55 protein-coding genes (2 of these 55 cut by a window edge) are annotated in these 57671 nt (G+C 31.7%); 18 read left to right on the forward strand and 37 right to left on the reverse strand.

What is annotated here, in order from left to right; genetic code table 11:
- The 3 genes from OIU80_RS16640 to OIU80_RS16650 form a co-directional block, all read right to left on the reverse strand.
- Positions 1-3085, reverse strand: partial view of a SusC/RagA family TonB-linked outer membrane protein gene (locus OIU80_RS16640; RefSeq protein WP_264288112.1) — the 5' portion only. The gene continues 623 nt to the left of window position 1, outside the view; only the first 3085 of its 3708 coding nucleotides appear in the window; its start codon is at positions 3083-3085; its stop codon lies beyond the left edge, outside the window.
- A 156-nt stretch (positions 3086-3241) separates the two neighbouring features.
- The gene (locus OIU80_RS16645; RefSeq protein ID WP_264288113.1) at positions 3242-4363 is read right to left on the reverse strand and encodes a FecR family protein; all 1122 of its coding nucleotides are present in this window, start codon (positions 4361-4363) and stop codon (positions 3242-3244) included.
- 90 nt (positions 4364-4453) lie between these two features.
- The gene (locus OIU80_RS16650) at positions 4454-5065 is read right to left on the reverse strand and encodes an RNA polymerase sigma factor (protein WP_264288114.1); all 612 of its coding nucleotides are present in this window, start codon (positions 5063-5065) and stop codon (positions 4454-4456) included.
- 756 nt (positions 5066-5821) lie between these two features.
- On the opposite strand from OIU80_RS16650, the gene OIU80_RS16655 reads away from it, so the two are divergent.
- Positions 5822-6691: a cupin-like domain-containing protein gene (locus OIU80_RS16655; protein ID WP_264288115.1), complete on the forward strand. Its 870-nt coding sequence runs from the start codon at positions 5822-5824 to the stop codon at positions 6689-6691.
- Between the two features lie 7 nt (positions 6692-6698).
- Here OIU80_RS16655 and OIU80_RS16660 read toward each other — a convergent pair whose 3' ends face one another.
- Entirely contained in the window at positions 6699-7169 is a 471-nt protein-coding gene (locus OIU80_RS16660) for a low affinity iron permease family protein (RefSeq protein WP_264288116.1), read from the reverse strand.
- Positions 7170-7597: 428 nt separating this feature from the next.
- Here OIU80_RS16660 and OIU80_RS16665 point away from each other — a divergent pair, with 428 nt between their 5' ends.
- On the forward strand, positions 7598-7987 hold the full coding sequence (locus OIU80_RS16665) for a hypothetical protein (protein WP_264288117.1): 390 nt from the start codon (positions 7598-7600) through the stop codon (positions 7985-7987).
- Between the two features lie 67 nt (positions 7988-8054).
- Here OIU80_RS16665 and OIU80_RS16670 read toward each other — a convergent pair whose 3' ends face one another.
- Both OIU80_RS16670 and OIU80_RS16675 read right to left on the reverse strand, forming a co-directional pair.
- Positions 8055-8642 carry a DUF4142 domain-containing protein gene (locus OIU80_RS16670; RefSeq protein ID WP_264288118.1) on the reverse strand — a complete coding sequence of 196 codons (588 nt, stop codon included), beginning with the start codon at positions 8640-8642 and terminating at the stop codon, positions 8055-8057.
- A 339-nt stretch (positions 8643-8981) separates the two neighbouring features.
- Entirely contained in the window at positions 8982-9608 is a 627-nt protein-coding gene (locus tag OIU80_RS16675; RefSeq protein WP_264288119.1) for an alpha-ketoglutarate-dependent dioxygenase AlkB family protein, read from the reverse strand.
- A 117-nt stretch (positions 9609-9725) separates the two neighbouring features.
- On the opposite strand from OIU80_RS16675, the gene OIU80_RS16680 reads away from it, so the two are divergent.
- Positions 9726-10487, forward strand: coding sequence for an XRE family transcriptional regulator (locus OIU80_RS16680; protein ID WP_264288120.1), 762 nt, complete (start codon positions 9726-9728; stop codon positions 10485-10487).
- Between the two features lie 39 nt (positions 10488-10526).
- Here the strand turns inward: OIU80_RS16680 and OIU80_RS16685 are convergent, their stop codons facing one another.
- A complete protein-coding gene (locus OIU80_RS16685) occupies positions 10527-10940 on the reverse strand; it encodes a response regulator (RefSeq protein WP_264288121.1) in 414 nt (137 codons plus the stop codon).
- A 77-nt stretch (positions 10941-11017) separates the two neighbouring features.
- Positions 11018-12433 carry a sensor histidine kinase gene (locus tag OIU80_RS16690; RefSeq protein WP_264288122.1) on the reverse strand — a complete coding sequence of 472 codons (1416 nt, stop codon included), beginning with the start codon at positions 12431-12433 and terminating at the stop codon, positions 11018-11020.
- Positions 12434-12814: 381 nt separating this feature from the next.
- Here OIU80_RS16690 and metN point away from each other — a divergent pair, with 381 nt between their 5' ends.
- Genes metN through metQ form a run of 3 tightly spaced genes read left to right on the forward strand, consistent with a single transcriptional unit; the run spans position 12815 to position 15338 of the window.
- Complete coding sequence (gene metN / locus OIU80_RS16695) at positions 12815-13846, forward strand: methionine ABC transporter ATP-binding protein MetN (RefSeq protein ID WP_264288123.1); 1032 nt, start codon at positions 12815-12817, stop codon at positions 13844-13846.
- A complete protein-coding gene (metI, locus tag OIU80_RS16700; protein WP_264288124.1) occupies positions 13839-14492 on the forward strand; it encodes a methionine ABC transporter permease MetI in 654 nt (217 codons plus the stop codon). Before metN ends, metI begins: the two co-directional genes overlap by 8 nt.
- 27 nt (positions 14493-14519) lie before the next feature.
- Complete coding sequence (gene metQ, locus OIU80_RS16705) at positions 14520-15338, forward strand: methionine ABC transporter substrate-binding lipoprotein MetQ (protein WP_264288125.1); 819 nt, start codon at positions 14520-14522, stop codon at positions 15336-15338.
- A gap of 137 nt (positions 15339-15475) precedes the next feature.
- Here metQ and OIU80_RS16710 read toward each other — a convergent pair whose 3' ends face one another.
- Both OIU80_RS16710 and OIU80_RS16715 read right to left on the reverse strand, forming a co-directional pair.
- Positions 15476-15946: a cupin domain-containing protein gene (locus tag OIU80_RS16710; protein ID WP_264288126.1), complete on the reverse strand. Its 471-nt coding sequence runs from the start codon at positions 15944-15946 to the stop codon at positions 15476-15478.
- 5 nt (positions 15947-15951) lie between these two features.
- A complete protein-coding gene (locus OIU80_RS16715) occupies positions 15952-16950 on the reverse strand; it encodes an NADP-dependent oxidoreductase (protein WP_264288127.1) in 999 nt (332 codons plus the stop codon).
- 92 nt (positions 16951-17042) lie between these two features.
- Here OIU80_RS16715 and OIU80_RS16720 point away from each other — a divergent pair, with 92 nt between their 5' ends.
- On the forward strand, positions 17043-17417 hold the full coding sequence (locus OIU80_RS16720) for a winged helix-turn-helix transcriptional regulator (protein WP_264288128.1): 375 nt from the start codon (positions 17043-17045) through the stop codon (positions 17415-17417).
- 15 nt (positions 17418-17432) lie between these two features.
- Here OIU80_RS16720 and OIU80_RS16725 read toward each other — a convergent pair whose 3' ends face one another.
- The 4 genes from OIU80_RS16725 to OIU80_RS16740 all read right to left on the reverse strand — a co-directional run bounded on the left by OIU80_RS16725 (position 17433) and on the right by OIU80_RS16740 (position 21058).
- Positions 17433-17732 (reverse strand): hypothetical protein, encoded by a 300-nt coding sequence (locus OIU80_RS16725; RefSeq protein ID WP_264288129.1) that lies wholly within the window; start codon positions 17730-17732, stop codon positions 17433-17435.
- A gap of 292 nt (positions 17733-18024) precedes the next feature.
- On the reverse strand, positions 18025-19383 hold the full coding sequence (locus OIU80_RS16730; RefSeq protein WP_264288130.1) for an amidohydrolase: 1359 nt from the start codon (positions 19381-19383) through the stop codon (positions 18025-18027).
- A 10-nt stretch (positions 19384-19393) separates the two neighbouring features.
- Entirely contained in the window at positions 19394-19990 is a 597-nt protein-coding gene (locus OIU80_RS16735; protein WP_264288131.1) for an ankyrin repeat domain-containing protein, read from the reverse strand.
- A gap of 192 nt (positions 19991-20182) precedes the next feature.
- Complete coding sequence (locus OIU80_RS16740; RefSeq protein ID WP_264288132.1) at positions 20183-21058, reverse strand: AraC family transcriptional regulator; 876 nt, start codon at positions 21056-21058, stop codon at positions 20183-20185.
- A gap of 392 nt (positions 21059-21450) precedes the next feature.
- Between OIU80_RS16740 and OIU80_RS16745 the strand changes: the two genes are divergently transcribed.
- Entirely contained in the window at positions 21451-22035 is a 585-nt protein-coding gene (locus OIU80_RS16745) for a hypothetical protein (protein WP_264288133.1), read from the forward strand.
- A 4-nt stretch (positions 22036-22039) separates the two neighbouring features.
- Complete coding sequence (locus OIU80_RS16750; RefSeq protein WP_264288134.1) at positions 22040-22864, forward strand: hypothetical protein; 825 nt, start codon at positions 22040-22042, stop codon at positions 22862-22864.
- Between the two features lie 149 nt (positions 22865-23013).
- On the opposite strand, the gene OIU80_RS16755 is transcribed toward OIU80_RS16750, so the two are convergent.
- The gene (locus OIU80_RS16755) at positions 23014-23487 is read right to left on the reverse strand and encodes a hypothetical protein (RefSeq protein WP_264288135.1); all 474 of its coding nucleotides are present in this window, start codon (positions 23485-23487) and stop codon (positions 23014-23016) included.
- Positions 23488-23666: 179 nt separating this feature from the next.
- Between OIU80_RS16755 and OIU80_RS16760 the strand changes: the two genes are divergently transcribed.
- Both OIU80_RS16760 and OIU80_RS16765 read left to right on the forward strand, forming a co-directional pair.
- The gene (locus tag OIU80_RS16760) at positions 23667-26291 is read left to right on the forward strand and encodes a phosphatidylglycerol lysyltransferase domain-containing protein (RefSeq protein ID WP_264288136.1); all 2625 of its coding nucleotides are present in this window, start codon (positions 23667-23669) and stop codon (positions 26289-26291) included.
- A 102-nt stretch (positions 26292-26393) separates the two neighbouring features.
- On the forward strand, positions 26394-26798 hold the full coding sequence (locus tag OIU80_RS16765) for a hypothetical protein (protein WP_264288137.1): 405 nt from the start codon (positions 26394-26396) through the stop codon (positions 26796-26798).
- A 189-nt stretch (positions 26799-26987) separates the two neighbouring features.
- Here the strand turns inward: OIU80_RS16765 and OIU80_RS16770 are convergent, their stop codons facing one another.
- Positions 26988-29543, reverse strand: coding sequence for an adenosylcobalamin-dependent ribonucleoside-diphosphate reductase (locus tag OIU80_RS16770; protein ID WP_264288138.1), 2556 nt, complete (start codon positions 29541-29543; stop codon positions 26988-26990).
- 576 nt (positions 29544-30119) lie between these two features.
- On the opposite strand from OIU80_RS16770, the gene OIU80_RS16775 reads away from it, so the two are divergent.
- Positions 30120-30626 carry a CAP domain-containing protein gene (locus tag OIU80_RS16775; protein ID WP_264288139.1) on the forward strand — a complete coding sequence of 169 codons (507 nt, stop codon included), beginning with the start codon at positions 30120-30122 and terminating at the stop codon, positions 30624-30626.
- A 26-nt stretch (positions 30627-30652) separates the two neighbouring features.
- On the opposite strand, the gene OIU80_RS16780 is transcribed toward OIU80_RS16775, so the two are convergent.
- From OIU80_RS16780 to OIU80_RS16830, 11 genes are all read right to left on the reverse strand, one after another.
- Positions 30653-31558, reverse strand: a complete 906-nt coding sequence (locus OIU80_RS16780) for a carbohydrate kinase family protein (RefSeq protein WP_264288140.1) — start codon at positions 31556-31558, stop codon at positions 30653-30655.
- A gap of 221 nt (positions 31559-31779) precedes the next feature.
- Entirely contained in the window at positions 31780-32946 is a 1167-nt protein-coding gene (locus tag OIU80_RS16785) for an MFS transporter (protein ID WP_264288141.1), read from the reverse strand.
- 185 nt (positions 32947-33131) lie between these two features.
- Positions 33132-34523 (reverse strand): alkaline phosphatase family protein, encoded by a 1392-nt coding sequence (locus OIU80_RS16790; RefSeq protein WP_264288142.1) that lies wholly within the window; start codon positions 34521-34523, stop codon positions 33132-33134.
- A 53-nt stretch (positions 34524-34576) separates the two neighbouring features.
- Positions 34577-35803 carry a metabolite traffic protein EboE gene (gene eboE, locus OIU80_RS16795; RefSeq protein ID WP_264288143.1) on the reverse strand — a complete coding sequence of 409 codons (1227 nt, stop codon included), beginning with the start codon at positions 35801-35803 and terminating at the stop codon, positions 34577-34579.
- Positions 35797-36969, reverse strand: coding sequence for a 3-dehydroquinate synthase (locus tag OIU80_RS16800; RefSeq protein ID WP_264288144.1), 1173 nt, complete (start codon positions 36967-36969; stop codon positions 35797-35799). Before OIU80_RS16800 ends, eboE begins: the two co-directional genes overlap by 7 nt.
- Positions 36970-36985: 16 nt before the next feature.
- Positions 36986-37882, reverse strand: a complete 897-nt coding sequence (eboC, locus tag OIU80_RS16805; protein ID WP_264288145.1) for a UbiA-like protein EboC — start codon at positions 37880-37882, stop codon at positions 36986-36988.
- Positions 37883-38791 (reverse strand): TatD family hydrolase, encoded by a 909-nt coding sequence (locus OIU80_RS16810; protein ID WP_264288146.1) that lies wholly within the window; start codon positions 38789-38791, stop codon positions 37883-37885.
- A 3-nt stretch (positions 38792-38794) separates the two neighbouring features.
- A complete protein-coding gene (locus OIU80_RS16815) occupies positions 38795-39658 on the reverse strand; it encodes an EboA domain-containing protein (RefSeq protein WP_264288147.1) in 864 nt (287 codons plus the stop codon).
- Positions 39659-39697: 39 nt separating this feature from the next.
- On the reverse strand, positions 39698-40135 hold the full coding sequence (locus tag OIU80_RS16820; RefSeq protein ID WP_264288148.1) for a VOC family protein: 438 nt from the start codon (positions 40133-40135) through the stop codon (positions 39698-39700).
- A 30-nt stretch (positions 40136-40165) separates the two neighbouring features.
- Positions 40166-41215: a ferritin-like domain-containing protein gene (locus OIU80_RS16825; RefSeq protein WP_264288149.1), complete on the reverse strand. Its 1050-nt coding sequence runs from the start codon at positions 41213-41215 to the stop codon at positions 40166-40168.
- Positions 41216-41240: 25 nt separating this feature from the next.
- Entirely contained in the window at positions 41241-42983 is a 1743-nt protein-coding gene (locus OIU80_RS16830) for a hypothetical protein (RefSeq protein ID WP_264288150.1), read from the reverse strand.
- Between the two features lie 567 nt (positions 42984-43550).
- Between OIU80_RS16830 and OIU80_RS16835 the strand changes: the two genes are divergently transcribed.
- The 3 genes from OIU80_RS16835 to OIU80_RS16845 all read left to right on the forward strand — a co-directional run bounded on the left by OIU80_RS16835 (position 43551) and on the right by OIU80_RS16845 (position 45974).
- A complete protein-coding gene (locus OIU80_RS16835; protein WP_264288151.1) occupies positions 43551-44111 on the forward strand; it encodes a 2'-5' RNA ligase family protein in 561 nt (186 codons plus the stop codon).
- Positions 44112-44175: 64 nt separating this feature from the next.
- Complete coding sequence (locus OIU80_RS16840) at positions 44176-45105, forward strand: helix-turn-helix domain-containing protein (protein WP_264288152.1); 930 nt, start codon at positions 44176-44178, stop codon at positions 45103-45105.
- Between the two features lie 101 nt (positions 45106-45206).
- Positions 45207-45974, forward strand: a complete 768-nt coding sequence (locus tag OIU80_RS16845; RefSeq protein WP_264288153.1) for an SDR family oxidoreductase — start codon at positions 45207-45209, stop codon at positions 45972-45974.
- A gap of 300 nt (positions 45975-46274) precedes the next feature.
- Here the strand turns inward: OIU80_RS16845 and OIU80_RS16850 are convergent, their stop codons facing one another.
- From OIU80_RS16850 to OIU80_RS16895, 10 genes are all read right to left on the reverse strand, one after another.
- Positions 46275-47372, reverse strand: coding sequence for a DUF695 domain-containing protein (locus tag OIU80_RS16850; protein ID WP_264288154.1), 1098 nt, complete (start codon positions 47370-47372; stop codon positions 46275-46277).
- A gap of 114 nt (positions 47373-47486) precedes the next feature.
- On the reverse strand, positions 47487-48710 hold the full coding sequence (locus tag OIU80_RS16855; protein ID WP_264288155.1) for a sterol desaturase family protein: 1224 nt from the start codon (positions 48708-48710) through the stop codon (positions 47487-47489).
- A gap of 184 nt (positions 48711-48894) precedes the next feature.
- Positions 48895-50181 carry a Glu/Leu/Phe/Val family dehydrogenase gene (locus OIU80_RS16860; protein ID WP_264288156.1) on the reverse strand — a complete coding sequence of 429 codons (1287 nt, stop codon included), beginning with the start codon at positions 50179-50181 and terminating at the stop codon, positions 48895-48897.
- 647 nt (positions 50182-50828) lie between these two features.
- Entirely contained in the window at positions 50829-51422 is a 594-nt protein-coding gene (locus OIU80_RS16865) for a 2OG-Fe(II) oxygenase (protein ID WP_264288157.1), read from the reverse strand.
- Positions 51423-51693: 271 nt separating this feature from the next.
- Positions 51694-53157 (reverse strand): AAA family ATPase, encoded by a 1464-nt coding sequence (locus tag OIU80_RS16870; protein ID WP_264288158.1) that lies wholly within the window; start codon positions 53155-53157, stop codon positions 51694-51696.
- Between the two features lie 218 nt (positions 53158-53375).
- Positions 53376-54494 carry a vWA domain-containing protein gene (locus OIU80_RS16875; protein WP_264288159.1) on the reverse strand — a complete coding sequence of 373 codons (1119 nt, stop codon included), beginning with the start codon at positions 54492-54494 and terminating at the stop codon, positions 53376-53378.
- 106 nt (positions 54495-54600) lie between these two features.
- The gene (locus OIU80_RS16880) at positions 54601-54981 is read right to left on the reverse strand and encodes a YchJ family protein (RefSeq protein ID WP_264288160.1); all 381 of its coding nucleotides are present in this window, start codon (positions 54979-54981) and stop codon (positions 54601-54603) included.
- Between the two features lie 17 nt (positions 54982-54998).
- Positions 54999-55220, reverse strand: coding sequence for a hypothetical protein (locus OIU80_RS16885; protein ID WP_264288161.1), 222 nt, complete (start codon positions 55218-55220; stop codon positions 54999-55001).
- Positions 55221-55231: 11 nt separating this feature from the next.
- Positions 55232-55384 (reverse strand): hypothetical protein, encoded by a 153-nt coding sequence (locus OIU80_RS16890; RefSeq protein ID WP_195737856.1) that lies wholly within the window; start codon positions 55382-55384, stop codon positions 55232-55234.
- Positions 55384-55929, reverse strand: a complete 546-nt coding sequence (locus OIU80_RS16895) for a hypothetical protein (protein ID WP_264288162.1) — start codon at positions 55927-55929, stop codon at positions 55384-55386. The genes OIU80_RS16890 and OIU80_RS16895 overlap by 1 nt, the downstream gene beginning before the upstream one ends.
- A gap of 88 nt (positions 55930-56017) precedes the next feature.
- Between OIU80_RS16895 and OIU80_RS16900 the strand changes: the two genes are divergently transcribed.
- From OIU80_RS16900 to OIU80_RS16910, 3 genes are all read left to right on the forward strand, one after another.
- Complete coding sequence (locus OIU80_RS16900; protein WP_129538942.1) at positions 56018-56269, forward strand: hypothetical protein; 252 nt, start codon at positions 56018-56020, stop codon at positions 56267-56269.
- 211 nt (positions 56270-56480) lie between these two features.
- Positions 56481-56921 (forward strand): KTSC domain-containing protein, encoded by a 441-nt coding sequence (locus tag OIU80_RS16905; protein WP_264288163.1) that lies wholly within the window; start codon positions 56481-56483, stop codon positions 56919-56921.
- A 253-nt stretch (positions 56922-57174) separates the two neighbouring features.
- Positions 57175-57671 carry the 5' portion of a DUF4369 domain-containing protein gene (locus OIU80_RS16910; RefSeq protein WP_264288164.1) on the forward strand. The gene runs 265 nt beyond the window's last position, so the window shows 497 of its 762 coding nt (coding positions 1-497); it begins with the start codon at positions 57175-57177; the stop codon falls past the right edge of the window.

The following is a 57671-nucleotide window of genomic DNA, read 5'->3' on the forward strand; positions in this document are numbered from 1 at the left end:
ATGTTGGAAGTCCTTGATTATTTAAACCTGTAAATTGATATGAATAGATAGAATTTCTAGGACGTCCTACAGCATTTCCGCCATTTCCATCAATTAGATCAAAAGCTGTTGGTTGGTTTTCTAACTTTGTGATTTCTTGATTATACACAGAAAAATTAAATGTTGTTGACCATTTAAAATCTCTATTTACAATATTTTGTGTTGTTAAACCAATCTCCAAACCTTTGGTTTCCATGTTGGCGTTATTACCTTGTTTAATTTTTTGACCACCAATACCTGATGTTACTACATAGTCAACTAAATCAAAGGCTTTACGTCTGTAGATATCGGTTACTAATTGTACACGGTTATTAAACAAACCTAAATCTAAACCAATATTAGTTTCAAATTGTTTCTCCCAAGTTAAATCTCCGTTTTGTAGTTCATCAATTTCAATACCTGTTTCTCTATCATCTAAACTTAAACGATTAGCTACCATACTTTTATATATAGCCAAAGAGTTTGTTGCTGGACCAGCAGTTGCTGTAAGTCCATAAGAAGCTCTTAATGCTAAATTATTTACTGCTTTAAAATTTTGCATGAACTTTTCTTCAGAAGCATTCCATTTACCACTAAAAGTATAAGTTGGCAACCATCTCGAAGAACCACTATTTCCTTGTCTGTTAGAACCATCATAACGTCCTGTAACAGATGCCGTATAACGACGATCATAGGTATAACCTACTTTTCCGAAGAAACCAACAGTTCGCTCTCTTTCAGCATTAAATGCAAAATAAGAATTCCCTTCATTGATTACTTTTTCAATAATTCTAGGATCAGTAAAGGCTGTAAGACCTCTGTCATACTGAATACCTGCAGCTGTAAAATTATCGCTATTTCTATCTAAAGATCTTAACTCAGTACCAAAAAAGCCTTCTACTTCATGTTTATCATTAAAAGTATTTCTATAATTCACACTATTTCTGATATTATAAGAAGTCATATCATTTGTGAACTTTCTTAAAAATCCTCCATTAGGCAAAACAGATACCGCTGGTGTAGATAAATCATTTGGATCTTTGTATAAAAAGATATTTGCATCTCTTACAATTGTAGTTTCCATTGCGTTATAAGCCCCAACAACATTTGATCCTTCTAAGATTTTATGTTCTCTTGTTGTATTTGCATAACGAGCTGATCCTGTAAGGTTATAAGTAAGATGAGAATTAATTTTATAATCTAAATCTAACTGAAAACGGATATCTTTTACATTAATATCTAAATAGTTATTTTTTAGCTCATTAACGATATTCATAGGAGCCCAGTTATTACGATAATACTCTAAGTTTCCATTTTCATCGTAAGGTCTCAAAGTTCTACTTGTGTTTAAAACATAGCTAAAAGGATTAATATCGAAATCTCTCGTTACTTTTCCAAAAACCTCATCCTTTTGACTTTCGTATGTACCAGGTGCTTGCTGATCTCTTACCGAAGCCATCGTAGATAAAGTAATATTCAATTTGTCATTTATAAAAAATGTTCCTTTAATGTTTGATGACAATTGTTTAACATTATCAGCAATAGTCCATCCCGGATCTGTATAATAACCTAAAGACGCATAAAACGTATTATTTTTTCCTCCTCCAGAAAAACTCAAAGAGTGACTTTGTGTTATAGATGGTCTGAATAAAACTTTAAACCAATCTGTATTGGCTAACTCATATTTTTTCAAAAAATTATTACGGCTAACTAAATCGTTTTTAACTAAATAACCTCCTGTTTCAGGTACATAAGTATTAATAGCTTTTCCTAAAATATTATATACTCCACCGTATCTTCCTTGAACAGTTGAAGGTAAATCAAGATAACCTTTAGATTCCATTTCTTTAAAAACACTCATAGATTCTTGTGAGTTCAAGATATCATATTGGTTGTAATTTGGTACAGATCTAACGCTTTGTTCTAACGAGTAAGATACTTTTAAAGGAGAATCTCTACGACCTTGTTTAGTGGTTACAACCACAACTCCATTCAATGATCTTGATCCATAAATAGACGTAGCCGAAGCATCTTTTAATATTTCAATACTCTGGATATCATTAGAGTTTAAACCTGCAACTGATGAACTTAATAATGTTTCTGAGTTTCCAGAAGCTAAATCTGCAAATGAAATATTGATAATATCTTCTTGTACAACACCATCAATAACCCATAAAGGTTTTGTATCTCCAAAAATTGAAGATGATCCACGCACTGTAATTTTAGGAGCAGTACCAAATGTACCTGTAACGTTTTGAACTGTAACACCCGCCGCTTTTCCTTCAATCATTCTGCTGATATCTGCAACTCCATCAACTTTTAACTCTGCTCCAGAAATTTTACTAATCGCTCCTGTAAAAGTTCTTTTTGAAGTTTTTTCATAACCAGTTGTAATCACAACTTCTTTTAAATTCTGACCTACTTCACTTAAGCTAATTGTTAGTGGTGAATTTACAATATCAACTTCTTTAGTTTCCATACCTACGTAAGAAACTACTAGTTTGGTACTATTAGCAGGCATATCTATCACGAAATTACCATCAAAATCAGTAAGTACTGCAACCTTGCTCCCTTTTGCAAGTACAGTAGCTCCTGGTAAAGGGTCGCCTCTTTGATCAATTACTTTTCCTTTTACAACAGGAATAAATAAACTCTCAAATAATGAACTTGATACATTTATATCTTCAAAGCTACCTGCCTGAGAGCTATCCTTTTGTAATATAATTTGATTACTTACCTCTGAGTAAGTAATATTAAACGGTTTAAGCACTCGATTAAGAATACTCGATAAAGTTTCATCATTTGCTTCGATACTCACTTTTTGATTCAGTTGAGTCATTCTTGAGTTGTACGAAAACTTAACTTTTGCTGATTTTTCAAGTTTAGATAATGCGTTATCCAAACTTAAATTAACAACGTCAATAGTTACTTTCGTGTCCAACTTCCTTTGTCCTTTCACACTATTTGCCATAGTGACACTTGAAAAGACAAATGCCAAGACAAACTGAAATAATGTTATTTTCATGATTCGAAAGAGTAATCGTTGTTTAACAACAGGTTTTTTCATAATTTTGGTTTGTTTAATTAATACTATTTACTGGGTATTGAGGAACATCACAAATTACTCTTTACAGAGAGCAATTTGATTTTATCTAAGCGTCGAGAATGTTACAGCATCTTCGGCGCTTTTTTTATATATCATTTTTTACATAAGCGTTAGGTTTTATTCACATCCATTAGATGTTATGATAATCTGATTTCCATTCATCTCATAACTAGTATTGTTACCAAGGCTTTTACAAATAATTTTAAGTTTCTCTGGTAATGGCTGGTCACTTAATGAGGTTGTAAGATGGCAATCTTTAAGTTTTGAATGGGGAAAATCAATCTTTACCAAATACGCTTGTTCAATTGTTTTGAATATCTGCGTAACTGGAATATCAGTAAATTCGAAGCTTAATTGTTCAATATTACCTACAGAGTGCGCTAAAGACTCATCTAGTGTAATATCAGTAATTTTATTAAAAGTAAATCCCTGACGTACAAAACGTAAGGCTTGATTTGGTAATAAAACAACTTCTTTTCTTTTTGAACTCAAATTTGTAAGTAGTTCATTCGATCTTACAGTTACTTTTCCTGTACGAACAAGTACTTCAACATTAGGTTGGTCCGAATAAGCTTTGATCCTAAAGCTTGTTCCAACAACTCGTGTAACTATCTCATTGGCGAAGACGAAAAATGGTTTTTGTGGATTCTTACTAATTTCAAAAAAGCCTTCGCCAGATAGATAAACTTTTCTCTCGTTTCCTATAAATATTTTAGGATAACTTAGCTTACTGTTTGGTTTTAACAAAACAGAACTACCATCAGATAAAGTTATAATTTGTGATTTATTGGTATTATTGGTTTGCTCTACAAGGCCCTCATAATTTTCACTTACAAGTTCTTTATAGGTAACAACTATAGTATCTGTTTTTGTATTATTTGTAAAGTACCAGCTAGCTACAAGTCCAAAAAATAAAATAGCTGCAGCACCACTAAGCCAATAATTATTCCAAAGTTTAAGTACAAGGGAGTTTGCTCCTTTTTGAGCAATTTCTTTTCTTTCAATCTTATTCCAAGTAGATTCTAATGCTAATTGAATATCAGCTTGAGATAAAGTTGTCTCAGGAACATTCATTGCCAATAGCCACAAACGAGCTTCCTCTACTAATTTGGCACGTTTAGAATTCTCTAGAGTCCATTCTTCCCAGCGATCCAAATCTTCTTCAGTTTGGACCCATCTACGAAATGATTCATCAGCCAAAAAATCTTCTAATTCTGTATAATTGTTACGTTCTTGCATCTTAAAATAAGGGTTACAAAAACATAGAGGACAGTTTTTTATTTATATACTCACCAAATTATGATTTTTTTTACATTTAATTAAAAAAAACTAAAAAAGGCTTGATGATAAGAGTACTAAAAGAGAAATATTACCTTTCCATTCTTTACGAAGATTCAATAAAGCGCGATGCAATAAATTGTTTGCCGATTGATAATTAACATTAAGCATGTCTGCAATTTGTTCTACATTAAGTCCTTCGTTGTATCTTAGGTATAATGCCTCTTTTTGTCTTGCTGGCAAACTATTCAATAATTTATTAAGATGTGAAACTTTACCAAAAGTCTCTTCATCAACAATAAGTTGATGTTCTATAGAAAAATCAAACAAAAATTCAATCGAATCTATAGTAGTCGTTTTTCGAAAAATATGATCACGCTCATGAAGTCGAGCAATTCTCTTACGTACACTGGATAACATATATGCTTTTACAACAACTGAATCATCTAATGTTTCTCTATATACCCAAATATCAGTAAATACATCCTGTACACAATCCTGCACTTTTTCAGTAAAAGAAGAAAGCGAATTTCCATAACGAACCAAATGCGCATAATGCTTTTCAAAAAGTAATGAAAAAGCCTTTTCATCACCAGCCTTCAGATTATTCCAGAGTATAGAATCATCAAGGATATCTACCTTCGTTATTGTTTGGCTTTTCATAATTTGGTTTTGGTTAATTGGTAATTTTCAATGCAAACATACTGACGTACAAGACAGTCTGAATTATCATTAAATTTTTTTGGTTTAAGAATTTCAATGCTAACAAATAAAAACCTACATTTTATTTTTTTGATGAATTGATGTTCTACTGTATTTTTAGATTTATAAGTAGCAATCAATTTAACAAATGATTTTATTTTTATTAACATTTCAATGAATTTCAATCGTGATTGTATTGTGACAATTCGAATAAATACGCTTATTTACAAAACTTTACAACCCTTACTATCAGGAAACAGTTTAGTAATAGGTTTCTATTTATTAAACAAAACATCTAAAAAAGTAAAAGTTAAATTTAACCTTATATTTAATGTTTTATTAACAAACATAAACAATTATGAATAGAAAAATAATTTATAATCACAAATTTTTAAAGAAATATAACAATCAAAATGAAATTGCATTTTTTTATAGAAATTGACTTTTTTTAAGCATGTAAACTAAAAATTCGATAACTTTAGGTTTACTTATTTTTTCAAATAAAAAAACAAAAACATATAGACGATACCGTTTATCAACAAAGCAACAAACTATCTAACATTACATTTTTTGTACTTAAAACTCATTAAAAAACACAACATTCTTACAAACAACTAACTTGTATTACATTAAACAAGAAAAATAGGCTACTTTTATATAAAAATTTTCCTATAATATGTAACTTTATTATTTTCTAACAACTTTAAAATTTTAATTATGGCGTTTGAATATATAGAAATTGAAAGAGTAGAAAAACTTACCAAAAAAGAATTTATAGAAAACTATTATAAACCTCAAAAGCCAGTAGTTATAACTAATCAAATCGAAGATTGGCCTGCCTTTACAAAATGGAATTTTGACTTTTTAAGAGAAGTTGCAGGTGATAAAACGGTTCCTTTATACGATAATCGCAAAACGGATCATACCAAAAAAGTTAATGAGCCCGATTTTACAATGACTATGTCTGAATATGTCGACATACTCGAAAAAGGACCTACTCATTTACGCATATTTCTATATAATTTAATGAAAGATGTGCCATCAATGAAAAACGACATGCGATGGCCTAAACTGGGGCTTCGATTAATAAAAAGTTTACCATTGGTATTTTTTGGAGGTCAAAATGCCAAAGTTTTTATGCATTATGATATTGATTTCCCTAATATATTCCATATCCATTTTCAAGGAAAAAAACAATGTGTATTAGTAGATCCTAAAGAAACAAAATATATGTATCGCCTTCCCTACTCTTGGATTTGTAATGAAGACATCGATTTTGATAATCCCGATTACGAAAAGTTTCCTGCTCTTAAATTCGTAAATCCATATATTGCCAATTTACAGCATGGTGAAATGCTTTATATGCCCGAAGGCTGGTGGCATTATATGAAATATACTACTCCAGGATTCTCACTAAGCCTGCGTTCCTTGTCTGGCAGACCAACTAATATAATCAAAGCGCTACTTAATGTAGCAGTCATACGCTATTATGATAACTGGATGCGAAAACGTAAAGGACAAGCTTGGCTAGATTATAAAGACGAAGAATCTATTCGTAGAACAAATGCTTTATTGAAAGAGCAATAATTGTCTTTTAAATATTTTTCCTTTTATTTCTTTTTTTGCCTTTAATGGTATGTTGTGTATGGGCTTCATCAATAGAGTGCGATGATTTTATGCTTTCTTCTTTTTTAGCCAGTTCACTTAACTTGTGATAGTATTTTTGTATTACCAGCATTTCTTCTTCTGTCATACTCTCAATATCTATCAAACTATTACTGGAGAATTCATGAGAAGCAACAAGTTCATTTAACTTTAATTGAATAGCAAGCGAATCCTTGTTCTGAGATTTTTGAATCAAAAAAACCATTAAAAAAGTGATTATTGTGGTTCCTGTATTAATTACAAGTTGCCATGTTTCGGAATAATCAAAAAAAGGACCTGTAATAGCCCAAACTACCACCAGTAAAAAAGCACATAGAAAAGCAATTGAGCTACCTACAGCTTTGGATACCTGATTTGCTATTTTTTCAAAAACTTTGACTGCATTGTTATTATTTTTCATCTTGATTTAAATTAGAAGGTTATATTTATAACATAAAAAATATCATTATACCATAGTCTGGGTATTTATAGACTATTCTTTTATCTAGTTGCCTGTAATTAATTTTAACGCATAGAAACATAGGTTTTGTATTCTCAAAAAAAGGCGTTTCACTTATTTTAAATGCATATAGCTAGGCTATATGAAAGAAATGAATTTCTTTTTGTATTCTTTTTTACACCTAAAATCTATGTTTCTATGTGTTAAATGAATTTTTCATAACCCGAACGTAGCGAACAGACGCAGTAATCACAATCAAGTTATTCTTTTCATTAAAAACTTTATCTAATTTAAGACTAGTATATTAAATAATATTATACTATTTAGACTTAACTTTATAGGATTTAAACACCTGTAAACAAAACACATAACTACTAAAAACAAGTTTCATGAATATTACCCTCCAAATAATATGGCTTTTTATTCTTGCCATACCGATTGCATGTATTAGCTGGACAATTACTCATGAAGAAATATTTCGGGAACCAAGAGAATGGTGTACAAAGAATGCTATAAACGGACGTACCATCATAAAACGCAAATTCTTTTACCTATTTACGTGCGAGTATTGTTTTAGCCATTATGTAACGATTATTTTTTTACTCATTTGTGATTACAAGTTATTGCTTCCAGACTGGAGAGGCTACATCATTTCAGGATTTGCGTTGGTTTTTGTTGCCAACATTTATATGAGCCTTCTTGGTTTATTAAGACAAGCAATTAAAAAAGAAAAAGTAGAAATTGCCGAGATTGAAAAATCTTCCGACATTAAAATTTAACCATAAAAAAAAGGCTGCCCCATAAATGAAGCAGCCAACTCAAAAATAATAAAACCAAATAATGCTTTTATTTTTTATTGAGTTTTTCTTTTAGCCTTTTTGCATGTTCAAGATGCCCTGTTAATGCAGCTACTCTATCTGTAGCCCAAACTTTAATTTCTTCGTTGGTAGCATCTTTAGCAATTTTGGTCATTTTATCAACTGCTTTTTCATGTCCATCTACCATCATATCTGCAAACTTTTTATCGAAATCAACTCCAGATTTTTCGTTAAGTTTATTATACTCTTCTTTCCCCATATCTGTAATAGATGTAGGTAACGTAATGTTATTCTTATCGGCAATAGCTTTTAACTGGGTCGATGATTTGGTATGATCATCGACAAGCATTTTACCAAAATCTTTTACGTCTTTATTAGTACTTTTTTGTTGCGCTAGTTTACCAATTTCAATTTCTGCAATATCAATTTCTGCAACATCTACTAAATATTTAGAATCATCTTCTTTTGAATCTAGCGAGTCAAACTTTACATCATTTTGATCTTCTGCAACTTCTTTTGGGTCTTCCATTTTTGGTTCTTTTTTACAAGAACTCAAACTACATAAAATTAATCCTGCTCCTAAAACGGCCTTACTTAAAATGAATACACTTTTCATAATCTTTTGTTTTAAATGTTATATTCCAAATCTATTCACTTTATAAAGAAATATTTTATACATACTCCTCTTAATCTTATATTATTCAGATGTAGGTTAATAAAGTTGCTTAGGTTTGAGGTACTTAGGTTCTGAGTTTGACAAAGAGTTGTTGACTTAAATTACGTTGCGCATATGGGTACACGGATGATGCGGATTCGCTAAAGCGAAAACATTGCAAACATTTCCTTAATTTAATGACATTGGCCTACTGGATTGTCAAAAAACCGTTTTAATCCGCGTCTTTACTTTAGTAAATCCTTCTCATTCACGTTCCTTCCGCTTTGTACTGATTAAAAATCATAACTTCCTGTCTACTATCCTGAAAGTAAGATTAATTCTTGGCAAAATATCTTTTGTAGTTTTAGGAACCTGATGCTGCCAAAAACTTTGTGTTGTTCCGCCCATTAATAAATATGAACCATGATGCAATGGGATTTCTAATTGTGGGATTTCTTTTTTAAACTTATGTCTTAACTTAAACATTCGAGTCTCACCAAAACTTACTGAAGCAATAATAGCATCTTTCCCAAAATCCTGCTCACGGTCACTATGCCAACTCACTCCATCTTTCCCGCTTCGATATAGATTTAGTAAAACACTATTGAACTTTACTTGTGTCTCTATCTCTACTCGCTCTTTAATTTGTAGTAATTCGGGAGTCCAATCTGGGCAATCAAGAGCAACACCAATATTAGTTTTATCTTCATGCCAAGAAATCATTCTAGGCACTTTAAGTGATTTATTATAAATTTCCATTTCATATTCACGCCATGCTGTTGTGTTTAGTAACACATTATAATAATGATCTGATTCTTCTTTAGTAAAAAGAGTATCGCACAATATCAATTCTGTATCAGGCAGATCAAAAACCTTTTTTCCTCTATTACCACTTGTAAAAATTTCGGTATCATTAAAAAGTAACATGTTAATTGAATTAAGTGAAATGAATTAAAAACTTGTGTTTATTTTTATTTAAAACAAAATTAGTATATATCGTCACAAATTTCATATATTTAATGTGATAAATTATCCCATTAACATATGTCGCTATTTTCTGAAAATATTAAGCACCTTAGAGCCCGAAAGGAAATTTCACAACGTGAAGTAGCCGAAGGCTTAAACATTTCTCGTGATCGCTATGCCAAATATGAAGATGGAAAAAATTCACCTCCACCAGAAATATTAGTTGCCATATCCAGGTTTTTTCATATTAGTATTGACATACTGCTATCAGTAGAAATGAAAAAAATTCCTATGGGTGAATTATTGAAATTGGGAGATAACCGAATATTATTACCAATTACAGTAGATAAAAACGGAGATAATTTAATCGAAATTATTCCGCATAAAGCAAAAGCAGGATATCTTACTGGTTATGCCGATCCTGAGTTTATCGAAAACTTACAACATATCTCACTCCCATTCTTAGGTCACGGAAAACACAGAGCTTTTCCTGTTGAAGGAGATTCTATGCCTCCTCATGAAAGCGGTTCATTTATAGTTGGAAGGTATATAGAAAATTTAGGCGAAGTTCTAGACGGCAAAACGTACATACTTATTACAAAAACTGATGGTATAGTATATAAACGACTTAATAAAAACGGAAAGAATGATTTGATGGCCCATTCAGACAATACATTTTACCCTCCTTATCTTGTAAAAGCTTCAAATATTCTTGAAATTTGGGAATATGTATGTAATATCGGTAGAAATGATAAAGAGCAAAAAACATCTGAAATAGATACTATTAAGACCATGTTTTTAGAATTAAAAAATGAAATCAAAGCGCTAAAAAATAGATGATTTTTTAGAAAATATAAATCACCTAAATCCCATATTATCCTACCCTATTTCTCCCTTTAAAGTTGGGTATAACACATCTACAAACTCCTTAATAGCAATAGGTTTACTTAAAAAATCTGTTACATAACGATTCCTTTTAATTCGTTTTATTTCTTCTCTTACTAATGAAGACGAAAGAACGAATATTTGAGTTTCATGCCTTAAATCATCTGAAAGTTTATCATATTCTATAAGAAATTCAAAACCAGTCATTATTGGCATTTGAATATCAAGAAGAATAACTAGAGATTGAGTATACCTTTTACGATTATCTACAATCCATTCGATTCCCTCTTTACCATTATTAACAGCATTTACATGTGTTACCTCAAGTACCTTTTTAAGCAGTTGTTTTATAACTAGCTTATCGATATCGCTATCTTCTATCAGCAAAAAAACATATTTAGATTCCATGGTGTCGATACTATTTTTGGGGAATATGGTATTAACATTCTATTTTTATCTCTTAAATATTTAAATCAGATGCTTTATTATAATCTAGGTATTGTTACTACAAACTTACTTCCAATAGTAAATTCAGATTCTATTTCAATGTTTCCATTAAGGCTTTTTACTGCTTCTTTCAGTATATAAAGACCTAACCCCGAACCTTTATTACTATCAATAACATAGAACATTTCGAATATATGTTCCTTAAATTCTGGCTTAATCCCAATTCCGTTATCTATTACTTCTATTTTATAAAAATTTCCTTCGATATAAGTCTTAATTAAAATACGCATTTCTGGCTTACTTTCATCTGCATATTTTATAGCATTAGAGAGTAAATTATTTATGATAATTTTTAATCTAAGACCATCACTTTTAATTACATCAACCAAAATTTCAATATCTACAATAATACGATCTGCATTTTTTATGTGTGTATGCTGTATTATCGCTCCTTCAAACAAGCTTATTAAACTTATGGATTCTAAAACAACTCCTTTTCTTTTATTTTTAGAATAATCTATAATATCACTTATAAATTGATCTTGCTTAATTAAGCTTAGTTTCATCAAATTTAGGTACTCTCTTATTTGCTCTAAGTCATCCTCCATTTGTGTAATTTCTATCAACCCTTTGAGAGAAGTAATTGGAGACCTTAAATCATGTGAAGCGCTATAAACAAATCTATCTAATTCTTTATTTGCAAGAATTAAATTTTCATTTTTAACTTCAACTTCTTTTTTTGATATTATAATCTTTTTTACCATTATCGAAAAATAGATGCAAACGCTACTAACAATTATTAGAATAAAAATAATATTCGTAAATATCAATTGATCTTTAATTGCGCGTGTTCCTTCTCCTAGCGTATCCGAAAATTTGCGTTCATTTATTGTTAATTTATCACTTATTACACTAATTAAATTAAGAATATTTTGTTGATCGGCCTCATTTAAACTACCTGTTTTTATTTTTTCATCAATAGTTTTCCCAATCTCAGCTAATTGATTAACTAAGTTATCTGCCTGTTCCCACTCATTAATGGCTTTTGCTAAAAAAGAAACGGATTTAAAGTTCCTAAACAGCCAAATCATATCGTCTAAATCCTTTTCATGATTTCGACCGTCTCTTAATCCTTTTTTAATAATATTGATATCTCCATTACTTAAAAGCAAAATTCTGGCAATCCCATCACCTTGAGGAACTTTTAATTCTTCCAGATATAATTTCCACTGCTCTTCATCTTCTGTATACAAATATGTTATAAGATGTCTTACTGCATCTTTCTGCCCTTTTGAATAGTGTGACTCTCCATTAACATACGCTCTGTTTGCAGATAAAATCTTAATTGTAAAAAAATTAATAAAAATTAATAATGTACATGATAAAAATACTATTAGTAAAAGAATGTAAACATTTGGGAGCTTTAGGTTTTCTATAATTTTGGTTTTCGGCATATTGTAAATAATGATTATGGGGCGTATTTATACCAAGTCAATTAAAATTGATTTAAATTTAAGCATTTATTAGATAATTCTAACAAAAAAAATAAAAGCACACACATTATTTTAACAAGTTTAACTTTATTTATAATATTAATTTAATCTCTGGGGCAAAAAAATTACACACTGTAAATCAGCACATCAAGTAAAATTCACTTCAAAAATTAACATTTTATTGTTATTCTACTTAACCTATAGATTTTAATATAACCAAAATCTGAGTTACATTTGCACCATAATTTAGAGGGCAAAAATAAAAAGGTCCATTTAGTTACCCTTAATTCTATAAGAATTAGACATTTCCTTTATTTTATTAATGCATACAAATAGTTAGATATGATAGAATTAAAAAATATAACCAAGAAGTTTTACAAGACTGGAAGGGAAATTACAGCCCTTAAAAATGTCTCTCTTCATGTACCGCAAGGGAAAATTTTTGGGGTAATTGGTACTTCGGGAGCTGGAAAAAGTACCCTTATACGTTGTATTAACTTATTAGAAAAACCAACTTCGGGAGATGTAATCATTGGTAAAAAATCGTTGTTACAACTATCGAATGCTGAATTGGCTAAGGAAAGAAGACAAATCGGAATGATTTTTCAGCATTTTAATTTACTTTCATCTAGAACTGTTTTTGGTAATGTAGCTTTTCCGTTGGAGCTAGCTGGATTTTCTAAAGACGAAATTAAAACCAGAGTAAAAGAATTACTAGAGCTTGTAGGACTTGAAGAAAAAGTAAATGATTATCCTGCTAGCCTTTCTGGCGGCCAAAAACAACGTGTTGCTATTGCAAGAACTTTGGCTAATAATCCTAAAGTATTACTGTGTGATGAAGCAACAAGTGCTTTGGATCCAGGAACTACAAGGTCTATTTTGAATTTACTAAAAGACATAAACAAACGATTAAATATTACCATATTGCTTATTACTCATCAAATGGAAGTTGTAAAAGCCATTTGTGATGAAGTTGCTGTAATTAGTAATGGTGAATTAATCGAGCAAGGTACTATTGGTGAAATTTTTGCCAATCCGAAGCATCCTTTAACAAGCGAATTTATAGCTTCTTCGTTACATATTGAAATTCCTGAAATATATCAAGAACGCCTTTCTGTAGCTTATAAAAAAGGGCTAAATCCTTTATTGCGATTAGAGTTAAATGGTAAGTCTGTAAACGAGCCTATCCTCACCCAAGCAGCACGAAAATTTAATGTTAATGCTAACATTATAACCGCACAAACTGCATTTGCTGGCGATATAAATTTTGGAATTCTTATTGTAGAACTTTCTGGTGATGAAAGTGAACAAGATCAAGCAATTAACTTTTTTAAAGAAAAACACATAAAAACTGAAATATTAGGCTATGTCTGAATCTATTATAACATTATTATTAAAAGGTACATTAGAAACCATTACAATGACCTTACTTTCTGGTTTCTTCGGTTTTATCTTGGGACTACCAGCAGGGATATTTCTATTCCTAACCCGCAAGGGACAAATTATGGAGCATGTTTTATTTAACCGAATTTTATCGATTGTCGTTAACATATTCAGATCTATTCCTTTCATTATTTTAATTGTTTGGATGATTCCTTTCACAAGAGCATTAGTAGGTACTTCTATTGGAGTTAGTGCTGCATTGGTACCGCTTAGTATAGGAGCAGCACCTTTTATTGCACGATTGGTCGAAAATAGTCTTTTAGGATTGCCTTCGGGATTAATAGAAGCTGCGAGAGCACTGGGAGCAACTCCTTTTCAGATTGTTTATAAAGTATTATTGCCAGAAGCACTTCCTTCTATTATCAATGCTGCCTCAATTACATTAATCACACTTGTAGGTTATTCTGCAATGGGTGGTGCTGTAGGTGCTGGTGGTTTAGGGCAAATTGGATACCAATACGGATACATTGGTTACGATGTAACAATAATGAACACGGTATTGATTCTTCTTGTTGCTCTTGTATTTATTATACAATTTGCAGGAGATGCACTTTCAAAACATTTTGATCACAGATAAAAATAATTTTAATTTTAAAATAAGACCATGAACACAAAAAATAAATTTTCAATACTTACAGGAATACTACTACTTACATTAGTATTTGCTAACTGTGGAAAAGACAAAAAAAACGACCCTAACCATATTAAAGTTGGTGTTGCTGCCGGACCAGAATTTGTAGTAGCACAAGCTGCTCAAAAAGTAGCTAAAGAAAAATATGGACTTGATGTAGAGCTAATAACATTTAATGATTATGTAGTTCCTAACGAAGCATTAAACCAAGGGGACATCGACGTGAATGCATTTCAGCATAAACCATATCTTGATGAGCAATCTAAACAGAGAGGATACAAACTAGCTATTATCGGGAAAACCTTTGTTTATCCTATAGCTGGATATTCTAAAAAAATAAAATCTCTTAGCGAGTTACAACCAGAAAGTACTATTATTATTCCTAATGATCCAACTAATGGTGGTCGTTCTTTATTATTATTACAAAAAAATGGACTTATAAAACTTAAAGATGGTATTGGGCTTTTGCCAAAAGTAACTGATATAGCCGAAAATCCTAAGAACCTAAAAATTCTAGAATTAGAAGCTCCACAAATAGCAAGAGCATTAGATGATGCAAATGTAACTATTGCCATTATCAATAATACATTCTCATCACAAGCAGGCCTTGTACCGTCTAAAGATGCCTTATTTGTAGAAGACAAAGATTCTCCATACGTAAACTTAATTGTTTCTAGAGAAGATAATAAAAATGAAGAAAAGGTTAAAAACTTCCTTAAAGCATTCCAATCTGAAGAAGTAGCAAAAGCTGCTGAAAAAGAATTTAAAGGAGGCGCTGTTAAGGGCTGGTAGTTTTTTAGTATTCAGTTACAGTATTTAGTCCCTGTACTCAGTTACAGTTGACAGTTAAAATAAAAGGCAGCTATTTATAAAATAGCTGCCTTTTACTTTTTTTAATACTGCTAAATACTGAAACTTGAAGACTGTGACTAAAAAGAAGCATCTACTAGAACTGCCAATTGAATACAAGGTTCATTCGATCTGTTGCTCCATGCATGATTTGTTCCTCTTTGTATTACGATATCCCCTGCTTGCAAGAGAGTTTCTCCTTCATCCATAATAAGATATATTTCTCCAGAAAGTATAACGATATAATCTAATGTAGCAGTTTGATGCATTAATGGATGTGGTTGTCCAACTGTTGCGGCAATTCCTAAATCTTTATCAGGCGGAATCTGTACATATCGAAAATAAGTACCATTCTTGGGCGTGTGGGGAAATGCTGTATTTTCTATAATTTTCTCTTCAGAAAGGTGTACTGGCATACTATCAGTACTCCAAATATCAGATATAATAAGACCTGGAAAGTGTTCTGAAACATTACTTACTATTTCATCTTTTTCAATAATAGATTTCCCATTCTTAATTCCTGTTACAATTCTTCTTGGTATCGTTTTCATAGTGCTTATATCGTATTTACTTGCATAATTAATTTCTTTCCTTTTGTTTTATTCAAGCGAAGTCTTTCATGTGCTTTAATAACTGTTTCTGTATTTAATTGCCCCATAATTTCAATATTTGGTGGAGTTACTAATTCATTTTCTATTAATCGAACCAGCTCCAACAATCCATTTTTATAATAGCCATAATTTTTATCTGCCGAATAAGCATAATTGGAAATATTCATAATTACAGCGCCTTTATTAAATAAAATTTCTCTTAAATCCTTGGTATAAAGTGCTGTTACATCTAGAAAAGTTCCATTAGTTTTTAAAAGTCTTGCTGCAGTTTCTCCTATTTCATTCCCAACTAAATCAACGACAAAATCAAACTTCTGTTGGTTATTTTTTGCTAAAGCAAAAGTTTCTACATCATCCGTTTTGTAATTAACGATTTGGTTGTGTTTAACTCCTATTTCTATCAATGCCTGAATGCTTTCTTCATTTCCCGCTGTAACAATAAAGTTCGAAAATTTATTTGCTAAGAGAATTTTAATTAGCATTGCTCCAACTCCTCCCGCAGCGCCTGTAATTAAAACCGAATCTGTATTTTGCAATTTCATTCGGCTAAAAGATTGTAGTGCTGTTAATCCAACCGAAGGAATTCCGGCTGCTTGCTCAAAGGATAAAAAAGTAGGTTTATGCACTACAACGGCTTCTTGAACTGCAATATATTCGGCATAAGTGCCATTGGACCCCATGCTTCCTGAACTGGAGAATACAGCATCTCCAACTTTAAAATCTTTTACTTTTTCTCCAACCTCAACAACTATTCCTGAAAACTCTCTCCCTAAAATTGGGGAATGCATTAGCTTTCTTTCTAACTCATTCTCTAACATCTGATAATCGATTGGGTTAAATCCCGAAGCAACTATCTTTATCAATAATTCGTCTTGTTTTATTGCTGGTACGTTTACATTTTCTAAATGCAGTTTACCCTCTTTGTCTGCTATAATTGCTTTCATATTTATCAATTTAAAACACAAAATTATTCTGAATATAATTTATATTTACTATCCGTTAACTAAAGGTTACTAGTTACCTTAATGAAACTATTATGGCAAAAATTAAAAGGGATGGTGTTTTGCGTGAAGCAAATTGTACAGAAGAACTACTTGCAATGCGTGATAGTCTGGACGTTTTGGGAGGCAAATGGAAATTAATGATTTTGCGATTTCTTACTAACAGAACGCATCAAGTAATTCATTTCAAAAAAATGCAACGTGAAATTGAAGGGATTTCTGCAAAAATGCTAAGCAAGGAACTCAAAGACCTGGAGGTTAATTTACTTATTACAAGAAAAGTTCAGGATACCAAACCAATAACCGTTGCATATTCTGTGACAGAATATGGTAAATCGGTATTGCCTGTTACCGAAACTTTGGTACAATGGGGACTTAATCATCGCGAAAAGATAATTGAATCTATTTAATTTTATAAAACAGCTTTAATTAATTAAATCTAGTGCCGTAAACACAACAATAACCAGAATTCCTAGTAATGCCATTCCGAATAAATAATCAGCTATAGTTTCTAATTTTTTCTCTAAAGATTCTTTGATTGTTTTAATGGACAAAAACGAAAAAAAACAGGAAAAAATAAGAAATACAGATATAACAGATGTGAATTCATCCATATGAGTCGTTTCTGATTTATTTGTAATATGCAAAGAAGTCATAACTATAAGACAAAACCCCAAAAGATTTGCTGACGTATTTAATATATGTTGTGAAGTTTTATTTGCCATATCAAAAATCATTTTAATTATAAAAATATAAAGCTACATTTTTATAATGAAGTTTGTATGAAAAGAAGAGAATTGATAATTGTTAATTATTGGTGTAGGTTCTTGTCAATCTTTGTTCCTCTTTTCATTATGAATTGCCTCCAGCTAAAGCAAGAGGCAATTCAACTGAAACTGAACCATTCTAACGCAGAAAGACAAATTTGGTATTACTTTGTGTAAACCTATATTGCGTAGACTCACTGCGGTGCGTCTCTACAGAAAAACCTTTGAACCTTTGAACCTTTGAGCCTTTCTATGCCATCTCCCCAGCTATCATTTTTCCATTAAAAAACACGCCTTCTCTTTTTGGCAAACGAGCTACAGCTTCGGCTGAACAACTTGCTTTTACCAAAATAAAATTAGCATCATTTCCTATTGCTGGCCATACTCTGTTTCCTGCATCATTAAGTGGTAATATCTCATTTGTTGTAGCAATATGTAAGGCACGGCTTAAACTATACTCATCTGTCCAACCATAAAGTTGTGCACATAATTTTGCTTTTTCAAGCATATCACAAGTTCCAAAAGGCATCCAGTGATCTACGATACTATCTGTACCTGTCATTAATTTTACGCCGTATTTTTTTAAAGTCGGAATTGGCATTATCGTTTTACCAATAGGAATTGTCGAAACGACTCCTATACCAAGTGCCCCCATTTGTTCTGCAACTTTTTCTAAATCTTTAGGCTCCATTTTTGCCAAAGCAAAACCATGACTTATATATGTTTTTCCTTGTAGCTGTTTGTTTTCTTCCGTTCTTTTAATAATATATTCTATTGCTGCTTTACCTGATGGAAGTCCTTCATGCAAGTGGATATCTATCCCTTTATTGGTATCTAGTGCAATTTGAAACATGGCATCCAGTGATTTTTCCATATTTCCATCTACACTTGTTGGATCTAATCCGCCGATGAAATCTATTCCCATTGCAGCAGCTTCTCGTAGTAACGGTTCCGATTGTGAGTATAAAATTCCGTGTTGTGGAAATGCTACAATTTCCCATCCAAAACTATCTTTGTTATTATCTAATGCTACAAGCAAATGTTCCAAACTTTTTAGTCCGCTAACAGGATCAATGTTACATTGGCAACGAGCAAAATAACTTCCTTGGCTTTGCATGAGTTTTATTGCTTCTTCTGCTTTATGCTGCGAATCTGTGAGCAATTGCGGTATAATCTTTTGCTCCAGCGTTATCATATCTTTTACAGTATATCCTTTTCTTGGTGCAGCATTCCAGTTTCCTCCATAATAGGTTTTATCAATATGAATATGCATATCGCGTAACCCTGGAAGCATTAAAAACCCTTTGGCATCGACCGTTTTTAATTTTGTAACTGGCTTGTCTTTAGTAATACTTTTTATTTTACCATCTGCAATATGCAAATTGTACAAAGCTGTTTTTGTAGCAACAACTTCATTTTTTTCATTGTATTCAAAACCTTCTTCTAATCTTACATTACTTAAAATATATTCTTTTAAAGCGGTCTTTTTTTCATCCTCAGCTTGTCCATGTGCCATTGCTGTAGCGCCTATTCCCGAAAACAATGCAGCACCTGTTGCTGCTGCTCCCAATCCTAAAAATTTTTTTCGGCTTATTGTATTTTCTTCCATACGTTATATTTTATTTTCCTTTAGCTTCTTCTAATACTTGTATCATTTCTGTGTACCCTCTTTTTTTAGCATGCGCTAATGATGTTACACCGTTTTTATCTGCAATATTTACATTACAGCCACCTGCAATTAATGCTTTTACAATATTTACATGTACTTTACCTCCATCACTAAGTATGACTGCCTCTAATAATGCAGTCCATCCTAAATTATTAATATGATCTTTAGGGTAATTAGGTGTATTAACTAAAAGTTTTACCACATCTAGATGTCCTTTTTCAGCAGCCGGAATAAGTGCCGAACCTCCATAACGATTATATACGCCAAAATTTGCTCCATGATTTAAAGCCAATTTTACGATCTCAAGATTTCCTTCTGCTCCAGCATATAAAAACGGACTATTTAGCATTTTATCTTGTGCATTTACATTGGCACCCGCATTAATTAATACTGTTGCTATTGCATTATCCTGATTATAAACAGCCCTCATTAAAGGAGTTTCTCCATCATTATTTTTTGTTTCCAAGGAAGGATTTTCTTTTAAAACTGTAATTACACTACTAATGTCTCTAGCTTCAACTGCTTCTAAAAGTGTTTTATTTATCATCTTATCTGTTTTTAAATCTGTTTGTTGAGAAGAACATCCTATCACTATTAGAACATTTAAAATCAAACAATATCGCAGATTGCTCCTGTTTAAAAATTTTTCCATATCATTTTTAAAATTCATAATTGTTCCTGAAAACAATCATTATTTATTATTTACAAAAATCGGTTAGAATTTTAAACAGCAATGGTACTATTGATGAGAAGGATGGTAAAGATTATAACTTTCTTTAAAATCACCTGGCGTTTTTCCAGCATATTTTTTAAAAACCTTACTGAAGTAACCATTATCATTAAAGCCCAATTGGTAAGCTATTTCTTTTATAGATAAATCGGTGCTAGTAAGCAATCGTTTGGCTTCGAGAATTGTTCTTTCTTTTATCACGTCGCTTGCAGGCATCATTAAATACTTCTGAGAAAGTATATTTAGATAATTGGGCGTAATACTAAGCCCATCGGCATAAAAACGCACCGAAGATTCGGTTTGAAAATTAGCATCTATTAAATCATTAAACTTCTTTATTACTTTTTCTGGCTTACCCGAAAAATGATATTCAGGAAACTGCTCTAAGTAATCTTTTTGCAATAGTTTAAAAAGTAAATGCAATCGAAGTAAAATTATTTCTTTTGTGAGTAAATCATTTTGTGATAGTGCATTTTCTATCTCTTGCAGATGATTTTTAAATTCTTGAAATTCTTTTTGAGTTAAAGAAAGACATGATGGGACACTTTGTCCAAAATATGGAAGTTGTGATAAATTAGAAAAAATAGTAATTATCTCAGCTGAAACCATAAGCTGAAATCCTATCGTATTTGCATTAAGTAACCAATTGTGTACTTGCCCTGGCCGTATAAAATAAACCTGATTATCGGCTACTGTATGTTGTGTGAAATCTATATTGTGAAATCCTGTGCCTTTCTCTACAAAGAATAACATGTAAAAATCATGTTTATGAGGTTCCTCAAATGCATCTCGCCCCTTTACGCTATGTTGAAATAACGTAATACCCAAAGTTTCTTCACCAAGAATATTACCAACAGATAAAGTAGGAATGGAATAGTTGCTCAAGAGAATGGTACTATTAATTATACTCTTCCAAAAATATATAATTAATGTTATAAAGTTCCAATGCCTTTTACATTTTTTCTAGATTCGGCTATTTATATAGTAATCTATCCTATAAAAAACGATACTGTTTTAAGAAATTACACTAATCCTTTTGATTCTTCATTGTAAAATCATTTAAAATAAGGCTTTAAAATAAGAATATTGCAAAAAAATGCCATTTAAAAAATCAAATAAAAAATATTTTTTAATAAAAAAAACATTACATTTAACATCACAGATCACTGATAGACAAGTACTTAAAAAAAAGGAGTAAAAACTTCATAAGTACTATTCTAAAAAGAAATGCCCCTTCCAATTTTAGGAAAAAATCTAACCATTAAACAACTACAACTATGAAACAAACATTATTGAAAAATTTAGGACAAACAAGATCTAATGATGTTTTTCCTTCTCTAGAATTAAAGGAAGAAATTGTTAATGCTTTTTTTCCAGAAAACACCCCCTCTCTTGTCCAAAATTTATCTAATGTAACTGGTGCTTTCTACGGCTTGTTATTAAAAGATATTGGAGCGACTTATGGCAATGATAAAATGGACAACCATTCTAAAAAATTATTTTATGAATTAGGGAAGTTAAAAACAATTCAGGCATTTGGAGCATATCCAAAATTAGAGAAAGATACAAGAGCATTTGCAGCAGTAGTAATTTATGCACTATACAACTCCAGTCCCGAATATAACTTTAAAATAATAAAATACACCCCTAAAAACACTATAATTGAGCTAACGGGAGTTGATAGATATTTAAAAATATTGACTGAATTAGGAATCGTAAAATATATAACTATCCCAACATTATTGCCATTTGTGGAAGGCATCAAAGAGATTGTAAATATCGATTGTGAAATAGAATATACTTTTGAAGAAACTGATCAAAATTTTAACATTAAATCTGTGTATAACATCAAACAACTCTAATATTATGATAGTTAAGGCCCCAAAAAAAATAGCTAGTTTAATCGGAGAAACGTCTCCGTATCTGTTTGAAAATGCAGAAAAAATTGATTTTAACCAAAGTAGTACTGAAATTCCACTCTACAAATCATTTGAATCTTATGAAAAGGAAAACTTTAGTGATCTTCTTAAAATTCTTTCAACGCTAGGAAGCCTAAGCTTGGCTAATGAATTAAAAACTAATGATAAACGTTATTTTCTTGGCGAGAGACTGAGAATTAGAAAAATTTCCTATACCCAGCCTTCTGGTTTATTAAGTGTTAAAATAGCATCGCAATTAGAGAGTAGTCAAAAAGGAAGAGCTCTAATTGAAATTGTAGATGAAAATACTAAAATATTTCAAATGGAAATGGATTATTTTATCATAGATGAGCCTTCTTTTAATAAAATATTTGAATCTCATTATTCTGCCGAACAAAACAAAGCCTTTACATCTGTATTTCCTAGTAGTTCATTTGAATATTTGAATGAGGAAAAATTTAATATAACTATTGAAGAATTTACCCGAAATCATTGTTTAGGACATTTTGATAATTATGAGATTGTTCCTGCTGCATTTGTAGGCAAATGCATCCTGAAAAATATTTTTGAGTCCTCTACTGATCCTAATCTGGAAATTGAAAACATAGAAATATTTTTAAACAAAGCTATGCCAATAAATACTGTCTTTACGGTGAATGTAAAAATACTGCGCGTATCAAAAAATCTAAAAAAATATAAATGTACCGTAACTGATACTAAAACCGAATATGGGCATTATTTTATTACGATTAAAAATCAACCTACTTTTTAAGTTATATATTTTCAACAACTTACTTTTATATATTAATAGATAAACTCTTTTCAACCTACAATCTTTTGTCTATTATATTGCAATATATAAAAGTAAGTTTTTATAGAAAACACCTCTCTTATATGGATTTTTAGTTATGGTATTACCATTTACTGATCTTTTTCAACAACTTTAAGAAATCCTCCTTTTTTATCAAATACTAAATCAAGGAATTTCTTGTCTTTTATAATTCCTACTTCGTATGTGATGACATTGTTGCCATCGATAAGCTTAGCTGCTTCTCTGATAGTTTGATCTGGATAGTTTTTTTGTATATAATTTAAAGCCGCTTTGGGAAGTTCCTCTTTTGCAATTGCCAGTTCATAAGCTTTTAAAACACCATTGTTATCATAAACCGCTAATCCTACAGAGGAACCTGTACTAAATTTTGCCAAATACCGAATATGATCCATATCTTCTCCTTCATAATCCTTAGACCAAATAGGTATTTTACCCAAAAACTCTTTTTGAAAAGCTATAGTCACTGCTACAGGAGGAACAATTTCTTTATCTGATTTAACTTCTGTTTGACCAATCATGCTTGCACCATACAAAATGGTTAAAGCCAAGAATAGTTTTTTCATAATTTGTGATGTTTAAAAATTAATACTCGGTTTAATTTGAATTTAAAATTACAGTACTTAAATGAAAAACAGATTAACTTATAATAATTTAACGCGTATATTTATCATAATTAAATGATTTATTAGATTTTAAAAATTAATGCAATATATTCATACTAAGATACTTAATTAAAATAATATTGAAAACAGCATCAAAAATCAATAATTACATCCAAAAATTTAAAGAAAGAAGTATTCCGTTATTATCTAGAAATGGAAAAATAATAACTCAATTTATAGTAACACTTTTCTTTCTTGGAGTTGCTATTTGGTTTGTTAAACAAGAACAAACTGAATTGTCTCAGATTAAGAATAGTTTTACTAATGCAAAACTTCAATGGATAATTGCTGGATTTTTCACAACTATGCTCTACATTCTTCTCCAAGGATTAATGTACATAAACTCTTTTTCTGCAATTGGAGTTAGTATCAAACTTAAGCAAGCGCTCTCTTTATTTTTAAAACGAAATTTCATTAGCGTGTTTATTCCAGCTGGTGGTGTGACTTCACTCTATTTTTTTACAGAATCGATAATAGAAAAAGGTGTTGAAAAGGTACAAGTACATTTGGCATCGACTATTTATGGGTTTATTGGCATCTTATCAGTAGTAATTATTGGAATTCCGTTGTTTATTTATACGTTATTAAATGGCACAATTGCTTCTAGCGAATGGATTGGAATGTCTATAATCATTCTATTAATTCTTGTACTGTTTGCATTGTTTAATTCGATATTAAACAAAGGACTCGCAAACAAATTACTTTTAAGGTGGTTTCCAAAAACTGAAATTTTTATAACCGATTTACAAAATCATAATATCAATAGAAACAAATTTATTGGCACCGTTTTTATCTCTATTCTGATCGATATAATTGGGATTGTTCATTTGTATATTGCCATGATAGCACTACAATTTGAGCCTTCATTGGTTGCAGCATCTATGGGATATATAATAGCTGTTATCTTTCTTATCATATCTCCTTTTCTTCGTGGTCTTGGTCCTGTAGAAGTTTCAATGGGATTTATATTAATTCGCTATGGTTTTACCAATGCCGAAGCAATTTCTATTACGTTACTATATCGGGTATTTGAATTTTGGCTTCCGTTACTTGCTGGAATGCTGACTTTTTTATCTAAAATAAATAAACTTTTAATGAGAATTGTTCCTGCCTTATTATTATTTCTCCTTGGAATAATTAATATCATTTCGGTTCTAACTCCTGCAATTAGTGGCCGATTAATGCAATTAAAAGGTTTTCTACCTCTAGAAGCAATTCATTTATCAAATTATCTCGTTTTTACTTCGGGGCTGTTCTTATTAGTTACCTCATCATTTATGTTAAAAGGCTTAAAAATGGCTTGGTGGTTTGGCTTAGTATTGTCGATAATTTCTCTCATAGGGAATCTTACCAAAGCGATAGATTTTGAAGAATCGACTCTTGCCCTACTAGTATGTGTCAGTTTAATTGCAACCCGAAAAGAATATTATGTCAAAACCAATCCCAGACTTCGTTTATTGGGCTTGCAAACTGCAATTTTAAGTGTAATAGCGGTATTAATTTACGGTATTATCGGCTTTTATTTTTTAGATAAAAAGCATTTTAATATTGATTTTAGTATCGGTCAATCCATACGATATACTTTGCAAAATTACTTTTTGTTAGGAAGTTACGATTTAATCCCTTTAGATAATTTCTCAAAACACTTTCTGGCATCAATTAAAATTAGCGGTTTTATTTCTTTCGCCTTTTTAATTTATACATTCATAAAGCCTTATATATTAAAAAATTCTGTGACAACTGCCGAAAAAGAAATTGCAAATGAACTTCTGGAAAAATATGGCAGCTCGTCTTTAGATTATTTTAAAACGTACTTTGATAAACTTTTATTCATTTCTCAAAATAATGATGCTTTTCTTGCCTATCGAGTTTCTGGTAATTTTGCTGTAGTACTAGAAAATCCTGTCGCAAAAAATGAAGCTGAAATGAAACAATGTATAATTGAATTTGACATTTTTTGTTATGAAGCTGGGTTAAAAAGCATTTATTATCGCATTCCCGAAGAAAACCTAGAAGTATATAAATCACTTAGTAAAAAATATTTTTTTATTGGTCAAGAAGGAGTTGTTGACTTAACAACTTTTAATTTAGAAGGCGGCAGTAAAAAATCGTTACGTAATGGATTAAAGAAAATAAGTGACTTACAGTTAAAAACTACAATCAATTTACCTCCTATAAAAGATGGTTTATTGCAAAAAATACAATCGGTTAGTGACGAATGGCTAGAGGAGACTGGTCGCAAAGAAATTCTTTTTTCACAAGGTGTTTTTTTGTGGGATGAACTAAAAAAGCAAACTATAATTACGGTTGAAAATAGTGAGGAAAAAATCTTAGCATTTCTTAATATCATTCCAGATTATACTAAGAACGAGGGAACCTACGACCTAATTAGAAAATCTACTGATGCTCCAAATGGCATAATTGATTTTATTTTAATTGAACTTTTTAATCACTTAAAATCTCAAAATCTTACTGCTGTAAATATTGGCCTTGCACCAATGAGTGGTATTGAGAACCCAACTACCATTCAAGAAAAATCAATGAAATATGTGTATGAAAAAGTAAAATCATTTTCGCATTATAAAGGTCTAAGAGATTTTAAAGAAAAATTTTCACCTTCATGGCATAACCAATACATCGTTTTTACCGATGATTATGATTTAATACAAATACCACAAGTTTTATCAAAAGTGATAAAACCATAATATTTCTTTATTAGTTAAATTAAAAGTAATAAAAGTTCAAATCAATTTTGCTTAACTTCGTTTTGACCAAAATAATATTATAACCTTATATAAATAAAGCATATGAAAAATATTTTAAACCTAGCAGCAACTCTTGTAGTACTCTTAACAATTATGAGTTGCGAAAAAAAATCGGTATTGGAAGAATTAAACGGCTCATGGGAACTCCGACACATTGAAGGTATCCAAGTAGCTAACGTAGATCCTAACTTTAAACCCGGAAATGGTAATTTACTTAAATTTGAGGGACAAAAATATGAACGCTATTATGATGGCAAAAAAGAAGAAAGTGGCACCTTTACTATTACTCCAGAAGACACAACAATAAACAACCGTAAAGCCAATTACAGTATTACGTTTAATAACAATACAGAGAAAACTTACTTGTCTTTACTTAATAATAAACTGATTCTTTTTAATGGAGTAATAGCAGCAGATGGCACTGAATCTACCTATGAAAAACAATAATCATTTAGATTTTTAGTCTAGAAGATGTACAACTTCTTATAGATACAAGACTTAGAAATACAAGACTCAGAGATAATAAACAAAACGCCTGCAAAGAAAATCCTTACAGGCGTTTTTTATTAAAGAAAAATATTTATATAATATTCAAAATTAGTCTCTAAAAGCCTTTGCCTTTTTGAACCTTACCTACTAACCACATTTAGAAGAACCGCAATCATTACAAGTAAGACAACCTTCCTGATAAATGAGATTCTCCGAATTACAGTTACTACATTTTTGACCATGCGCTTCGGTACCATCTACGATATAGCGTTTAAGAGCACGAGCAACTCCATTTTTCCAGGTATTTATAGATTCTCCATCCAACTGAAGACTGCCTATTAATTCAACTGCTTTATCGATAGGCATACCATGTCGTAATGTGCTCGATATTAGTTTGGCATAATTCCAATATTCTGGATTAAATTTATGCGAAAGTCCCTCGATAGTTGTTTTATAACCTCGAGCATTTTTATACTGAAAGTCATAACGACTGCTTCCATCTTCATTTTTATTTTTAATAATAAATCCTTCTGATACCCAACGTGGAATCAAAATTCCATCTTCATCATCTACAAGACCAGTAAAAATTTCATATGGTTTACCATCTATCAATCCTATAAAGGCAATCCATTTGTCTTTACTGTTCTGAAAACGAACTACATCGGCTTCTAATATTTGAGGACGTTTAGTTGGAAAAATAGTTGATGCAGTCGGAACAGCTTCTTCTTTCTTTTCTGTATTAGCAATAAGTACTCCCGAACGTGAGCCATCACGATATACAGTCACTCCTTTACATCCTGCTTCCCATGCTTCCATATACAATTTATCTACCATTTCTTCGGGCGTTTCATTTGGTACATTGATGGTAACAGATATTGAATGGTCTACCCATTTTTGTATCTTACCTTGCATACGAACTTTACTTAGCCAGTCAATATCGTTACTTGTCGCTTTATAATAAGGTGATTTTTTTACCAACTCATCAATTTCATCTTGACTGTAATTTTTAGAAACATCAAATCCGTTTATGAGCATCCATTCTTTAAATCTATGATGAAACACTACATATTCTTCCCAACTGTCTCCAAGTTCATCGACAAAATCTACGCGGGCATCTTTGTCATTTGGGTTCACCTTTCTTCGACGTTTATAAACAGGCAAGAAAACAGGTTCGATACCCGATGTTGTTTGAGTCATTAAACTCGTTGTTCCTGTAGGGGCTATAGTTAGTAAAGCGATATTACGACGTCCATGTTCTTTCATTTGAAAGTACAATTCTTCATCAGCTTCTTTTAATCTAAGTAAGAATGGATTGTTTTTCTCTCTTTCTGAATCATATATAGCAAACATCCCACGTTCTTTGGCTAAATTCACTGAGCCACGATAAGCTTCAATAGCCAATGTTTTATGTATTTTTTCAGAAAACACAACTCCTTCATCACTTCCGTAGCGCAAACCAAGTGCTGCTAGCATATCTCCTTCGGCAGTAATACCAATTCCTGTACGACGACCTTCTTTGGCTTTATTTCGAATATTTAGCCATAAATTTTTCTCTACTAATTTTACCTCATCACTTTCTGGATCAGCATCTATTTTTGCCAATATTGCATCAATCTTTTCTAATTCAAGATCAATAATGTCATCCATTATCCTTTGTGCTGCAGCAACATGATTTTTAAAAAGAATAAAATCAAAAGAAGCTTCTTTAGTAAAAGGATTATTTACATAGGATAATAAATTTATTGCTAACAGACGACAAGAATCATAAGCACAAAGCGGAATCTCTCCACACGGATTTGTAGATAGTGTTTTGTATCCCAGATCGGCATAACAATCTGGTAAAGATTCATTAATTATAGTGTCCCAAAATAAAATTCCTGGTTCAGCCGATTTCCATGCATTATGAATAATTTTATTCCAAAGTTCTTTAGCTTTAACCTCTTTTGTGTACAATGGATTATCACTAAAAATTGGGTATTTCTGAACATATATGGCATCCTCCTTAACGGCTTTCATAAAAATATCATCTATACGAACTGAAACATTAGCACCTGTAACTTTACCCTGCTCCATTTTAGCATCGATAAAATCGGCTGCATCCGGATGATTAATAGATACTGAGAGCATCAATGCCCCACGACGGCCATCTTGAGCAACTTCACGAGTCGAATTAGAGTAACGCTCCATAAATGGTACTAATCCTGTAGAGGTCAATGCCGAATTTTTAACTGGAGAACCCTTAGGTCGAATGTGTGACAAGTCATGCCCCACTCCTCCACGCCTTTTCATAAGCTGAACTTGCTCTTGGTCGGTTTTCATAATTCCACCATACGAATCTGAATTATCGTTACCAATCACAAAACAATTAGATAATGAAGCCACCTGAAACGGATTCCCAATTCCTGTCATAGGACTACCTTGAGGTACCAAATATTTAAAATCTTTTATCAAATTAAAAATTTCATCTTCTGATAACGGATTATTATATTTTTTTTCAATTCTAGCTATTTCACCTGCAATACGATGATGCATATCATTAGGAGATAACTCAAAAATGTTTCCCTGTGAATCTTTAAGAGCATACTTACTTACCCAAACTGTTGCGGCAAGACTATCTCCCTTAAAATACGCTAAAGATGCTTGTATAACTTCATCTTGAGAATAGGTAATTGCTTTATTTTTTGTAGCTAATAATTCGTCCATGATATTGATAATTTTAATTATTTAATTCTGAAGTAAATTTAAAAACAATTAAACTATAAAAAAAATAAGAAGTAAAATGTTTACAAATAAAACAACTTAACAAACTAAATATCAATACAATAAAAATTTACCAACACAATAAAGTTAACAATTTATTATTTTTCATGTAATATCTGATTTATTATTACTTTACAAAAATCACATATTTTAGAAAACAAAATTAATCTGTTAAAAAGCGCATAATACACTCTAATACCTTTCCTTTTTTAACTAAATAGAACACTAATTAAGAATTTTATAAATCCTGTTTTTTAGAATATTTACTCATCTAAACATTTAAAATACCTACAAGTACTTTTTATTTGCAAACATATTTCTCAGTTCAATTGATTGATACCAATTTTCTTTAAAAACCAAGCCAATCTCATAAAAAAGGTGTTAACTACTGTCTATCAGACCCAAAAAAAACCCTATTGTGTTATTTTTAAAATTTTAAGTGATAATCAAAAAAAAATACTTGACGGAAATTTGCCCATTCAAAACAAACACTTTTGAATCAGCAAATTAAATTCCATTATGACAAAAAAAATCAGTCACATTATATTATTTATCACATTACCATTGACATTACTCTCATGCACTAATGATGTGTTAAATAAAAACATTTCATCAGGACCTATTCCTGAAGCAAATGTCGAGTACAATTACACTACTGAAGAATTAGAAGTAACAGATTTAATAAATGAATACAGAGCTAGTATTGGTTTGAATGCTTTAGAAAAAATAAACTATGTTTCTGTTAAATCCGAGGAACACAATAACTATATGATTAGTAACAATGTAGTTAATCATGATGATTTTGTAGCTCGCTCAGAAGATATTATCAAGACACTTGGCGTTATAAAAGTGAGCGAAAACATTGCTTACAACTATAAGACTCCTCAAGCTGCCTTTAATGCTTGGCTAGCTAGCCCGGAACACAAAAAAAACATCACGGGAGATTATACTAACTTTGGCATTTCGATAACTAAAAACCCTATTAATGGTAGAAACTATTATACAAATATCTTTGTAAAATATTAGCCCGTTAATTTTATTTAAAACATCACCTAAGCCCCTTTTAGCATTAATTCTTCTATTTTAGTCTCAGAAATTTCAGGATTTGCTCCAACTGACGCAGCTACCAAAGCCCCAACAGCACAAGCAAAATCAATTGCTCTTTGTGGGTTATTATTATTTGCAAGCAAAGAAGTAATCAAAGCTCCAAGAAAAGAATCTCCTGCACCTACTGTATCTGCCACTTTTATTGGATAACCATCATTACGATACAGTTTACCTTCCCATAACAACAGTGCTCCATGTTTTCCCTTAGTTACACACAAAGCAGTAGAATTTGTTTTTTGGGCTATAAACTCCATGTTCTCTTCTAAGCTTGTATAAGGAGAATCCATAACAGTTGTAATTTCTAATAACTCTTCATCATTAAACTTTATAAAATTAGCAGATTGCATAAGCCTTTCGATTATCTCATACGAATAATGTGGCTTTCTTAAATTGACATCAAAAACCTTATAAACATTATTGTTAAGTAGCTCTTCTAACGCCAAACGAGATACTGAATCTCTACAGACCAAACTCCCATAAATAAGCACATCTGCTTCGGCAACCAATTTTCTGGCAGTGGTATTAAGAACGATCTTATCCCAAGCCGATGGATAATTAATTTCATAACTAGCAGAGCCTTTATCGTCTAAAGAAACCTGAACGATACCTGTTGGAAATTCTTCTGATTTAATAATTGCATTGGTTTCTAGTCCTAATTTTTTTACATGATCTATAATTGCAATTCCATCAGCATCATTACCCACGCAACTTATCATTGCAACATCACAACCTAGTGTTTTCATTCGCAAAGCAACATTGAGGGGTGCTCCGCCTATTTTCTTTTCATTCTCAAATATATCCCAAAGTACCTCACCATAAGATACAGCCTTAAGTTTTTTATTATTATTCATTCTAAAATATTTTATAGTATAATCATTAAAGTCAGTACCGCTAAAACAAAACCGAACTATTAGCTAACGCGTTGGTTGTAAATTACAAAAATTATATTCAAAAAAGATAAAATTAAAATTAAGAGTTAAGTATCTATTTTATAAAATCAATTCCAACGAGATATTCACAAACAAAAAAGACAAGTCTGTTCGACTTGCCTTTTAGTAAATTATGATTGCAATTAAGCTTTTTGCAATTGAAGAATATGTTTTTTTCTTTGTATAAATATAAAAGTAATAAGTATTCCCAAAGCAGACATTCCAACACCTATTAAATTAGGTGATGCATAACTATATCCTGCTATTAAGGGTAATCCGCCTAAAAAAGCTCCTAGCGCATTTCCTATATTAAAACTTGCCTGAATTGCTGCTGAAGCAATCATTTCGGCTCCTGTTGCTGTTTGAATCATTAACATCTGAATTGGAGCTACAATCGAAAACGAAACACAACCTGTTAAGAATGTTAAAAATAAAGAAGCATATTGATTAGAAGAAAAAGAATAAACCAAAAACAAATCGATTGCCATTACCAAAAGCAACATCATTACTGTTGTAGCTGGTGAAAATTTATCGGCTAATTTTCCTCCTATAAAATTTCCAATCACCATTCCTAACCCTGCTAAGATTAAAATATAAGGAACGTTCTCAGGAGAAAATCCTGAAACATTTGTTAGTAAGGGTGCGATATAACTAATCCAAGAAAACAATCCTCCAAAACCAATAGCTGTTATTGCAATAATCAGCCAAGCCTCAGCTTTCTTAAAAAACTGCAATTGACTTTTCATACTTTCACCTGTATTAGATTCTAAATTTGGCATCCATAAGTAAATAAAAAGAAATGTCAGTAATCCAATTACTGCAATGAGGACAAATGTATAACGCCATAAAAAATGATGCCCAATATAAGTTCCAATTGGAACACCAATTAAATTAGCCAATGTTAATCCAGCAAACATAATAGAAACTGCCTGCGCTTCTTTTCCTTTATCTGCAAGACGACTTGCTACAACTGCTCCCACTCCAAAAAAAGCTCCATGTGGTAATCCTGAGAGTAATCTTGATGCAAACAAAATTTCATAAGTAGGTGCAATAATCGAAAGCGCATTAAATACAGCCAACATCATTGCCAAAATTAAAAGCATTTTTTTTGGTGGATAATTTCTACCTATAATAACTAACAAAGGTGCACCAATTACAACACCTAAAGCATAAGCAGAAATTAAATATCCTGCCACTGGAATTGAAACCTTCATGTTAAGAGCAATATCTGGTAATAAACCCATCATCACAAACTCTGTGATCCCAATAGTTAAACCGCCCAATGAGAGCGCAATAAGACTTTTTTTCATTTAAATATACAAGAAAAGGAATAGATTTTCTATGGGGCAAATTTACTCCTTCCAAGCATAAAACAAATTGTATATTTATGACATAAACTTGTACATATCAAGCATACTAAAAATCTAATAAGTTCGAAAACTGCTTTTGTTTTTAACAAGAACCGAATCATTTTATCTGAATTACAATTCTTTAATTATTTTTTAGAAGCGTTCACAGGACTTTTAAAAATCGTATCCAATATATGTTGACATATAGAGGTACTTTCAATTTTTTCAGATGCAACTGTTTTACTTATAAATATTGGTTTATCTGCATCATTTTCTGGGGTACATCCATGCGAACCCTTAACCAATGTAGCATCAAGAGGTATGACATTCATAAGGGTACGGAATCCCAGTTTTTTCCGAATTAATTTAAAAATGATACGCGGTAGAATCAATTTTTTCTTGGGGTCTAAAAATAGTTCTACCGGATCATATCCCGTTTTTTTATGAATTTCTACTGTACGGGCAAAATCGGGTGCTTTATTATCATCTAGCCAATAATAATAAGTAAACCAACTATCTTGATTTGCAACAAGTACAAGATTACCTGCACGCTCATGATTGAGATGATGTGCTTTTTTTCCTGTATCATCCAAAACTTTTGCAACTCCTGGTATTTTTTCGAGCAATTTTTTAAGTTCAGGAATTTCTCTTTTGTCTTTAACATATATATGTGCTATCTGATGGTCCGCAAGTGCAAATGCCTTACATTCTCCTGTATCTAATAATTCCAATCCTCGTTCTTCTCTTATTTGCAAATAACCCTGAGTACGTAAAAATCTATTGATATGAATTGGTTCTGTAACCTTAGTAATTCCATATTCGGATAAAACAATAACTTGTACGCCATTGTTTTCATAAAACTCAATCAAATCTTTACATACTTTATCTATGTCCTTTACTTCTTTATCAATTTCAGGTGCTTTAGGAGCGTACTTTTGGCAGCAATAATCCAAATGTGGTAAATAAATTAAAGTAAGCGTAGGATTGTACCATTCATAAACCAATTTAGATGCTTTGGCAATCCACTCACTTGAACGTATTGTTGTTTTGGGTCCCCAAAAATCAAATAACGGAAATACCCCTAACTCGCTTTGTAAGCGATCTCGCAAGTTGGCAGGTTTTGAGTAAGAATCCGGTTTTTTTTGTCCGTCTGCCCAATACTGTGGACGAGGTGTTACTGTAAAATCAGCATCTGAATACATATTGTACCACCAAAACAAATTGGCACATGTAAAAGTTGGATCTATTTCCCTTGCCAGATCCCATATTCGTGGAGATTGTATTAGCTTGTTGGACTGTTTCCACATTTTTATTTCGGCATCACTCCTATCATACCATCCATTACCCACAATACCATGCTCTGAAGGCCATTTACCTGTTAAATAAGTAGTTTGAGCCGAACAGGTAAGTGCGGGAAGTACTGGTTCAACAATACTTAAATACCCATTTTTTTTAAGCCATTGATGCAAAAAAAGTTCTGAATCCTGAAGTATAGTAGTTGTAAGTCCCACTACATTAATAACGACTGTTTGTTGCATTTTCTTTGATATTAATAGGCCTTAATTCTTATTTTGTGATCCCCTTATTTTTTTTAAATAACACTTACTTCATCGGTTACTCTATTTATAACCCATTTTAATTCTCTCTCAATCGATTCGGTTAAATCTGCTTGTAAATGAACGGGGAGTACTTGCCATGTATAGGTTTCTATTTCTAAGTGCTGAGTAAATTCTTTTTTACGCCAGCTTTCCAAAATATCTGTAATATCATTTTGAGTAGATTGTAATAATTGGTAATCTTCTATAAATATTGGTACGTGAAAATGCGTGCGAAGCTCTTTAAAATCGGCACGTTTCATTGCTTCTATTCCCTTACTTAAATCATTAAACTTGAGCAATTCCCCACTTGTCGTTTTAATTACTGCCTGATGTAAATAAGTAGGTTCATCAAAACTGCGTAAACATTGCTGCATTTTATCAATGGGTACACTTGCTGATGCAGTACATTTGAGAGCAGCACTAATTTGTAATTTCCCAATCTTCAAACCATGGTTCTCCATTTTTTGAAGTACTTCTTCGCTTTTTTCAAAACCTATTGCAAAATGACAAACATCATAACAAAGCTGTATATGATTACGCATGTGTTCTTGTGCTTGCGATAAACTGCACACAAGAGTAGTAGCTAATAATGTTGCTCCTTCCTTGAGTAAATAATCTTCAAAAAAAGCGATGTATTCGTCACTATTTTCGATTATACCATCAGGTTCTGGTTCAATATCCAGATGCATCATTATATCTTTAAATTCATAAAACCCCGCCAATTGCGCAACTACAGCTACTAGATGTTTTGTTGCAATTTGCTTGGCTTCTATAAGGCTAGCTTCTGTTGTATGCCAATGCTTGTAAGAAAGCGGAGAGGTCGAAATTCCTCCTTCTATTCCTGGTGGTAAAAGTTGCCCCAGAATGGTAAAAAGCAACTGAGTATAATTTAATCTATCGTTGCTTGTCCAGTCTGGCAAATGAACTTTATCTTTTACAGGCTCATTATGAAAATTCCCATACGGAAATCCATTTAGAGTAAACACATACATTTCATTTCGTAACAACCATTTCTTAAAAATCTGGATATTGTTGTTCAGCATTAATTCCGTAGCTGCCTGATGCGAAAGACGTAAGCCGATACCAAAAGGTTTATCGGGAGATACTTCTTTCTTGAGAGGAATGCAATACCTTACAATACTTTCAAAAACAGCACACCATGATTCACCTGCATGAATATTGGTACAGTAACTTAGATGACCATTTTCACTAATTAACATACTTCTGTATTTAATAAACAAAACGAATAAAGATATTGAACCGACTCGGCAATTAATTCACTATTAAGCGAATGCACTTCCTCGCCTGTACCAATATCACTTAATAACATAATTGTAAGCTGTCCGCCAAGATGTTCTCTAAACTCATCTAATCCTTTTAAAACCTCATCAAGTTGATTTTCAAGAACTGGATGGGTTATCGCAAATCCTAACGCTAAGAAGCATTTTAAAATTCGTTCTAAACTAGGTTTGTCGATTTTTTTTAGTAAAAAAGAATAGGTAACATCTAGCGCAATACCAATTGCTACAGCTTCGCCATGAGTAATTTCATAATTGGTAAGTTGCTCCATTTTATGTGCTGCCCAATGTCCAAAATCTAAAGGACGCGAAGATCCCTTCTCAAAAGGATCTCCTTTTTTAGAAATATGATCCGTGTGTAAAGCTGCACAACGAATAATGAGCGTTTCCATAACTAAAACATCTCTATTGTTGAGGGCCTGCGTATTGTTTTCTATCCAATCAAAAAAAGATACATCTTTAATAAGAGCTACTTTTATAGCTTCGGATATTCCGGATCGCCAATTGCGTTCGTTTAAAGTAGTTAAAAAATCAGAATCATTAAGTACTGCATATGGTGGCGCAAATGTGCCGAGAAAGTTTTTTTTACCAAAATAATTCATGCTGTTCTTTACTCCTACACCCGAATCATTTTGAGACAAAACTGTTGTAGGTATTCGGATAAGGCGCACGCCACGATGTGCAATTGCCGCCGCATACCCTACAGCATCTAGTACAGCTCCTCCTCCTATTGCTATAAGAAAAGAATGTCTGTCTATTTTGTTATTATTTATTAATTCTAGTACGGCTTCTATGTATTCGGAGCTGTTCTTAACGTCCTCACCTCCTTGTATCACAAGTATATTAGCCTCGGTAATTGCAAATTGGTACTCATTAAAATAATGAATAACCTTTGTTATAAAGTGACTCATAGAATCGACAACTCCTTTATCAATTACAATTGTTATTTTAGGCTGCTGATATCCAGGTTCTTTTTTAATCACATCAATAAGCGATGGATTATTAACATCAAATAGTGAACGACTAAAAATGATGTCATAATTAAATGACACTTGAAAATTTTGCTGAAGTAGGTGTTGATATTTCATTTTTGGGGAGATATAATCAGGTGACTGCAAATTTTTTGGATAATAAAATAGATATTGGTAATAAAGCTAATACTAACAATGCAAAAAGCAATCCTGCTGAGCCTGCTACATAACTCGCATTGAGCGGAATTAATGAAAGTACTCCTGTTTTTACAGCTTTTTGTATTGTAGCTGGTTGGTTGTAAATGAAAGCTTTGTATTTTGCAAAAAAATTAATTCCATACCAAAAAAGAAGAAAGGGTAATAAAATCCAAAACCTAAATCCTAGTAATTGCCCTATGTAAACAAATAAAACTACTACTATTGCATCTAGCAGTAAAGCAACAAGAATAGCTGCTTTATTATTTCCTGAAGCTTCTTTTTTGGCAGTAAGCGTAATCGCAGCAATAAATAAAATGGGAATGATACCTATGTACCAATAATTAAAAACAGTATCATTACTAATACTCATTCCTAAAAGTAAATTACCTCCTCGACAAAGGCCCATATTTAAAGGTCCTACAACAGGATAATGTTTACTTATTTTATCATAACTAAGCGCTAAAAAACTAATGATAAGTGCTAAAATGCCACTAAGAACCGAAACTATAAAGGCAAGTCCAATTCCCATTAACAACATGAAGCATCCTAATAAAATTGCTTCATTTTTACTAACCAAACCACGGGGAAGTACTCTTTCTGGACGATTTATAGTATCTGATTCTAAATCGAAAATATCATTAAATACAATTCCGCCGCCATATAAACCAATGGTCGAAAGTACTAATAATATCAGGTCAACTATAAAATGGCTACTGTTAGTATCAAAAATTAAAACTCCCGAAATAGCAATACCCGCAAGAATATCTGTCACCGCAGTAACGATATTTGCGGGACGCAATAAGGTTAATAAATAAAATAATTTGCTGGACATTTAGTTTTCGATAATAATATTCGGATATACAATTTCCTTGGCTTCTTGACCTCTAAGAACACTACTTCCTTCAAAGAGTGAATCTTGTGTAACTGTCATTTCATTTTTCCAGTCTTCTTCCTGCATCTGACCGCTTTGAGAATAAGCCGTTAGTGCATTTTTATAACAAGTTAAATGAACATCTTCTTTGGCAATTCCTTTTTCAAGCATTAAAGCTGCTGTTTTAGGAACTGATAAAGGATCACTTACACCCCAATCGGCAGAACTATCTACAATAATACGCTCAGATCCGTATTGTTTTACAACTTCAACCATACGCTCATTACCCATTTTGGTATTTGGGTAAATCGTAAAAGCTGCCCAATATCCTCTATCCAAAACTTGCTTAGCAGTTTCTTCATTATTATGGTCGATAACTACCATATGAGGGGCAATGCCGTGTTCTTCCAGCACATCCATACTTCTGATAGTTCCATTTTTTTTATCCCTGTGTGGCGTATGAACCATAACTGGTAAATTGAATTTTAGTGCCAGCTCAATCTGTAACCTAAAATATTTATCCTCGGCTGGTGTTTGATCATCATAACCAATCTCGCCAATAGCTACAACACCTTCTTTTGCAGCAAATAGAGGTAATAAATCCATTACCTTTTCTGCAAGAGCTTCATTGTTTGCTTCTTTTGAGTTTAAACCAATCGTACAATAATGCTTAATTCCAAATTGAGAAGCTCTAAACCTTTCCCAACCTACCAAAGTGCTAAAGTAATCTTTGAATGAAGAAGCCTCTGTACGGGCTTGCCCTAACCAAAAAGCAGGTTCAATAACTGCCACAATACCTGCGGCACGCATAGCTTGGTAATCATCAGTTGTTCTGGATACCATGTGAATATGTGGATCTATATAATACATATGCTAAGAATTTAATTGTGAATAATATTTTGTTCCTATTTCGTTCCATGTAATAGTACTGTCAAGCAATACCTCATCTGGAATTTCACTTTCATTATAAAAAGAACTTTCTTTTAACGTTTTTATAGCTGCTTGTTTTGTTAGTGTATCTCCGGTATGTATAGCATTTACTAAATCGGTTGCTATTTCCTGATTTACATAACCGTCAACTAATCTCCATATTTCTGGTGACACTAATCTGCCTGCCGACCAGCGTTCGTGGATATAATCATGCACTATTAAGGCTAATTTCTCATTTTTACGTAAGTCTAAATCGATGATTTTATACAACGGACGTCCCATGAAAACTGCTTTTAAAACCAATTGATTCCAAGGATCAATTGGTAAATACTTTGCAGTAAAAGGATTTGTTAATGCGATTGCATCAAAAACGGCAACCATATTTGTTCTGATTCCTTCCTGAACCATCAAAACAAAATCCGAAGCATTCTTTAAAAAAAACAAGCCTTTGTACAGACAAACAAGCTCTTTTATAGCTGCCATCTCGGCTAAGTTTTTTATTACTTCAACATTTTGTTGTATCGGAAGATGAATCATTAATAAACAGCGACATAGTTGTTGTAAATCCCAATTACTTTGTGTAAAACCGGGATATAATTCTTCAAGTACATTTTTTTCCTGCGCAGTCCATTCTGGAATAATCGGAGCGATTTTTCTAGAGATTAACCCAAAATTCTGGAAAAACTGTACACTGTTCTCAAAGGCAATATTACTTTCAAACCATTCTAGTTCGGATCCCGAAAGTTTACTCTGGATTACTGCTTTTATTATTTCTCCAGAATCAGTTTTGATTGCTGTTTCTATCATTGCTCTTATGAATTTACTAATTACACTATCACAATCTTTTTACTTCAAAATATTCTCTCGAATCACCAAAGAATTATTATCCGGATCTCTAAAAAAGAAAAACTGGTCAACATATCCTTTGTTTGATATATTAGAAATGATTTCTGTACCATCTATTACATCAATTACTACATTTTGAGTTTTAAAATAATCCAGCGTTGTCTGGATATCATCAACAATAAAAGTGGGTACGGTTCCAGTTTCAGGCAATGGATAAAAAGGGGTATCAATATCTTTGTATAACCCAAGCATAAATCCATTCTCGTCTTTAGAATCTGAGTCTAATTGCATAAAAGATTCCGCACCAAAATTTCCATCAGAATTAAGTGTGTATTTGTCATCAATCTTAAATCCAAGAATTTCCTCATAGAATTTTTTGGATTTAAGAATATCGCTCACCGATAATTTAATGACTACTGTTTTTGACTTGAATTTCATTTTAGAATTTTTCTATTTTCATTCCATTATTTATTCTCCAACAACATATTCAAAACTAGGTCCTGCTACATATCCCGGATGATTAGGATCCGGAATAGCCAATAGTTTAATAGCATACAATCGTAAAGAATACATTACTCCCATTGCTGTATTAATTTTCTCTGGTTCTCCGTTAAACGTTTCATGTAAACTATTAAGTAATGAAGTATAGTTGTAATTAAAAAACTTACTATTAACATAAGCTTGAGAATCCTTAGGATAATCATTCATTTTGGGGTTAGGCCACATATTAGGTACTAGTTTCGGATTGAAAGGAATTTTAGGTTCCCCAAACATATAGCCACCTGCAGGATCTACTTGTATTGTTTTACCTCTATAAATTTCTTCAAAACGATAATAGTGAGCCAATTCTTGAACATTTCCATCATCAATTGGAGTAATAAATGGATCAGTTGTAGTCCCTTCTCCCTGATCAATTATGATGTCAATTCCTCTTTTTGCAGTTTCTTCATCAATAATTGGAAACAATAAAGTTGAGTCGAAAAATTTCTCATAGGTCATTTGATATTTTGGATTACCTACAAATATTGTTTTACCTTCTGCTTTTGCAGCGGCTTCAAGTTCACTTATTATTTCTTTTATTCTGGTATAAAACACACCTATAGTAATTACACCTGGGCTTACCGCAAGATTATTTATATGGATAGGGTTTTCAGGTTCTTCAATTGCCATAAAAACATCATGTATCAGTTTCAAAGAAAATTTCTCCAGCGGAACTACTAACCCTTCTGATACTGACCCTGGTAATGGCCCTGGATATGTTGGGATAAAACCTGGCTTGTTTAAAACTGGCTTTCCTCCTATCGCATTTAATATATTACAAGCAATAGATAAATGAAGCATTTCTTCACCAACTACTGAACCTATTAAATTTGATATCTGATCATTACCAGTATCAAAAAGCGTGAAATTTGCTGTTAAATAAGGCGGAATTGTTGAATGTTCCAACTCAATGGCAGTTTGTAATGCCTTTTTAAGATCTGCAAGAGTTTCTAATTTTATTGTTTTTAAGAATATCATAATCAATTTTTTATTTTTATGAGTACTATGCTTTATTTTCAGTTGCTGTATTATCAATAATACTTTGCAAGTAATTCAAGATAACAGTCTTTTTATATTTAGAAAGATCTCTCGTTGCAGGCATATAATTGGGATCTTCGGGATCTTTGCTAAAAACTAAATGTAATATTTGGGCGTTATTTTCAAACACCGCTCTATCAGCCAGATTAAAGATTCCTTTCGACATCAACGGATACAAATTGGCATATTGCTGCATGATAGGCTGGATAAAACTGTCCCAATCAAGCACTATTTCTGTGGCTGGAGCACCAGAGTAAATCAAAAGACTAATAAAATTAGATTGATTACAATCTTTAGCAAATTTTTGTGTACTTAAAGTATATGAAATTCCATACACTTGCCCATCAATATATACTCTTGGGTTTCCAGGATCAGGAGCTATAAACTCTAATCTAGCTTTTCCGTTTGCATCTGTCGTAATTTCAACTGGCTTTTTCCCAGAAAAATAAAGTATTGGCGGGACTCCTATTACTGGCACAACTGGTGGTGGTGGTGAAGCGAGTAATTTTTTCGTGTCATCTTGTAATTGAATAATTGCATTTGGAAGCGCTTTTCCAAGATGGGTTGCATGAAAATTAACCTTACAATTATCATCCGGATCTAATCGAAATACGAATTGATCAGCACATACATAGTCGACTGACTCCGCATAAATTGCAGTTGAAGTTCGGGTTGTTTCTAAAGTAAAAACATTCTTTGGAGAAGTTATAATCTGCGTAATAGCAAGTGGATACTTAGTTGCAAGATTCAGTTGTTCATCTGAGAGTGGAAAAGTAAAGATTCCAGATGTCCCCATATACCAATCCGGACTTGCGTAATCTATTTTCCCAATATCCACATAGCCTTCTGATTTACCACTATTTGTATCTATAACAAGGTGTAAATCTACAATTGATTTTACGACTCCACCAGTATTAAATTGTAAAGCATTTCCAAAGTCAAGTACGACTTGTTTCAATTTTTCATCTACTAAGGCTGTAGCATAATTGTAAGTCTTTCCTAAAGGAAATAATTGTCTTCCCAATACGAAATGTTTAGGTTCAATGCTACTTGAAGGTCCAATTGAACCTGCAATTCTTCCCAATGTAAATCCAGCAGAAGTATTATCTCCGTTATATCTATCCACAGTAAACTGTATTGATAATTGCTTAGCACTTACAGCTTTTAACTCATTAAGATATCTAGAATTCACTATTCCAAAATTCCAATCAATATTTTTTATAATCGACTGATACGAAGCTGCTGCTGCTCCATCGGCTGTTTTATCAACCGACCTTGAAAACCAAATATTAGTGAATGCAGCCACTTCATAATCTCCTTTCACAAGGGTATTTCCTTCATTACTTACAATTCGTACAATAAACCCCCAAAGCTCAGAAACCATTTGTTGTTGAGTATCCAAATCTACAATTTTGCCTGCGGTACGCGCATCAGTATCCATTACAGACATACCAATGATCGGATCTAATAGTGGATTATCAGTACTTGTTCCATCTTGATACGTAACACTTGTAATTTTGCAACCTATAAATCGCCAGTTTCCGGTACCATCAGGATTCCACCAACCGTTTTCCTGACCTTGGCCATAATTTTGATACTTAGTTTCAAATGTTTCATTATTAAAATGTGTAGGATCATTATTGACAGTCGAAGGATCGGCCTGGAACTGTCCTGAAAAGGTAAGACGAGGGACGTTTAAATATGACATATTACTATTTTAAGTTTATAATTAATTAGGTAGATTCTTAGTGGGGGCAATTATGCAAAAAATATAATTTCATGAAATTGTCAGATTTAATATTTGCATAATTCAAATTTAACAAGTTAAATAGCGCTAAAATCAGGTATAAATACCTGATTTTAAAAATAAAAGAACATTTCTTTTCATGACAATTTTATTTCAAATAATCCTTTAATCCTAAATATTAATAATTTAGCTTTCGCAGAAACAAAAAAACTAACACTAACCTAAAATAAACAGAATGAATATAGTCGAACTCAATTTCTCGATCGTAATCTTGATTTTTGGTTCACTTATTATGCTTTCATTTCTAAAAATTACAAATCCACTAAACGTATATCAAAGCACTTTGCATTGATTATTTTTATTCTAATGAAAATCAATAAACGAATTAGGAATTAATTATCTACGTACCGAAGTGGCAATTAGTGATGCTTTGAAATATTTTCAGTAAAAAAATAAAAAATAAAAGAACCTCAACTATAGTATTGTTAACTTTGTAAATCTCTAATTTCATAAGAAATAAAGTCTATAATGCTTAAACACTATTCGGTAGCAATATATCCTCCTGAACCAATCATTGCTATAATTAAAGCAATGAAAGAACAACTAGCTAAGGAAGTCGGATGGTTTAATAGCAAAAACTCGGTTGCGCATAATACCATTTGCGAATTCAAAGTTTCCGACAAAGAACTTGAACTTGTCAAATCTAAATTAAACCGATTGTGCGATAGTTTTGAACCATTTGAAATACAATTAGACCGTTTTAATTCATACACAAATGGTGCATTTGTTATAACTCCTAATGAAGTTTCTAAAAACAAATTAAAACCAATCATGAAACGGGTTCAACAATCGCTTCTTATCACTAATATGAAAAAAAGCGATAACCCACATCTATCAATTGCCCGAAGATTAAGCCCAGAGAACATCAAAATTGCAAACCAGATTTTTACCACAGTCGATATCAATTTTGTATGCGATAACATTGTATTGAGACAGTTTGACGATACCATAAAACAATTTATAGTAATTGATACTTTCAAATTTAATAGTAACCCGCAACCAGAGTTAATACAAGGAACTCTTTTTTAGAATAAAAGCGATTTAAATCCCCAATAAATTTATTTTGTATATTTGAATCTTACAAGTCCTTTATATGAAAACGACTTCAATCGACCAATTTTATAAAGAAATTACAAAAGGTTCAGATATTGAACCTAGCTCGCTATTACCCAATGATATAAAAAAAGAAATTGGACACTTTAATGTTTTTAATATAAAAGAGCTTTGGGAAAAATTTCAGGATAAACCCGTTATGGCTTATGATCGAAGAGCTTATTATAAAATAAGTTTGATCCGAGGAAAAAACAGAGCTGAATATGCAAACAAAGTAATTGACATTAAAAAAAATGCCATCTTGTTTGCAACTCCTAAAATACCTTACCATTATGTTCCTCTAAACACAGACCAATCAGGTCATTTTTGTGTTTTTACATCCGAATTTATAACCGGAAATAAAAACGGAATAGAACTAGATGAGCTTCCTATATTTAAATCCGATGGCTATCCTATTTTTGAGCTTAGCGATGACGAAACTACCGAAATCGAGCTAATTTTCAAAAAGATACACACAGAAATTAATTCTGATTATGCCTATAAATATGATTTAATTCGTAATTATGTGTCAGAATTAATCCATTTTGGACAAAAACTACAACCTATAACAGCTTTATATTCCAAACATAATTCGGCAGCAAGAGTTTCTTCTTTGTTTATAGAATTGCTTGAAAGACAATTTCCCATAGAGTCTCCACATCAAAAAATAGAATTAAAAACGGCCAAAGACTTTGCTGCTCGATTATCTATTCATGTAAACCACCTTAATAAAGTACTAAAAGAAAATACAGGTAAAACTACTACCGAATTAATAAGTAGCCGACTAACACAAGAAGCAAAAATTTTACTAAAAGAAACCAACTGGAATGTATCTGAAATTGCATACACACTTGGCTTTGAAGAGTTAGCTCATTTTTCTAATTTCTTCAAAAAACAAACCACACTTACTCCCTTATCATTCCGATTATAATTAATTGCATTTGAATTTTGCAAACATCTGATTGAAATTTACAATTAGCTAGTTAACCTTCACATTTACCTTTGTTCTTTCATTTATAAACAAATATAAAAATGGTAGCAAATACAAAAATAGCCTTAGTAACTGGAGGCAGCAGAGGATTAGGAAAAAATATGGCAATCAGTATTGCTAAAAAAGGAATCGACGTAATACTTACCTATAATAGTAATGAAGATGAAGCTAAAATCGTAGTATCTGAAATTGAAAAATTGGGGCAAAAAGCTGTCGCCTTACAACTTAATACTGGCGGAAATATAAAAAGTTTTGATGTTTTTTATACCCAAATTGCAACTGCATTGAGAGATACTTTTCACGCAGAACGTTTTGACTTCTTAATCAATAATGCAGGTATTGGAATTAATACTCCTTTTTCAGAAACTACCGAGGATCAATTTGATCAATTAATGAACATCAACTACAAAGGAGTCTATTTTTTGACCCAAAAAGCATTGCCTTTTTTAAAAGACGGAGGACGAATAATTAATATTTCAACAGGATTAGCACGATTTACCGGACCTGGTTATTCTGCATATGCATCTATGAAAGGGGCAATAGAAACACTTACAAAATATTTGGCAAAAGAGCTTGGTAGCCGCAAAATCACAGTCAATGTTGTAGCACCAGGAGCTATAGAAACTGATTTTGGAGGTGGAGCTGTTAGAGATATTCAACAATATAATGATTATGTGAAATCAGTAACAGCATTAGGTCGTGCCGGATTACCTGATGATATTGGCGGTGTTGTAGCTTTTTTATGTACCGAAGATGCCCGATGGATTAATGCACAACGCATTGAAGTTTCGGGAGGAATGAATCTGTAAAACTTCTTTGTCTTAAAAAAATTAAGCTCCGTGAAAATAGGAGCTTAATTAATCTTAAAACAATTACAATCAGTTATTCCTTTTTACAAAATTATTTTATTTTTTTATCAGACCATAATAACAATACAGTAAGAATGCACATTATAAGCGAATTATAGATGGCAGACTGGGGAGAAAAAAATTATAAAAACGACAATACAATGGTTCCGTAAAAAACAAAAAAGCATCCGCCTGAGGAGGATGCTTTAAATGTACTATACCCAATAAAACATTGAGAGTATTTACTCTTAAAAGCCTAAGCTAGTTCATAAACCTACTAAATGATTCCCAGTATTTATCTTTATAAATCTCATATTCAATATCAACCTGTGAACCAAATTGGTTTTTAATTTCTTCAAGCACTATTGAAGGCTTTCTGAAGTCTTTGCAGGCAAAATAAATCTCTCTTAAACTATCTGCTGTTTCCCGCCCTAAATTTAAATAACCTTCTGAATCTTTAAGTTTTACCATTAAAAAATCATCTTCAATTTCATTTAACAAATTAAACGTTTCGTTATCAGGAAATCCATTATTATCCTCTCCGTTATATCCTATTTTTATGGAAACAATCCAAGGATGCGAAGGTTTTGCATCCCATTCAAACAATGTCGAATTAATAACTGCCATTAAAGGCATCCCATTATTAAGTGTAGCTTCAAGGTTTGCATAACCATCATTTTCAGTATCATGTCTTATCCCTTCATATTTTTCTACAAATTCTTTTTGTCTCCAAATTAAGAAATCCTTCAGTTTTTCAATAGGCACTAACTCTTTAGTAGCATCAGCGGAACCAATCACATTAATACTATCAATATTTTCAGTAAAATGCAGTTCACCAAGATAATTATCCAAAAAGATAAATGTTCCATTCGTAATAGTCGATTCGATCTCTTTAGTACAATCTAAATGAACAATTGTAATATCTATTTTATCCGGAAATTCATTTTCATCATTTGAATAAAAAAACAAATTGTCTTTATCAAAAGTACAACCATTCATTTGTATTCCTAAATTATTAATCTCTACTGCTGGTTTTAATGCAGTAAATTTCCAATTCGGAAGATCAGGAGCAGCATTAACCAATTCTTCTACAAAAACAATATTTTTAATATTACCATCGGCAGTTAAAACTAATTCTGCAGTAGTATCATTTGTCATTCCTGCCAAAAAGAAGTAGCCTTCTTTTAACTCACCCAATTTAGGAGATAATTTATCAAAAAAATCTTTTTCAATATTTTCCCCTTTACTCATCACTGCTTTAAAAAAATCTTTTTCGTTTTTTTCAAACCAATTCCAAAAATCAGCGTACGATTTTATAGCTATGTCTTTTTTTCCTAAAATACTATTGATTAATCCCATTATCTATACTCTTGTTTTTCTATAAATTATTTTACAGTTCGTTATGTATTATTTTACTTTCAAATATAACAAAAGAGCAAGACATTTAAAAAATAAATTAACAAATTCAAGCTACTACTCTGACGTTTCAAGCTGAAGCACTACATTTTGATATTTTTCTCCCAAAGAAAAAACCTGTTCAGCCAAAAACATTAAAACAACTGGAATAATAAAGAATTCTACTTCATTCACAACATATAGAAAATAAGTCGTACAAATAAAAATACGGAAATATTCAAGGTAATAAATCCACTTTCGTTGTTCTAACAGCGCTCCGCAATTGATAAGAGTAATTATGATAAAAGACAAAACAAACATTCTATCAGATGGATCCAAAGAATCAAAATAATAAGTAAAAATAGTTAGCAAAAACGTACTTATACCAAGCTGTAAATAAAGGTAATTCTTGAATTTAAGTCGGTGACTTGGATTGTCTTTGTCTTGAAGAAAACGCTTTTCTAGTATTGGACGGATATCTTGATCCATATCGGCAGGACTTCCAAATATAGCATTCCAACGGGCTTTAAAACCTTTGGAACGTTTCCATAGTTCATAAATTTCAAAATAATAATGAAAATGCTGCCAAAGAAAACTATAACTTTTTAAAGGATGCGTTAATCCGTATTTAGGTTGTTCTTCCTCTTCCTGAAAAGTTCCAAAAATCCGATCCCAAAACGTAAACATGTCACCGTAGTTTTTATCCAAATATTTCTCATCAGAAGCGTGGTGAATGCCATGAACTGAAGGTGTGACAAAAACATATTCTAACCATTTTATTCTCTTTATAACCTGCGTGTGCGTAAAAAAAGAATAAGCACCATGCACAATTAGCATTGTAATAACCATCTTGGGATGAAAACCTATAAACGGCAATACGCACCAAAAACCAGTACGAATAATTGCCTGAAAAGTGGTTATTCTTGCTGCAGCTGTAAAATTAAATTCACTGCTGTGGTGATGTACAATATGTGCTGCCCAGAAAAAATTTACCTCATGTCCCAATCTGTGGTACCAATACCAAACAAAATCTGTAGCTAGAATTAGTCCAATCCAAACTAGAAAATTACTCGGAATGTCAAAAATTCTGTAATTATTATAAATGTAATAATACAATTGATAAAAACTAGCCGCAATAAAAAGATTAATCAATCGCTCAGCAATACCAATACTTATGTTCGAAACAGAGCTTTCATAATTGAATAATTCAGGCCTGTTACTTCGTTTTGCCAATCGAAATTCTATGTAAACAAAAAGAAAAAAAGCAGGCATGGCAAAAGCCAAAAAATTAATATGTTCCATCCTAAAAAAATAACCTGATAGTAATACGTTAAAAATACTGAGTAAAAGACATTTTCATTAACTATATACTTACACAACTAACCACTGCTGTATTTCAAAAAAAAAAATATCAAAAAAATACAATATGTAGCCAATGAAAATTATCTTAAACCAGTTTAAAGCCAATTCTAAAACTCAATTGCTTTTAATTCTGTTTGAATTTTTTTTCAATCAGTTTAATTTCTTTTACTTGCTGAACATCGGCTACTTTACGCAAAGCAATTACATAAGCTGCAATACGTGGTGTTATTTTATATTTTACAGAAGTAGCAAAAACTGTTTCGAAGCTTTTCTCTAAAATATCTTCCAAACGTTTATTAATCTGATTGATTCGCCAAGATTCTAAAAGACAATTCTGAAGCCATTCAAAATAAGATACTGTAACTCCACCTGCATTAGCCAAAATATCTGGAACTACTAAAACATTGTTCTCATGCAAAATTGTATCAGCATCTGAAGAAACAGGGCCATTAGCACCTTCAACTATAATTTTAGCACGAACAGATCCTGCATTTACTGCCGTAATCACATCTTCTTTGGCAGCAGGAATAAGAACATCTACATCTAACAATAATAAATCTTCATGTTTTATAGCAACAGCATTTGGATATCCGTTAACGCTTTTGTTATTTAAATTATAATACAAAATAAGCTCTGGAATATTAATCCCTTGTGGGTTATAAAAAGCTTCAGAAACATCACTAACAGCAACAATTTTTAATCCTTTTTCAAATAAAAATAAAGCAGAATGAAGTCCCACATTACCAAATCCCTGAATGGCTGCAGTAGATCTTGCTGGTCTCAATTTTAATTTTTGAAGCGCCAGAATACTTATAATACTTACTCCTCTTCCTGTAGCTTCTACCCGACCCAATGAACCACCTGAATGCAAATGTTTACCTGTTACAACAGAGTGAATCGTTTTACCATGAATCAAAGAAAACTCATCCATTAACCATCCCATTTCATCAGGACCTGTACCCATGTCTGGAGCAGGAACATCTTTATCAGGTCCAAAAATATCCGACAAAGCATTGGTATATTCCCTTGTGATTTTTTCTAATTCTGTTTTAGAGTGTAATCTTGGATCACAGATAATCCCACCTTTGGCTCCTCCAAAAGGAATTCCAGTTACTGCCGATTTCCAAGTCATCCATGCTGCGAGGGCTTTTACCTCATCTAGATTCACAGCTGTATCATAACGAATACCTCCTTTAGACGGTCCTAAAGCAGTATTATGAATTACACGATATCCTTCAAAATTTTGTTCAGTACCATTATCTAACGTGATAGAAAAATTAACTACTATTTGTTTCTCTGGTCTTTGTAATTTTTGCCTAACCGATTCATTCAATTTAAGAATATCGGCAGCTATATTAAAACGATCAATCATCGATTGAAAAGGGTTTTGTTTTACGATTTGTGAACTCATAATTTTATGGGGTGTTAAATTATATTTTTATTAAATAAGCATAGTAATTGAAATGCAAACAGCATAAAAAAACTCTTTCGAAACTGTTACGAAAGAGCATAAATATTATTTTAGAAACAATAGCAACTTCTGCAACAGGGAGGGATTTTCATGTGGCAGCTTTGCATCATAATGTTACTATTTATAGAATATAATCTCATATTTATTTTATTATTAACCTTGAATGTTTTTTTTACCATTAAGAAATTAAGTTCTATTAAGTTTAAAATACTTAACCGCTAAATTTTATTTTATCTCTAATTCTTCTAAATTATAGCTATTTAAAAATGACACAGATTTAAACCTATCTAACTATTAGTAAAAACAAGAGCAATACTTAATAAAACTTAACTTCTTAATAGTTTATATTATTTACTTTTTAAAAATCTTAATTTAAAAAGCTTTTTAAACTAAATAACCAAACCATAGAAAACCTCCTCATACAACAAATCATACATATAACACATTATCGTGTCACAGTCATAAGGGATTGTATTTTGGCTTTCGTTTCTCATTTCTTTTACAAATCTATAAATATATTTCTAATATTCTATAGAATTAGTAGAGTTATTTTTATAAAAATTTAGAACTTACTGAATAGCAAGCATTTAATCACTCTTTAACCAACCCGTAATACTCATTCTTGTATTTTGAGTAATCAATACTTCGTGAACCAGTTCATCGCTTTTAAAAAAAACAGTTTTACCTTGTGTAGGGCTAATTTTTTGATTGTTATCTAACTGATGAATAAGCAGTTCGCCTCCATCACTTTCTTGCCAATTGGCATTTAAATAACTAATCATTGAATATTTTCTGCTTGGATTATTTTTAAATTGATCTAAATGTTTTAGATAAAAATCACCCTTTTCATATAAAGAATAATGAAATTCATAACCCGTTATTCCAGCAAAACAACTACTATTTAAATAAGCAATAAACGCTTCTATTTGTACAAAGAATTCATTTTCGAATGCATTATTGTGCTTTTTGTCAAGCCAATAAATCGAATCACTACGAATAGCTCCATCATAAGTCACTTTGTCCAGATTTCCGACACCAGCATCGAGCAATAAACTTTTGGCATTTAAATCAAGAAGATTTTGTTTTAAATTATTTGCCAATTCTGTACTCAAAAAAAATTCAGATATACCTACTTTATTTTCAATATATGTAGTAATCAAAGCTTCAAAGCTATTTTCCATTTATGTTTTTTGATGGAATGCAAGTACAACCAACGGAGCAAGGTAGGCTAAATTAAATATGCAGTACTATAATCGAAGATAAATAATATAAGTTAAACCATATTACAGTCTCTCAAGGCTTTTACTTGTTTTTTTAGGTATGATAAATAATACAAAAAAAAAACTAATACTCTTAAAAAACTGTTGAAACAATAACGTACTATTCATATAATTCTTAAATCCTAATAGATTATAATAAAAAAGCTGTCTTTTGAGACAGCTTTTTTATTCTTTACAATTTACTAATATAACTACCGTAAATATCCTTAAACTCGTATCCTTCAGAAAAACGATCCTTACTTAATTTTTTATATTCAACCAATCCCCATAATATAAACTCTTTCATAAAATAGTGATCTGCTGCGGGTAATTCAGGTTGGTATTTTTTTAGTAAAACATCCAATGGCTTAATTCCATCAAGAATTTTCTTGTATTCAGCATCTGAACAATCATCTAATAATTCAAAACCACTTTCGGTAAAGAACCATTCGATTATATCTGTATATGGTGTTTTTTCGTTTGGTTTCTCCAATTTTTCAATTTTCGGAAAATACGTTGGGAAAAATGTTCTAATGGCATCACCTATTAAGTGCTGGGCAACAATAGCTGCTCCCTCCTGCTCTCCTTCATAAACCAACTCAACTTTTCCTGTAATAGCCGGAATAATTCCCATAAAATCTGATAAACGCAAACTAGTTTTATCAACACCTGCACGCAAAGCACGGCGCTCGGCAGTACTTAATAAATTTTCGTAAGCTGTAATACTCATTCTCGCACTTACGCCACTCTTATTATCAACAAACTCACTTTCGCGAGCTTCAAAACTAATTTGCTCTAATAAATCCTTGGCTAAACCTGGTACATATACCAACTCTTCTTGCTCAGCATCTAGTTTAGCTTCTTGCTCTGTAATTGTTCTGGCAATTGCCACTGTTTCTGGATAATGAGTCAGAATTTGAGATCCTATTCTATCTTTTAATGGTGTAACTATACTTCCACGATTAGTATAATCTTCAGGATTGGCAGTAAATACAAATTGCATATCAAGCGGCATTCGCAACTTAAAACCCCGAATCTGAATATCTCCTTCTTGCAAAATATTAAACAGCGCCACTTGTATTCTAGCTTGCAAATCGGGTAATTCATTAATAACAAAAATACAACGATTGGCACGCGGAATCATTCCAAAATGTATTACACGATCATCTGCATATGACAATTTTAAATTAGCTGCTTTTATAGGATCAACATCACCAATCAAATCAGCAACAGTAACATCTGGAGTTGCCAATTTTTCAAAAAAACGATCGTTTCTATGTAGCCAACTTATTGGAGTTGCATCTCCTTTTTCAGAAATTATATCTTTTGCAAAACGTGATATCGGATTCAACGGATCATCATTTATCTCCGAACCTGTTACAAATGGAATATATTCATCTAACAATTCGACCATCTTACGAGCCAATCTTGTTTTAGCCTGACCACGAAGCCCCAATAAATTAATATTATGACGTGATAAAATAGCACGTTCTAATTCAGGAATAACTGTATTTTCGAATCCATGTACTCCATCAAAAACTGGTTTTCCTGATTTTATCTTCTCACGAAGATTATTACGTAATTCATCTTTAATACTTTTGCTTTCGTATCCTGATTTTTTTAATTCGCCTAATGTGTTTATATTTTCTATTTTCATATCTATTTTGTTTAAAAATCGAAAGATTAAATGATTTAAAAACTCATAAAATCTTCAATTTTTATTTATTATTATTTATTCTGAGAGTTACACATTGTTTCTTTCCTGTGAGGAGATGCAATGCTAACCTTTGTAGCTTTGTACCTCTGAACCTTTAGACACATTTCGGTGCGTCTCTAAAGGAAACCTTTGAACCTCTGAGCCTTTACAATTTTGAATCAGCGCACTCGTTTTTTCCTATTAGCTTCATAATCTTCAAAAATCATTTCTCCCAGTCCTTTCAGCCCAGTATAAAATGCTTTTCCTTGATTTGCTTCGGTAAAATGATTGACAAAACGCTGCAAATAAGGATCATTTGCAATCATAAATGTAGTAATTGGAATATGTAATTTTCTGGCTTGTTGTGCCTGATTATAACACTTATCTACAATGTATTCATCTAAACCATTACTATTCATATAATAAGAACCATCACGTTCACGAACGCAACTTGGCTTACCATCGGTAATCATAAAGATTTGTTTATTGGTATTACGTTTTCGACGTAATAAATCCATTGCCAATTGTAAACCTGCTACTGTGTTAGTATGATAAGGTCCGACTTTTAAATAAGGTAAATCTTTAATCGCAATTGTCCAGGCATCGTTTCCAAAAACCAAAATATCGAGTGTATCTTTAGGATAGCGCGTAGTGATTAATTCAGCCAAAGCCATGGCGACTTTTTTGGCAGGAGTTATACGATCTTCTCCATACAAAATCATACTATGGCTAATATCTATCATTAAGACAGTGCTCATTTCTGATTTGTATTGTGTTTCTTCAACAACCAAATCATTTTCGGTGAGCATAAAACTATCTACACCATTATTAATTTGTGCATTACGCAAACTTTCTGTCAGCGAAATTCGTTCAAGACCATCGCCAAAATGAAACTCACGGAATTCACCCGTATGTTCATCACCATTTCCAGCGTATTTGGTTTTATGATTTCCGTTTCCAGAGCGTTTTAAATTCCCGAATATTTGATCAAGTGCTTGTTGTCGTATCGCACGTTCAGTTTTAGCAGTAATTCCTATTCCCGAAGAACCATCTTCTTTTACTTCGTCTTTTATATACCCTTTCTTTTTCAGATCTTCTATAAAGTCATCGATGGTGTAGTTTTCATCTGTAAGTTTATATTCTTTATCCAATTCTCGAAGCCAATCTATAGCTTCATCAAAATCACCCGAAGTATGGGTAATTAATTCCTTGAAAATGCCAAAAAGTTTTTCAAACGGAGACTGATTTGGCGCTTCGTACGTTTTAAAATAAAACCCCTTTTTATGTTCCTCTTTCATAATTCTAAAATTACACCATTTTAGAGTCTAACAAAAACAAACAGATATTAATTTTTAGTTAAAAGATTCTGCTAAAAGCGCCTCATAATCAGTATAAATCTACTGCTTATTCAAACTTCCCTTCGAGATAGTACCAAACATTATTTTCCTGTTTAAAAGTAGAAAACTCATAATGTGTTTGAGGTACTTTATGTTCATCTAAAAAATAGGCTTTAAACGCCACAGTAGTTTCTGTGGAACTAATAATCTCCAATCGAAGCCATTCATTGGCCGTAGCCCAATTCAAAATATCTTCTTTCGAATAATATTTCCTTTCAGAAGAATGGGTTGTAGCCAATAAATAATCTGCATCTTTAATAACGTAAGCCGAAAAACGAGAGCGCATTAAAGCTAAAGCTGTTGGTGCTTTTAGATTATTCTTGAGATACAAACCACAGCAATCATCAAAGTGCAAACCTGTATCACAATAACATTTGGAATTTTCCATGAAAGTAAAATCTAATATTATTCGGCAGTATTTATCTTTTGATGCAATTGATTCAGTAAGACCTGATATTTACTAATCTCGATTAAATCATCATCTTCTTCAGAAAAATCAAGTAATTCATCTAAGATATCACTTACTTCTACTAGTTTATTGTTCGCAGATTTATTTTGTTTTGCAGCAATTAAATCTATAATCTCCTGAACACTTTCTTTTAAACCGCTGAATTTATCGTTTTCCATTTATTTATATTTTATTTATCCGACGAAGTTTTATCTTCATTGAATTTCTTTACAATTTGTTTTAATTTTTCTTTACGCGCAATTTCAGCCTGTTTTACCTTATCCTGCGCTTTGTGCAACTTATCGTTGTGTTTCTTGATATTCCTTTCGTTATTTCTTCCCATTATTGTATCTCTTTTTTAATTTCTTCCAATGTTTTATTGGTAAAAATAAGTTCATTTATAATTGATTCTCTTAAAACAGCAATATCATCATAATCAAAATATTTTGCCCACGAAGTTAATTGCTGTAAATTTCTTATTTGTTTAATTCTTTTTGCTGTATCAAAACTTGTTCTGAGTATTGCTTTATTATTGTATTCAGGATTATTTTTGTGTTGATAATTGGCATTGTTCTTATTAAAATCAGCCTCAATATAATACAGCTTATCGGTTGCATTATCAGGGTAAAAAGAACTCCACGAAGCAAAACCTAATTTAAATTTAGACTCTGTTTCTGGTTCCAATGCGATTAAACGCCATTTACTATTGGCCAATCTTCCCCAATGATTAGAAAAACGATACATCCCTAAATCTGAATAATAATAGGCACTTCCTGCCTTACTTTCAAACTGAATTTTCAACCCCTCCACTTCATTCATTGTTACTTCCTGAAAAACACAAAATGTATTTTTGAACGAATTGGGATTTGGTCTAAAGTTTTTTTGCATGTGCAAATATACTCAGATTGTCACGAACTCCCTAAACCAAACAATATATTGATTAACTTTGCACCATCAATTTTTAAATAAAAATATCATGACAAAAGCTTCTCAAGAAAAAATGTTACAAAAAGGGGTTTATACAGGAATAATGGAGAAGGACGAAAATAACAATTATTTTTGTGGTATATACCTTTTGGATTACAAGATGGCACATGCTAATCACGTAGTTGGAGATTGGATTACTATAAAGTCTATAATCGAAAATCCAAGCGATATTAGTTATAACAAATATCCGAAAAAGTCAAAAAACTTTGACAAAGCAAATAACAAACCTGAGCAAAAATAAAACGATTATTTTGAAAGTTTTAAACTTTCATACACTATTTGCATAAACAGCATACTTTTCACACCTCAAAATCAATATTTTAGATATTTTTTGAATATTTTTTACTACGAAAGTAAAAAGTTAAAAAAAAGTGTACCTTTGCAAAAAATTTGTCTTTTTTGAATTAAACAAATATTAATTTCAATCTAATAGACAAGTAGTTATCTTATTTATGAAAAAAATAGTTGAATACCGCAAGTTACTTAATGTAGACAAAACTGCAGAATTAAAAGATTTAAAAACCATTTACCGTAATGCTATGAAAGAATGTCATCCTGACAAATTTCAAGGTAACGATGCTGGTTTAAAAGAAGCAGAAGAGAAAAGTAAATTAGTTATTGAAGCTTATCATTTTTTGGTAAGTATCAATCCTGAGACAATTAAACTAAACTTGCCAGAATATACAGAAACAATCGCTACTTCATCTATTACAGATTACAAATTTGTAGAAGGAAGATTAATTATTGATTTCTCAAATGGTAGTGTTTACGAATACATCAGCGTACCAAAGGCTACTTACGTAAAAATGGTAAATGCAGAGTCTCCTGGAAGATTTGCAAAAAGACATATTCTTAACTCTTTTACTTGGAGAAAGAAAACAAATCAAGACTAAATTTTATAGTTCTTATAGAAAAGCATCCACCACTGGCGGATGCTTTTTTTTTGCTGTAAAAACACATAAATTATTATTTTTTATTTTTAAATAAACACAAAACAGTAGCTCCTACTTACTAAAAACGACACAAACAAACTGATTACGAAGTTTTTACCCTACAAAAAACTATAACAAAATTTTAGGTTACAAAATTATTTATGTCTTATAATTTTAAATACTTTTGTTCCACAAATCAATTAACTAATTAATAATGAAAAAAATATTTTTTTTACTTGCTGCTTCTATAGCAATAATTTCATGCAACAAAGTTAAAGACGGAGAATACCTTATTACTGGAACTGCAAAAGGAATTGAAAACGGGAAAACTATAATCCTACAAACTCAAGATCCAACTACTGGAGCTCCAATCTCTGTTGACTCTGCAAAAGTGGAAAATGGAAAATTCGAAATTAAAGGTAAAGTTACTGAGCCTGCATTTCACATATTACAGTTACAAGGAGCTCAAGGTCCTATTCCTTTTATCCTTGAAACTGGAGAGATTACAGTTGTTGTAGATAAAGACAGCATCCATAAATCTAAAATCTCTGGAACATACAACAATGATGAGTATGTAAAATTCAATGATGAGCTTATGAAAGTTCAAAAGAAATTAGTTGATTTCCAGAAAAAAAACACTGCAACTATGAATACTGCTCAACAAGCTAAAGATACAGCAGTAATCAATGGTTTAATGAAAGAATTTATGAA

It is taken from the genome of Flavobacterium frigoritolerans (assembly GCF_025847275.1).
GTDB lineage: Bacteria > Bacteroidota > Bacteroidia > Flavobacteriales > Flavobacteriaceae > Flavobacterium > Flavobacterium frigoritolerans.

Excerpts from the sequence above, each read along its gene's own strand:
- OIU80_RS16645 (WP_264288113.1), bottom strand. The coding sequence starts at position 4,363 with ATGCAAGAACGTAACAATTATACAGAATTAGAAGATTTTTTGGCTGAT.
- OIU80_RS16650 (WP_264288114.1), bottom strand. The coding sequence starts at position 5,065 with ATGAAAAGCCAAACAATAACGAAGGTAGATATCCTTGATGATTCTATA.
- OIU80_RS16655 (WP_264288115.1), top strand. The coding sequence starts at position 5,822 with ATGGCGTTTGAATATATAGAAATTGAAAGAGTAGAAAAACTTACCAAA.
- OIU80_RS16660 (WP_264288116.1), bottom strand. The coding sequence starts at position 7,169 with ATGAAAAATAATAACAATGCAGTCAAAGTTTTTGAAAAAATAGCAAAT.
- OIU80_RS16665 (WP_264288117.1), top strand. The coding sequence starts at position 7,598 with ATGAATATTACCCTCCAAATAATATGGCTTTTTATTCTTGCCATACCG.
- OIU80_RS16670 (WP_264288118.1), bottom strand. The coding sequence starts at position 8,642 with ATGAAAAGTGTATTCATTTTAAGTAAGGCCGTTTTAGGAGCAGGATTA.
- OIU80_RS16675 (WP_264288119.1), bottom strand. The coding sequence starts at position 9,608 with ATGTTACTTTTTAATGATACCGAAATTTTTACAAGTGGTAATAGAGGA.
- OIU80_RS16680 (WP_264288120.1), top strand. The coding sequence starts at position 9,726 with ATGTCGCTATTTTCTGAAAATATTAAGCACCTTAGAGCCCGAAAGGAA.
- OIU80_RS16685 (WP_264288121.1), bottom strand. The coding sequence starts at position 10,940 with ATGGAATCTAAATATGTTTTTTTGCTGATAGAAGATAGCGATATCGAT.
- OIU80_RS16690 (WP_264288122.1), bottom strand. The coding sequence starts at position 12,433 with ATGCCGAAAACCAAAATTATAGAAAACCTAAAGCTCCCAAATGTTTAC.
- metN (WP_264288123.1), top strand. The coding sequence starts at position 12,815 with ATGATAGAATTAAAAAATATAACCAAGAAGTTTTACAAGACTGGAAGG.
- metI (WP_264288124.1), top strand. The coding sequence starts at position 13,839 with ATGTCTGAATCTATTATAACATTATTATTAAAAGGTACATTAGAAACC.
- metQ (WP_264288125.1), top strand. The coding sequence starts at position 14,520 with ATGAACACAAAAAATAAATTTTCAATACTTACAGGAATACTACTACTT.
- OIU80_RS16710 (WP_264288126.1), bottom strand. The coding sequence starts at position 15,946 with ATGAAAACGATACCAAGAAGAATTGTAACAGGAATTAAGAATGGGAAA.
- OIU80_RS16715 (WP_264288127.1), bottom strand. The coding sequence starts at position 16,950 with ATGAAAGCAATTATAGCAGACAAAGAGGGTAAACTGCATTTAGAAAAT.
- OIU80_RS16720 (WP_264288128.1), top strand. The coding sequence starts at position 17,043 with ATGGCAAAAATTAAAAGGGATGGTGTTTTGCGTGAAGCAAATTGTACA.
- OIU80_RS16725 (WP_264288129.1), bottom strand. The coding sequence starts at position 17,732 with ATGGCAAATAAAACTTCACAACATATATTAAATACGTCAGCAAATCTT.
- OIU80_RS16730 (WP_264288130.1), bottom strand. The coding sequence starts at position 19,383 with ATGGAAGAAAATACAATAAGCCGAAAAAAATTTTTAGGATTGGGAGCA.
- OIU80_RS16735 (WP_264288131.1), bottom strand. The coding sequence starts at position 19,990 with ATGATAAATAAAACACTTTTAGAAGCAGTTGAAGCTAGAGACATTAGT.
- OIU80_RS16745 (WP_264288133.1), top strand. The coding sequence starts at position 21,451 with ATGAAACAAACATTATTGAAAAATTTAGGACAAACAAGATCTAATGAT.
- OIU80_RS16750 (WP_264288134.1), top strand. The coding sequence starts at position 22,040 with ATGATAGTTAAGGCCCCAAAAAAAATAGCTAGTTTAATCGGAGAAACG.
- OIU80_RS16755 (WP_264288135.1), bottom strand. The coding sequence starts at position 23,487 with ATGAAAAAACTATTCTTGGCTTTAACCATTTTGTATGGTGCAAGCATG.
- OIU80_RS16765 (WP_264288137.1), top strand. The coding sequence starts at position 26,394 with ATGAAAAATATTTTAAACCTAGCAGCAACTCTTGTAGTACTCTTAACA.
- OIU80_RS16770 (WP_264288138.1), bottom strand. The coding sequence starts at position 29,543 with ATGGACGAATTATTAGCTACAAAAAATAAAGCAATTACCTATTCTCAA.
- OIU80_RS16775 (WP_264288139.1), top strand. The coding sequence starts at position 30,120 with ATGACAAAAAAAATCAGTCACATTATATTATTTATCACATTACCATTG.
- OIU80_RS16780 (WP_264288140.1), bottom strand. The coding sequence starts at position 31,558 with ATGAATAATAATAAAAAACTTAAGGCTGTATCTTATGGTGAGGTACTT.
- OIU80_RS16785 (WP_264288141.1), bottom strand. The coding sequence starts at position 32,946 with ATGAAAAAAAGTCTTATTGCGCTCTCATTGGGCGGTTTAACTATTGGG.
- OIU80_RS16790 (WP_264288142.1), bottom strand. The coding sequence starts at position 34,523 with ATGCAACAAACAGTCGTTATTAATGTAGTGGGACTTACAACTACTATA.
- eboE (WP_264288143.1), bottom strand. The coding sequence starts at position 35,803 with ATGTTAATTAGTGAAAATGGTCATCTAAGTTACTGTACCAATATTCAT.
- OIU80_RS16800 (WP_264288144.1), bottom strand. The coding sequence starts at position 36,969 with ATGAAATATCAACACCTACTTCAGCAAAATTTTCAAGTGTCATTTAAT.
- eboC (WP_264288145.1), bottom strand. The coding sequence starts at position 37,882 with ATGTCCAGCAAATTATTTTATTTATTAACCTTATTGCGTCCCGCAAAT.
- OIU80_RS16810 (WP_264288146.1), bottom strand. The coding sequence starts at position 38,791 with ATGTATTATATAGATCCACATATTCACATGGTATCCAGAACAACTGAT.
- OIU80_RS16815 (WP_264288147.1), bottom strand. The coding sequence starts at position 39,658 with ATGATAGAAACAGCAATCAAAACTGATTCTGGAGAAATAATAAAAGCA.
- OIU80_RS16820 (WP_264288148.1), bottom strand. The coding sequence starts at position 40,135 with ATGAAATTCAAGTCAAAAACAGTAGTCATTAAATTATCGGTGAGCGAT.
- OIU80_RS16825 (WP_264288149.1), bottom strand. The coding sequence starts at position 41,215 with ATGATATTCTTAAAAACAATAAAATTAGAAACTCTTGCAGATCTTAAA.
- OIU80_RS16830 (WP_264288150.1), bottom strand. The coding sequence starts at position 42,983 with ATGTCATATTTAAACGTCCCTCGTCTTACCTTTTCAGGACAGTTCCAG.
- OIU80_RS16835 (WP_264288151.1), top strand. The coding sequence starts at position 43,551 with ATGCTTAAACACTATTCGGTAGCAATATATCCTCCTGAACCAATCATT.
- OIU80_RS16840 (WP_264288152.1), top strand. The coding sequence starts at position 44,176 with ATGAAAACGACTTCAATCGACCAATTTTATAAAGAAATTACAAAAGGT.
- OIU80_RS16845 (WP_264288153.1), top strand. The coding sequence starts at position 45,207 with ATGGTAGCAAATACAAAAATAGCCTTAGTAACTGGAGGCAGCAGAGGA.
- OIU80_RS16850 (WP_264288154.1), bottom strand. The coding sequence starts at position 47,372 with ATGGGATTAATCAATAGTATTTTAGGAAAAAAAGACATAGCTATAAAA.
- OIU80_RS16855 (WP_264288155.1), bottom strand. The coding sequence starts at position 48,710 with ATGGAACATATTAATTTTTTGGCTTTTGCCATGCCTGCTTTTTTTCTT.
- OIU80_RS16860 (WP_264288156.1), bottom strand. The coding sequence starts at position 50,181 with ATGAGTTCACAAATCGTAAAACAAAACCCTTTTCAATCGATGATTGAT.
- OIU80_RS16865 (WP_264288157.1), bottom strand. The coding sequence starts at position 51,422 with ATGGAAAATAGCTTTGAAGCTTTGATTACTACATATATTGAAAATAAA.
- OIU80_RS16870 (WP_264288158.1), bottom strand. The coding sequence starts at position 53,157 with ATGAAAATAGAAAATATAAACACATTAGGCGAATTAAAAAAATCAGGA.
- OIU80_RS16875 (WP_264288159.1), bottom strand. The coding sequence starts at position 54,494 with ATGAAAGAGGAACATAAAAAGGGGTTTTATTTTAAAACGTACGAAGCG.
- OIU80_RS16880 (WP_264288160.1), bottom strand. The coding sequence starts at position 54,981 with ATGGAAAATTCCAAATGTTATTGTGATACAGGTTTGCACTTTGATGAT.
- OIU80_RS16885 (WP_264288161.1), bottom strand. The coding sequence starts at position 55,220 with ATGGAAAACGATAAATTCAGCGGTTTAAAAGAAAGTGTTCAGGAGATT.
- OIU80_RS16890 (WP_195737856.1), bottom strand. The coding sequence starts at position 55,384 with ATGGGAAGAAATAACGAAAGGAATATCAAGAAACACAACGATAAGTTG.
- OIU80_RS16895 (WP_264288162.1), bottom strand. The coding sequence starts at position 55,929 with ATGCAAAAAAACTTTAGACCAAATCCCAATTCGTTCAAAAATACATTT.
- OIU80_RS16900 (WP_129538942.1), top strand. The coding sequence starts at position 56,018 with ATGACAAAAGCTTCTCAAGAAAAAATGTTACAAAAAGGGGTTTATACA.
- OIU80_RS16905 (WP_264288163.1), top strand. The coding sequence starts at position 56,481 with ATGAAAAAAATAGTTGAATACCGCAAGTTACTTAATGTAGACAAAACT.